The sequence below is a fragment of the Sphingomonas sp. genome, assembly GCF_048595155.1.
Classification (GTDB): domain Bacteria; phylum Pseudomonadota; class Alphaproteobacteria; order Sphingomonadales; family Sphingomonadaceae; genus Sphingomonas_I.
On the sequence record NZ_JBMDXN010000037.1, the window covers coordinates 1 to 56416 of the forward strand.

Genomic DNA, 56416 nt, shown 5'->3' on the forward strand with positions numbered 1-56416 from the left:
TCGAGGTCCTGATCGGTGCCCCCGCCTTCAAATATGGCGCGGTGCGGGTCGATTACCGGCGCGCATTGATCAGCTTCGGGCCCAGCGGCAGCTTCGGCCGATGCGCCGCGCCGATCCCGCTCACTATCGTCTCCGACATCCCGATGGTGGAAGCCGAGATCAGGCCGACGCCGACGGCGGATCCGGTCAAGCTCAAGCTCGTCGTCGATCTCGGCACGCGGCACCAGGCCTTGATGATCGGCGGCCCCTTCCTGCGCAGCGAGGTGGGCAAGAAGCTGTTCGCTGCGGGCAAGCTCCAGCAGGTCGGCCATGGCACCGGCGGCCAGGTGCAGGGCAGCGTCGCGCCCATCGCCGAATTGCGCCTTGGCGGAACCGCCATCACCGGCGTCGAGGCGGCGCTGTCCTCTGGAGTGAAAGCGTTCGAAATCGGTCTGTTCGACGGGTCTCTCGGCGTTCCGTTGTGGAAGTCCGGCGCGATCACCTTCGACTATCCGGCCAAGACGATTTGCATCGAGCGGTGACGATACCTGCGGTGACGGCATTTCGCGAGCAGCTATTCGTCCGCGCGAGATGCCGGTGCCGCGCCGCCACGGCCGGGAATCACTCCGTCTTCATCGCCCCGGTCACCACGATCTCCGCCAGCCCGTTCGGCGCGCCTGCGGTCGGACGCAGCCGCACACGCACGGTGCGCCCGGCGATGCTCTCCGTCTCCAGCGTGCGCACGCGCCGCGTGTCCTGGCCCTCGATCTGCTCGACCAAAGTCCGCCAGCCGCCCTTGCCGTCGTCCACCTCGGCGATGAAGCCATAGGGCGCTTCCTGCGGGAAGGTCAGCGTCAGCCGGTGCACCTCGACCACGCGCTCCAGGTCCACCGTCACGCCCATCGTCGCATCGCCCGCTGCCGGCGCCCAATAGCTGTCGGGATTGCCGTCATTGACCAGCCGCGAACTATGCTCCGCCGCATTGCTGCTGGCGAAGGTCGGGTTGTTCGTCCCGAAACTGCCATCGCCCTCATGCTCGCGCAACGGCTTCACGAACGGCACGTAGGGGCGATCGGCGGCGAGCGGCGTCCTGCCCGCCACGAAGCGCGGGCCCCTCAGCGTGCGCACCTCGATCACGCCGTCCTTCAGCCCCGGCGATGTCGCGCGCAGCCGGGTCGTGCCCGCCTGCCAGCTGCGCATCGCGATCGCCGCCGCACCGTCGCGGATCGCGATGTCGCTATTGGGCGCGAAGTCGATCGCGCGGCCCGTCGGGAATTCGCCCGGCCCCGCCGCGATCGCCAGCCGCACCGGCGGGCTGTTGCTCAGCCGCCGGCCGCTCGCGTCGACCACGCTCACCACCACCTGCACGTCGTCGGTGCCGTCGGCGCGCGCGATCGTCGGGCTGCTGGTGGCGATGCGGAGCGCGGCGGGGGTGCCCGCGACCGGCCATGGTGGCGGCGGCGTCTTCGCATAGGCGTTGCGGTACCAATAATATTGCCGCTTCGGCAGCCGGAAATAATCGATCATCCCCATGCCGCCGAACCTCTTTCCCGCGACCGATCCGTGATCGAACCCGGCCCAGATCGCCTCGCCAGCGCGCCACGGCAGCCGCCACGATCCTTCTTTGTCCTTGTCCGCGCCCGGCGTCATCGGCAAGTCGCCCCAGCCGGGGGCATAGGTGCCGGGCCGGTCCTCCATGTTGGATCCATATTCCGCGACGAAGCTTGGTATGCCCGGATCGGGAAACAGGCTCGCGCCGTCGCCATTCTGCCCGGCAATGTCGCCAAGCTTGTCGATCTCGCCGCGCTGCGCTCCGTCGATCGACGCTGGCCGGCTCGGGTCGAGCGCATGGCTCAGCGCGACCATCTCCTTCAGCAGCCGCCGCACCTCCGGCAACGTCTCCTTCTTGGTGAAGAACACCTCATTATCCATCCCCCACACCACGATCGACGGGTGGTTGCGGTTGATCCGGATCATCTCCGCCAGCTGCTGCTTGACGCTCGCCTCGAACGCCGGACGATCGGCGGCTTCGGTGGGGTAGGCGGGCGCGCCCCACGCATGCTTGAACCCCGCCGTGCCCCAGAACGGCGCCTCGGACAGGAACAGCACGCCCAGCCGGTCGGTCGTCTCCGCGAAATGCGGGTCGTGTGGGTAATGCGATCCGCGGATGAAGTCGAAGCCCGCATCCTTGATCATCCGCACGTCGCGTTCGATCGCGCGGTTGGTCACCGCGTCGCCCCAGCCGGCCTGGTCCTGGTGGACGTTCGCGCCCCGGAAATAGCGATGCTGGCCGTTCAGGAAGAAGCCGCGATCCGCCGTCCATGCGAACCAGCGGAAGCCGAACTCCGTCTCAAACCGGTCGCGCGCCCGCCCGCCGACGCGCAGCGTGCTGACCGTGCGATACAGCGCCGGCGTCTCCGGGGTCCACAGCCGCGGCCGCGCGATCGGCGCCGACACTTGCTGGGCGATCACCGTCGCGCCGGGGCCAACGTCCACCCGCGCCTCGGGCAAAGTCGCCACCACCCGGCCCGCCGCGTCCACCACCTGCGTCTGCACCACCACCTCGGCCGGCGCCGCGCCGTCGTTGCGCACCTCGGTCTCCACCGCGACCTTGCCCGATGCGGCCGACAGATCGGGCGTCGTCACCCGCGTGCCGGTCCACGGCACATGCACGTCGTCGGAGGTGACGAGCCACACGTCGCGATACAGCCCACCGCTGAACACATGCTCGCCCGCGCGCGGCGCCAGCGTCGCCTGCCATTCATTGTTGACCTTCACCGCGACGACGTTGCGCCCGGCGCGGATCGCCTTGGTGATGTCGACCGGAAAGCCGGTATAGCCGCCGCGATGGCGCGCCAGCGCGACGCCGTTCACATAGATGCGCGCATCCTGGAACGCGCCCTCGAACTCCAGCGCATAACGCTTGCCCGGCACGATCGCCGGCAGGGTGAAGCTCTTCCGGTACCAGCCATCGCCCACGTAGAAATCCGCCGCCCGGAAATAGGGCATAGAAAAGCTGTGCGGCAGCCCGACCCGCTCCCACCCGCCATCATCGAACCCCGGCGCCTCCGCACCCTCCGCCGTGCCCAGCTTGAACCGCCAATCGGCATTGAAGTTGACGCGCGATCGCTCCGCTGGCGTCGCAGGCATCACCGTGCCCGCCGGCGTCGCCAAGGCCGCCGAGGTGAGAGGCAGCAGGGCAAGCGCCACCGTCGCGCACGCCGTCCGCATCCCGCCGATTGTCGCCACAAATGCTCTCCCCTGACGTATACAACGTTGGCTTGGTTGCGCGTTAACCTAATCCCGTTTTCATATTTCAAAAGACTTTTCCTTGGATGAAATACGTGATGGGCGCGGTTGATAACGCATCCAGCGATCACGATGCTGAACTGACTGTGCTGGCGGCGGCCGATCCCGGCGCGGAATTGAGGGAACGACAGCAGCGCGAGTGCGAAGGACGCAACCGAGCCGATTGCCGCCTTGCGCGCTGATCACAACGTCCTACGCCTAATTACCAAAAGGCTGGCACGGATTTGCGAAGAAGCGCCGCCGAGATCGTCGCGACGGCTCAGAACACGACCTTCGGCCAGCCCGCCCCGCCGACTCCCTTCGCGCGTTCACTAATGGCGAGGCGCTAGCCCTGCGTCTTGAGGTACGCCACCAGATCGGCCCGATCCAGCGGGTCTGCCAGGCCCGGAAACCCCATGGAAGTACCCGGCACAAAGCGCTGCGGGCTCGTCAGCCAGCGATCCATCCGGTCCTCTGTCCAGACGCCCCCAGCCCGTCGGAGGGCGTCGGTATAGCCAAATCGACTGCTGTTATGGGCTACCGGGCTCCCCATGATGCCGTACAGATTGGGGCCTGCGGCATCGGGCGCGCCCTTGCCGATCGTATGGCACGCGGCACAGCGGCTGAAAATGGATCGGCCATGGGAGGCGTCGGCAACCCGCGCGAGCGCCGCCCGCGTCGGGTTGCTCCCGGCCGCGCGCCGCCGCGCCTCTTTGTCGCCGGCCGAGCAGGAAGACGCCATGACAAGCAAGAGAAGCATGTAAGCCATGCGCGGCGAACGCTGAACCATCCTCTCATCTTCGTATATCTCGCCCGACAAGGCCACGGCCTGCTGTTCAAGCCCGGCTTGGCTGGGCGAGGCCGCAAGCGCCGACGCGGCGCTTAATCGGCGTCAAATATCGCTAAAGCCTATAATTCGGGGACACTATACTAATTCGGGGCTGGTGACCGCCCTTAATAAGCAAAACAACGTTGCCGAGCTGATCTGGCCATTAAAGGTTATGATCGCAGCCGTAGCTCGATCAGCCGTGCAGCGGCTTAACGGTCTTCTCCATTTCGGATCTAAGTGCATAAGATATGTAATGCGATCTTTGATAATGTAATAGAATCGCGTGTGTAGAGAATCAGTGATGAACTCTGATTCATCAGGTTACTTTATCGTAATATGTGAAAATAGCTGATTCGCTGTGATGATTGTAAAGATAGTATTCTACTAATCTTATTAATTTGCGAAGTCCGTTTGATAGCCTCTCAGTAATTGAAAGGAATTGAACATGGCTGTCCGTAAAGATCCTCAAAAAGCAGCCAAGACGCTGACGGTGCATCTACCCGACCACGATGCGAAATCGGCCGAGCGTCTCGATCATTCCGGCCTTGACGCAATCCTGTCGGCGATCATTCGTGATGATCGAGCCAATGCCAGCCTTGCCGACATCGTGTTGAAGGGCGGGATCATCAAGGCTGCTGGCCGAGATGCCGGAGATGTCGCCTGGACGAAAACGGTTTGGCGCAGGAGCGGGCCGCTCTTGACCGACGAGCCGTTCGTCAATCCGGTCGATCTAAAGTTGTCCAGGCAAGCTAAGCCGCGTTAGCGCGCGACGAGCGACCCTCATTCTCAGCCGCGCGCGAGCGCTAGCGCCGGCCGCGCGGTCTTTGCCGAAGGGATGCGATGTGTCGGCCTTGAGTTTTGCGCAACCGCTGAAATTTACGCCGCTTCCGCGCGAGCGGCTGCTGGTACACCACGTTCCCAGCGGGGCGTGGGTGATGATCAGGGAAGGCGATCGTGCGCGCGTCGCAACACTCGCAAATGCCATCAATCTGGGCCGGCTCGACCGTATCTGCGATCTCGACGACCCGATCCTGGCACCTTTTGCCAAAGCGGGCCTGTTGCGAGAACGGGGCTCACGACCGGTACATGAAACGAAGAACGCCGGCCCCGTCCGAATGCTCATTCTGAAATTAGTCGGATACTGCAATCTGGCTTGTACCTATTGCTACGATTTCAACAGCGAGAGTTACACGGCGCGACTCTCGGTCGAAGATGCCGAGCTGGCGATTGAGCAGGCGTTGAGTTTGTCCGAAGACGGGCTGCAGCTTCTCTTCCATGGCGGGGAGCCGTTGCTGGCGTTCAAGGCCGTAACGCGGTTGACCGCATTTGCGCGGACCCGTGCTGCGGCGCTGGGGCGCAAGGTAAGTTTTTCGATTCAGACGAACGGTACGCGGTTTACCGATGAGGTCGTTTCGTTGCTGCTCGATGAGGATGTTCGCATAGGGCTTTCGATCGACGGGCCGCCCGAACTCAATGATATGTACCGCATCGATCATCGCCGCCGGGGTAGCAGCAAACGGATCGAGGAGGCGCTTGCCGCTCACCCGGAGCTTTTGCCCAAGATCGGTGCCCTCACCACCGTCACCGCCAGCAATGTGGATCGACTCGCCGACATCATCGACTATGTCCGCTCCCTTGGAATCCGATCTTGGGATGCGACGCTGTTCCAAGAGGCGGGGCGCGGCTCTCAGGCGGACAACGCCATGGCACCGACGGTCGATCGTGTCGTTTCCGCCTGGCTGGCAATGCTCGATCGGGTGGATCGCGGTGATTACGACGACATCCGCGTGTCGCCAGTCCTCCACTATGTTCACAATGTGTTGACGTATGCGCGCAACAATATTTGCATGCGTGGCGGCGGTTGCGGTGCCGCGCGCGAACTTATCTCGATCGCGGCCGACGGATCGATCGAGGCATGCGACTGCCTCAAGATACCCAAGCTGACGTTGGGGCGGATAGATGGCGGAGGGCTGGCCGCGGCTCGCGCTTCAGAAGCGGCAGACGCGATCCGGTCCCGTACGCAGAACAGCTTGCGGCCATGCGCCAGCTGCGATGTGCGCGCTTATTGTGGTGGAACGTGCCTCGCCAAGGCTGGTGCTCTCGACGCCATCGACGACACCGAATGCGCCCTCGCCCTTGCGCTGTTCCCCGAAATATTTCGTCGTCTCGCGCGTTCCGACGGACTCGAACTATATGCCCGCCTTCATCCGTGAACGCTTTTCGCGTGATTTGGCTACTGGGAGATCGGCCCGCGGCAACGTCGACATTCCCGGGATCGTAGCGGGCTGGATGAACGACCGGGCTTGGCAGTCGGAAGCGGCCCGCATCGGCGACCAAAGTGTAACAGCCGAATTGCACGATTTAGGCGCCCAGGCGTTCGTTGATGACGCGGGCCATTATGCGAGCGAATTGCGCGCCAATACGCGAGGTCTCGATGCGTGGTGGCTACGCACGGATCGCGAGCGCTTCCTCAAAGATCATGTCAGCCTGCTGTTCATGGCGGCGGCGGACGAACCCGCGATGGCGCGCTATCGCGATGATGCGCGCAGTATGGAAGTGGCAGCCGACGGCTTCGACTTGCTAGCCACATATCGCGGTAACGGTTCCGGACTCTTGCTCCTGGGCATCAATCAGGGTCACCCTGGGCCACTGATCTTTCACCCGGCGCTGGAAGCATTCGAGATCGGGGTCGTTCAGCACTCGCCCGGTGTGCGCACGCCAGTCAATCTGACGAGAGACGGTCGCGTCCGGGCGCTTCCCGCCTCTACCATAGGTTGCCGCCATGCCCGCGACCTGCTGCTTCGGGGGCAATGTGTCCTCGTTGCCAACGACTACGTATTCGAAGGCGTACCCACCCTGGCTAGCCCGTTGTTTGGCGATGCCGTGCCGATCGCACGCGCACTCGTCGCGCTAGCGCTGCGCAGCCGCGCGACGATACTTCCGATTTCGTACGAACGGCAGGTCGATGCACCGGCCCGTCGATATTTCGTTCGTGTTTTTCCCGGCTTTACTGCCTCGGACCTCGGGTTGTGCGACATGATGTCGCTCGCGAAAGCCATGGGTCGGATTACCGAAGCGCTGATCTGCCGCGCCCCTGAACAATGGCGGCTTTGGAACACCCTGCAAGACCGTTGGCGAACAGCCGACAGGGCAACTTGAACGTTCTTCTGACCGGGCCGTCGGGTGCTGGGAAGACCACGCTTGCCCGCAACTTAGCCGCTTATGCAGTCGTCCATCTCGACGCTTGTGCAACGTTACCATCTGTCGATCCGGACAATTCTATAGCCACGACGTTGTTTGAAGGCATTCCACAAGGGCCCGACCGTGAGGTCATTACGTTTCTCACCAGGATGGACGTGGTTTTGCTGCTTAGGACTCCTAGAATACAGCGCCTGCTACGCTGCTGGCAGCGCGACGGATTAGCCGCGATACCGCGATGGTTCTGGAACGAGTGCGCCTGGTTGCTGATCACGCGACGGCTCATCACACGATACTGCATCCCGCGCGGCATAAGCTGGTCGGCCGAAGATCACGGTGGATCGGCCGACAAAGCATTTTAAATTTCGGGGACACTATACAAATCGCGGGCGGGGGGCGCTCTCGAAGATGTGCGTAGCGTTTTGGTGCGGTAGGAAATAAATATAGTGTCCCCGAAACTTCTGCGGTTAGCCTGGGGCAGGGCTTCCTGGTCACCATGCCCGGCGGCCGCCCCGAAAGCCCGATCACGAAAACCAATTGGGAAGGCACGGGCGTCGAACCCGACATCAAGGTTCCCGCCGCCGAAGCGCTCGCCGCCGCGCTGAAGGCGCTCGGCCAGCCCCCCGTCGCCGACATCGCCGCCGCCTCCCGCCAGCAGACCTTCGCCCCGCGCACCACGCCGCTCGCCGGTAGCGACGCCGCCCTGAAACGCGTCATCGCCATGTATGCGACCGGCAAGATCGACGACGCCCTGTTCGCGCCCGACGCGGTCGAAATGGCGCATCGCTCGCTGCCCTTCGTCCTCGAACAGCGCGCGCGCTACGGCGTCCTCAAGTCGCTGACCTTCCGCGATGTGATGATGGGCGCGGACATGTACGTCGCGACGTTCGACAACGGCACCGCCATGGTCGGCGTCGCAGTCGATCCGCAGGGCCGGGTCCTCGCCATCACCGGCTTCATGCCGGTCGGGCCGGCGAGGTAGAGCTTCTGCTCTTACTGACGCAGGATCGCTATCGCGGCGGGCGGCAGCGCCGAACGCTACCGTCCTCGCTAGACGGTGGAAGTAAGCTAGCGGCCATCGTTCGACCCTAGCGACCCAATAGTTTTTCAAATTCCACAATCAATCCCTTTGCTGCGGCAGGCCAAGTAAGTATCATAGAAAGATTCTGCCGGAGTTTTCGAGCGCGATCGAAAGCGAAATCGCGGTTACAAAGAATAGCCTTTATCTGGTTACACCAAGAGGCGGCGACCTGATCGGGTGGACCCTCAACATCACAGATTGAAGCATCGATAGTTGCGCAATCTGTTCCGGACTGGATCGCCGGATCCAGCTTTAGAAGCTGAGCAATCCCGCTTCGGGAGGAGATAAGGACGGGAATACCAGCCGCAATGGCCTCCAAGGCAACCAGCCCGAAGCCCTCAGTCTTGGAGGGCATTAGCACAAGCGATGCTGAAGATAGATCTGCTGACAGAACCTCTTTGTCAACCGAGTAGAAACGCGTCTTCACGAAAGATTTTACGGCCGCTTCGTCGTCAAAAATCGAAATACTATTTTCGAGTTCCTGAGGCGTAACACCGCGGATGATTAAGCTGGGCTCCTGATATGGCTTGATTGATGGATCTGCCCTGAAAAGCTTTGTCGCTTGATAGGCTAATTTGGCCCCTTTGAGCTCGGCATGCTCCATACGTCCTTGAAAAAGAATGACGACCGAAGTCTCGGGCGGATTATGTTTGAAATCGAGTAGCTCGGCGGAGAGGCCTGGGTTTAGCTGAATTACGCGGGGCGTCGCCCCCATCTTTCCCTGAATGTCAGCAAAGATACGCGGCCCTACTGCTACGATAAGATTGGCCCCCTTACACTGTTTTAACTGGACTTGGCCCTTGTCGGCGCCGCGAGCGAGACTTTGATGCAGGTAGGGCGACTTATAGGCCTCAATTTCTTCTGGGATGGTGTGGACAAAATGCACGTACGGTACATTTAAGAGCCGGCGGGCGATATGATGTGCCGCCGGTCCGGTGATGTGATCATGCCCGATAACAAGGTCGACCCCGAGCTTTGTAAGTGTCGAAAAAGGCGCGAGAAATAGCCGCGCGACATCTTCGACACCGGCATCGTCGCCGCTTTTGAGTAAAGTGATCCCACGAGCCGCAGCGTCCTGCTCTTCCTCGTTATTTGCGTCTATCACTAGACAGGCAACGCGGTGCCCTTCGGCCGCTAGGGCAATGCAAAGGTCTCTGTTGAGCGTGGAGAGACCGCCATGCGCCGAGCTCCACTCCGTAGCTACCGATAGTATTTTCAGCTCGTTTTCCCGCACTACCTCCGCAGGTACGATGCTCGGCGCGGGGTTCAGCAACGTGGGCTGCTCATCGGGAACGAGACCCTTTAGCACCTTTTGCGCGGCGTTGTTGAGCTCTTGCTTCGTGCTGCGCAATGGCAGCGCTGTGCCATATGATGCGATCTGGCGTAGGATGCTGGCAGGAGTGTCCCAGCGCCAGCTCTGCGTCTGGTAAATGCGCTCTGCCTCGACGAGGCGATTCTTAAGCCAAAACTGCTCGGGAAGTTTAGCCACAATTTGGCGGACGGCTTCAACGGAGGTTGAAGTGCCGCGTTGTACAAGCTGGTTCAGCGCCGCGCGCCGGGTGAATTGAACTTGATCCTCAAGGGTAACCCATCCGTTCTTTTCCTCGGAAGGAGGCGGAAATTCTGTTTCTATCCAGAGGTAAATTTCACTCAGTTTTGCATCACTTATCCGATCGAGTGGAAACCAGCCGAGCCCATGTGAGGCGTGTGCGGCGAGAAAAATGCTTCGCGCAAGCTCTCGATTTTCGAGCTTTTGCAGTCTTTCCCACCCTGATTCGGGAAATTGATAAAGAAACGCGGCAGCAAGCTTTACAAAATCGTCTTTGCCGAGATTGAGCGCGTCTCCGGTTCCCCCTCCCTGTAGTTCCCAGGCGAGCGTTTCGCAGGCGCGGGCGTGCTCACGACCGAGCAAGTAGCTGATAACTTCAACTCGGATTGCCGGCGCTAATTTTTTTCGCTGGGCCACGCGCCAAAGCAAATCGCCGAGCTGATCATCATAGGCGTGGCCTACACGCTCAAGGGCGTGCCGCCCCGCTGCGCCGTCCTCAGCCCGGAACAAAAGCCGCAATAACGTCATTAGGACGGCGCGCGGCGCGTGCCTATAGGCCGAGACAGCGAGCTCGGTCCGAATGCCTCGTTCTGCGGAATCCTCGTTTGCTGACACCGCTAGGATGGCGTGCGCCCAGCGCGACCATACTGTTTCGGGCAATTTTAGAACTTGCTGAGGCCGTTCGGAGCGGAGGAGCCGAAGGGCACGGTAGGCAGCCGCAGCAGGCCGATGGAAGGTATTGGTTCCCACCCAGCTGCAAGAGATCGGCGCGTCATTTCGCAAATAGGCTTCCGCCCAGTTTAGCGAGGCGGCTTGTTCTTCCTCTCTTAGCGTGCTCCACATGGGCTGGGCGGCGAGGTCCATCGCGAATTCGTCACCGCTCAAACGCCCCAGATCGTCGGTAAAAAACAGCAGATTATAGGTCCACCATTCTTCGATATGTTCGGCAGCGCGGGCGAGGCGCCTGCTCACCGCATCCGCGCGATTAAAAGCAGAGGCTTGGTCGGCTGCTTGTGCGCGCGCAATCCGCCCAGCGCTTTCTTGGCGCAGATATTGCGAGATGTCGTCGTCGAGTTGCGTCGTGAACCCGGCAACGAGCGCTGCGGCCAACCTGGGATGCGCTTCAGCGGTCTCCCAGACATCGGCGCGATCGGCGATCCCACCTGCGTGCAGCAGCGAGATGATCGCATCAATAAATGCGGTTTCTTCGACAGCCTTCTCTTTATTCCCAAGCTGTGCGAGCAACCACGGCACGTCGCTTGGTACCAAGAGCGGCCAGCGCCCATTGATAGAAAGGCGGGCAGACTTTCCTTCTGCGGTGAGTCGACGAAAAACCTCCGAGGCGAGATGATAGCGCTTCTCGGCCGGCCCGCTAATGTAATCTTGTATAAACGCAGAGAAGCGCGGAGTGTAAATTAGGCCGGTGAAGTTGGCCTTACTTGCGCCGAGTGCGAAGTCTGCAAAGGCATCGCGAACGCGATCGTCGCCGCTTTGCTCCCACGCTGCGGTCATTAGGTTGGTCAAAAGCTCCTCTTCGCCTGAATCGTGCTCGCTATCGAGCACAGGCGCGCGCGACTGAACCCAAGCCACTGCTTTGACTGCATCGACAGGGGAAAGTGCCAAGCTTAAGTCGCGGCGAAAGCGCCAATACTGGCCAAGAAAATTGTCCCTCTTGCGCTGCGTCAGTGCTTCGAGCAGCTCTTCGAAGGTGATGAGCCCCGGCCATAGAGAGGCCAGCGCCCAGCCCCGCAGCTCGTCATCTTCGTCCGCGGCATCGCCGGGGGACACTAACGGCCTTAGCTTGCCTCGCTGCTCCGGTGTGGCGAGCTCGTGGGCCGCGGCGAGGGCCTGCACCCGGATGTGCGTCTCTTCGCTGGGGTCGAGGGAGCAATCGATCAAGTCGGATGCAAGTACGGTTGTCTTGCAGGCGGCTGCGATCTGTATCGCAATCCGGCGCGCCATAAATGAATACTGGCGGTCAATGATGAAGGGTCTCAACTGATCGGCGAGCCCCGGATGGGAGAGCTTTGAAAACTGCCGACGCAGGCTTGAGTCGTCATCGAAGAGCCTGCCTTGGTTGAACTCCGTGAGCAGGTGGGCGACCAAGCGAGCTTTACTTATATCTGTCGCGCCCGTGACGTCGCTTCGCAGGAGGATAGCGGGTTGTCGTACGATGAGGGCTTCGAAGAAGTCTTCGCGCATGCTCGCGATCCAAGAGGCGACCTCGTAGAGTGGCGGCGGAATAATACCTTGCGGCTCGGCGGCGCGGCCGAGGAACTCAAGTAGCTGGCCGGTCGAAAGTCCGCGCTCAACAAGATATTGTGCTGCTAAGAACTCCGCGAAGGTGCGGTGTGACCATTGAAACAGCGATTCGGTCAGCGGCCTAAAAAGAGCTGTACGAAGGATTTCGATGATATCACCTTCACCAACTCGAAAGGCTTCACCTAAAAGGGACTCGGCTCCCCCTGCGAGATCTGCGATCGGCACGGCCTCAGCATTAGAAATTTCGGCAAGTGCGGTGATGCTAATGGTTGTGGTGTTGGCAAAGATCGTCGCTGCGGCAATCCGGCCGGCGACTAGCATACGTTCGTTGGTATCGAGGTGGCTTACCGAATGGGTCTGGCGGCCCAGGACGTTGGCTTCTTCCAAGAAAGCTTGGACGCCACGTCGGTAAAGAGGAACCTGCTGGCGCGGGAGTTCGCCTGTCTGCTGAAAAATGTTCAGTAGGATTTTGAGTGTGATGGGTCTCCGGATCAAGGCGTCGGCGCCCGCATTGTCGAGCTGATCGAGCGCGTTCTCCCAAGCCGAGGCACTCAAGCCCGTCGCCGCGCCGGCGTTTAACGCGTCTTGCCACTCAAGTTCCGCAAGCTCGACGACGTCCAAGCTGCCCTCGAACAGCCCCCCTAAGTTCGACTCGAATGCGTGCGACCATTCCGCGGCGCGGCAACTTATACGCAAGGTGAGTGCGTCCGCATGAGCAGGATTGCCATAAACGTATGTTGCGGCCCTTGCCTGAACCTTGCGGATGACGCTGTCGACTGCTCCCATAATTTTATCGGCATCGATGATCGCTTCGTCGAGCCCATCAAGAAGAATGCTCCACGCGCCCCCGCCGAGCCATGCCTGTACTCCATTGCTTGTAAGCAGCTGCGTTTCGAGTTGCTCTGCCGAAACAATAGAGCTGAGCGTGATGAAGTCGGTGGCAATGCCACGGTCGACAGCGAGTTGCCGAAGAACTTGCATCTCGGACGTTTTGCCCATTCCGGGAAGACCGAGCATGATGGTACAGCGGCTGCGGAGCAGGTCCTGTGTTGCAACGGTTGTTCTGTTGTCAGCTTCGTCGGTGCACGCGGTGCGCAATAAAGCCCAACGACGTGCCCAAGAGTAAAAAGGAGCGATCATTCTCTTGGAGCTTCCATCATGCTATGGCGACTTGCGAAAAGGACGCACTTTCAAACACGCTTGTGGAGATAGTGCAAACCGGGCGACAGATCTAAGGCGCACTCTCCTCCCGTGGTTCTGAAGAGTGCAAGGTAGATTGCTGGCCGTCCCGCGAGCGTTTAATAGTCGACATAGAGACTGACGGAAGCCGTCGAGAACGATGTAAAGTCCCTAGCGGCTACCAATCCAATGTCAGACACGCGCAGCAGCCCAGATTGACAAATGTACGTGCTGAGCGTACGATGGCGACGACTTCGGACGGTAATCCCGTCCATTTATAGCCTTTGTTCGTCCCGCTAGCGCGGCCGAACCGTTCGCTCCGCCCCAAATCATCAAGTTCGTTTCTGGTGTTTTTTCGTTTTTCCCCTCCGGCGCCGGCCCCCACCGCGTCCCTCCGCAACCCGCCACACCCTCGCACGTGACGCATGCTTATCGATCCGCTAACAGCGCGCCTTCTCTTATTACCGGACCATGAACCTTGCCGACGCTTCACGCCCGTTTCGCCGCCGATCTCGCCGCCGCGCTCACCGCGCTGGAAGGGGAGGGCGCGCTGCCGTCGGGGCTCGATCGCCGCAACGTCACGGTCGAGCCGCCGCGCGATCCCGCGCATGGGGATCTCGCCACCAACGCCGCGATGGTCCTGGCCAAGCCCGCCGGCACCAATCCGCGCGCGCTCGCCGACCTGATCGAGCCAAAGCTCGCCGCGCTCGATTACGTCACCTCGGTCGCCATCGCCGGCCCCGGCTTCCTCAACGTCCGCCTGTCGGACGGCACCTGGCGGGACGAGCTCACCAACATCCTCGGCGAGGGCGCCGATTATGGCCGCTCGGCGATGGGGCAGGGCACCACCGTCAACGTCGAATATGTCTCCGCCAACCCGACCGGGCCGATGCACATGGGCCATGCCCGCGGCGCGATCGTCGGCGACGCGCTCGCCACCCTGCTCGAATATGCCGGGCATCGCGTCATCCGCGAATATTATATCAACGATGCTGGCGCCCAGGTGCAGACGCTCGGCCGCTCCGCGCATCTGCGCTATCGCGAGGCGCTGGGCGAGACGGTCGAGATACCGGAGGGCTTCTATCCCGGCGACTATCTGATCCCGATCGGTCAGGCGCTCGCCGCCGAGTTCGGCAATGCCTATGTCGGCAAGCCGGAACGCGAATGGCTCGATCTGTTCCGGACCAAGGCGGTCGCCGCGATGATGGACATGATCCGCGCCGATCTCGCTCTGCTCGGCATCCATCATGACGTGTTCGCGTCCGAAGCTGCGGTCCAGGATGCCGGCCGCGTCGATGCTGCGTTCGCCCAGCTCCGTGCCGAAGGGCTGATCTACGAAGGCGTGCTGGAGGCACCCAAGGGCGAGCTCCCCGACGATTGGGAGCCGACCGAGATGACCCTGTTCCGCTCGACCCAGTTCGGCGACGATCAGGATCGCCCCGTGCGCAAGGCCGATGGCGGCCTCACCTACTTCGGCACCGATCTCGCTTACCATGCGCAGAAGGCGGAAAGCGCCGACATGCTGATCGACATCTGGGGCGCGGACCATGCCGGCACGGTCAAGCGCATCCAGGCGGCGGTGAAGGCGCTGACCCATGGCGAAAAGCCGTTCGACGTGAAGCTGGTGCAGATGGTCCGCCTGATGCGCGCGGGCGAGCCGGTCAAGATGTCCAAGCGCTCGGGCAAGTTCATCACCATCGCCGACATGGTCGAGGAAGTCGGCAAGGATGTCGTCCGCTTCACCATGCTCGCGCGCAAGGCCGATGCGCAGATGGATTTCGATTTCGCCAAGGTGGTGGAGGCGTCGAAGGACAACCCCGTCTTCTACGTCCAATATGCCCATGCCCGCATCGCCTCGCTCCACCGCCGCGCGGCCGAGGCGGGGATCGCGCTGCCGCAGCCGGCCGATCTGGCGCTGCTGGACGCGGAGGAGCTGGCGCTGGTCAAGCTCGCCGCCCAATTCCCGCGCGTGATCGAAAGCGCCGCCAACGCCCGTGAGCCGCACCGCATCGCTTTCTATCTCTATGATCTTGCGGCCGCTGTCCATGCGCGGTGGCATCGCGGCAATGACGATCCGGCGCGCCGCTTCCTGGTCGTGGAAGATGCGCCTGTCACCGCCGCGCGGCTGGCGCTGGCCGATGCGATCGGGCAGGTAATCCGCAACGGGCTCGGCGTGATGGGCGTCGCCGCCGCGGAGGAGATGTAGGGCGATGGTGGAGATCCGGCGCGGCTTCGGCGCTGAAGGGATGGGCAATGAACGCTTGCCCTGGCTGGAGCCGGTCGAGGACGAGGATGATTATCTGGAGCCGGCCGGCGGCGGCGGGCGGCTCGCGCTTTGGATCGTCGTCGGCATCGCCGCGGTCGCCATCCTGTTCGGCGCCTTCGTGCTGTGGCAGCGCCATCGCGCCTCCCAGGCCGATATCGGCCAGATCATCCATGCCCCGGCCGGGCCGTATAAGGAAAAGCCCGCCAATCCCGGCGGCCTTGCCGTCGACGAAAGCGGCGTGATCGCCGAACGCATGGGCACCGGCAACGATATCGACAGCCCGATCGATCTCTCCAAGATCCCGGAGCAGCCGGTGACGGGGGCGGGCAGCGATCCCAGCCTCACGCCCACGCCCGTGCCGACCCCGTCCGGCGCTGCGCCGGGTGCGGTGCCGGCGCCGACCGCCGCGGCCCGGCCGCCGGTCGCGAAGCCTGCGCCGACGCAGGCGCATCCCGCCCCGGCCCCCTCGGTGGCCACCGCCGCCGTGGTCAAGGCGCCGCCCAAGGCTGTGACGCCGAAAGCCCCCACGCCGGTCGTTGCCGCACCGGCGGCCGCTGCCTCGTCAGGCGGCGGCGGGACGGTGCAGCTGGGCGCGCTCGCGAGCGAGGCCAAAGCGCGGGCGGTGTGGAAGACCTTGTCGTCGCGCTTCGGCGCGCTGGCGCCGCTCACCATGTCGATCACGCCGGTCAAGGTTGGGGATAATACGCTCTATCGGCTGCGCGCCAGCGGCGGCGATGCGCGCAAATTGTGCGCGCAGCTCCGGGTCGCGGGCGAATCCTGCAACGTGGTCGATTGATGACGCCGCTCATCCTCGGCCTATCCGGCCCCGCCTTGACCGACGCCGAACGCGCCTTCTTCCGCGATGTCGCGCCAGCGGGCTTCATCCTGTTCAAGCGCAACGTGGTGGATCGCGCGCAGCTCAAGGCGCTGACGGACGATCTGCGCGCGTTGGCGGGGCGCGATGACGTGCCGATCCTGATCGATCAGGAAGGCGGCCGGGTCGCACGGATGCAGCCGCCCGAATGGCCGGCCTTCCCGCCCGGCGCCGCGTTCGACCGCCTCTATGATGTCGCGCCCATCTCCGCGATCGAGGCGATGCGCGCCAATGCGCAGGCCTTGGCCGTGATGCTGCGCGAGGTCGGGATCAACGTCGATTGCCTGCCCTTGCTGGACGTGCGCCAGCCCGGCGCGCACGACATCATTGGCGATCGCGCGCTCGGCACCGATCCGTTGCGCGTCGCCGCGCTCGGCCGCGCCACGCTGGATGGGCTCAAGGCGGGTGGCGTGGTCGGCGTGGTCAAGCATGTTCCCGGCCATGGTCGCGCCACTGCCGACAGCCATGTCGAGCTGCCGGTGGTCACCGCGCCCGCCGAAGAACTGGAAAGCGACATCCGGCCCTTCGCGACGCTCAACGGCGCGCCGATGGCGATGACCGCGCATGTCGTCTTCACCGCCTGGGATGCGGATCGTCCGGCCAGCCTCTCGCGCACCGTGATCCGCGACATCGTGCGCGGCCGCATCGGCTTCGACAATCTGCTGATGTCGGACGATCTCGGCATGCATGCGCTCCAGGGCAGCTTCACCGATCGTACCGCCGGCGTGATCGCCGCCGGCTGCGACATCGGCCTCCATTGCTCGGGCGACATGGCCGAGATGCAGGCCTGCGCCGCCGGGGTAGGGGAGATCGCGCCCCGCGCCCGCGAACGCCTCGACGCCGCCATGGCCACCATCGCCAGCCCCGCCGACGCCACGCCCTTCGAGGCGCTCATCGCCAAGCGCGATGCGTTGCTGGCGCTGGCGGAGGCGGCCTAGCCCTTTCCGGGGCCGTAACGACCCGCATTGCCAGCCGCCGTCTGAACGGCGATACTCCGTTCAGACGTGTCGGCGGGGGCGCATGACTCATCAAGCAATCGACGGACGCCGCAGCCGCGGCGAGTGGACCTTCTTCGCAACCATGTCGCTGGTGGTGGCGGGGATCGTGGTGGCCGGCTTCGGCCCCAGCGTACGGGCCGGGTTCGCCCCACCGGGGCTGCCCATCTGGGTGCATCTCCACGGCGCGGTGATGACCAGCTGGATCCTCCTGTTCGCGCTTCAGGCCGCGCTCGTCCGGCGCCGATCGCTGCCGCTCCACCGCACCTTGGGCTATGCCTCCATCGCGCTGGTCGTGCTGATGGTCCCGCTCGGCATTGCCACCAACCTGCTCGCCATCCGCCGCGGCGCCACGCCTCCTTTCTTCACCGACGCGACCATGTTCGCCGCCGATCTGTGCGACATGCTCCTGTTCGTCGGCTGCTACATCTGGGCCTTGCTGTGGCGCCATCGCCGCGATTGGCACAAGCGCCTGCTGCTCTCGGGCACCGTGCTGTTGAGCTGGCCGGCCATTGCGCGCCTGCGCCCGCTCGGGGCGCTCGGGATGGACATGATCCTGTCCTTGTCGGTCCTGGCGTTGATCGGCCTGATGCTGGCCGGACCGATCCACGATCTGATCACGCGGCGTCGCATCCATCCGGCCTATCTGTGGGGCGTCGCGGCAGCGGTGATCCTCGATCCGCTCTACAAGCTGGTTGCGCTCGCGCCGCCGGTGCAGGCGATCGTCCAAAGCGTCGCGCCCGCGGCCGGATAGCGCCGGCGCAACCTTGCCGGTACAGGATTAGCCCCGCTAAACCGGCCTATGAGCAATTATCACTTTTACCGGCCCGAAGCGGGCCATGGCCTCGCCCACGATCCCCTTAACGCGATCATCGGGCCGCGGCCGATCGGCTGGGTTTCCACCGTCAGCGCGGCCGGGCAGGTCAATCTCGCGCCCTACAGCTTCTTCAACGCCTTCAACTATCGCCCCCCGATCATCGGCTTCTCCAGCCTCGGCGGCAAGGACAGCCTGCGCAATGCCGAGGCAACCGGCGAGTTCGTCTGGAACATCGCCACCCGCGCGCTCGCGGAGAAGATGAACGCCACCAGCGTACCCGCACCGCACGGCATCAACGAATTCGACCTTGCTGGCCTGACGCAGGCGCCGTCGCAGCTGATCGCACCGCCGCGCGTGCAGGAAAGCCCGGTCAATTTCGAATGCAAGGTGACCCAGATTGTGCGCCTTCAGGATCACCGCCAGGCGCCGGTCGATGCATGGCTGGTGATCGGCGAAGTAATTGGCGCGCATATTCGCAAAGATTTGCTGAAAGACGGCATATTCGACACGTTCGGCGCCGACATCATCCTCCGCGCCGGCGGCCCCACCGCCTACGCGCACGTCACGCCAGACAGCCGCTTCGATATGCAGAGGCCGGGCGGATAGGGTGCCCTCCGGCCAACGTGGCTCGTGCGATCACGTCGCTTGCGGACGAGTAGCGCCGGGTATTGGCCGATGCGTAGATGAGTAATGTATTTGCATCGCTGGACTGGAAACGGCCGCACGTCTCCGCGCCCAGGCACGTTTAGCGCGAATGTTCCGACTCTCGAGGGGCTCCCACCAGCAATTGGCGGAACTGAACGGCTTGCTGACATCCCGCCGCCCGAGGCGGGTATGATCTGGACGCTCGCCGAGATCCGCGACGAAGGCGCCGAAATCGGCCCATCGCGCGCAAATCTCGGCCCCGGCCTCATAGCGCATCTTCTGCCACGCGCGGTATGTCGGCCCGTGGTGCTTGGCCGCGCGATAGCCATGTTCGGTCAACCGCGCCGCGCTGAGCTCGCGGTGGAGGCAGCCGCAGCTGGAGGTGCTACCGGAGCGGACATTGCCACCCGCGGCCACGATTTGCCGTCCGCAGTCGCATTGGAACAGCCAATGCGCATGACCATTGGCAGAGCGGTGCGCGAATGCGATGCCGACCAGCCTGCCATACCGCAGACCGTACATGTCGATCCGGACCTTCATATCTCACCACCGTGACTATATTCGTCCGTATATAATCACGGTTCGGCAGCAAGGTTCAACCGCCGATCTAAAATTTACCCTCTCGGGTGGGGCCGACCGGCAGGCGCGGGGGCGTGGTACCAGCATCGCCGCCGGGCGCGGACGCCTGCCGCTGGATTGCTATCCATTATTACCGTAAAGCGTTGGCGCGTTAGCGGCATCGATTGGAGGGGCATCACGGACCTCGATCAGGGCATTCTCGGCGATCTGTATGCGGCGGCGGAAAGCGCGGCGCGCTGGCCCGTGCTGTTGGACGGGCTGTGCCAGACGGTGGGGATGCGCAGCGCGGTGGCCCAGATCCTGGACGTCGAAGCAGATCATTCGCGGCAGCGGTGGTGCGCGCGCGATCCGCAATCCCAGGTCGACGCGCCCCGGCACGATCGCTTCATCAATACCAAGGGCAATCCGCGCTTCGATGCCAGGCGGCGCCATGACGGGCTAGGGGGCGTCGGCAGCGACGTACGCAGCTTCGGCGCAGCACCACCACTTTGGGCAGCGCTGCAGCAGCGGCTGGATCGCGGAGGACTGGGCGCCGCGTTATGGCTGACCTTTCCCATTGCTGCAGAGCGCGATTTCACGCTGATCCTGCATCGTGCACCAGGCGACTATCGCGATGTGACTTCGGCAGAGGAAGCCTATCTGTTGGCATTGTTGCCGCATCTTATGCGGGCGGTGCGGCTGGGGCATGGTACCATGCCGGCAGATCAAGACGGGAGCGCGCTGCGAGCAACATTGGACCGCCTGCATCAGGCCGTCTTGCTGATCGATGGGACACAGCGCATCGCCTGGTCGAATATCGTTGCCCGCCGGCTACTGCACCGCGCGGGCGCCTTGCGTCTGGTGGAGGGGCGGATCGACTGCGTCGAGGCGGGGGACCGGAGGCAGTTGCGCGCGGCGCTGGAAGACGTGGGCGCCGGGCGGCGGCCGACCGCGACATTGGCGATCGGACGGTGGAGTGGAATGGCGCTCCACATGCGGATCGAGCGATTGGCGCGGGATGAGGGCCTTGCCCCCAACGGCAGCCAGGGGCAGCTGATCGCGTTGTTTCTGTCTGAACCCGATGCCGCGCCTGCGCTCGATCCCGCCGCTTTGGCCGTCTTGTTCGGCCTGACCCCCGCCGAGGCGCAGCTTGCGGCAGCGATGGCGGCGGGCGCGACGCTGAACGATCATGCCGCTGCGCGCGGGATCAAGGTCGGTACAGCGCGGATCCAGTTGAAACAGGTGCTCGCCAAAACCGCAAGCGGGCGCCAGTCGGACCTTGTCCGCCGCCTATGCCAGTCACTGGCGGAGCGCGCTCCCTAGAGACCATTCCATTTATCCCAAATGGGAGATGCGGATGACGCCTGAATGTGGGCATCCCTCGCGCCGGAGGCGGCAACAAGTCGCTCCATCGGTGAGGGGATGAAGGATGGCGGGGATACGACTGCGAGTCGCGGGCTGCGCGCTCGCTTTGGCTTTCTTTCCGGCGAGCGTGAACGCGCAGCAGGTGCTGCCGGCGCCGTTGGCAAAAGGCGCGACATCGGAGGTCCCGATCGCGATCCAGATCGCGCGCTGGCACATGTTGGATGGCGACGTGAACGCGCTGACGTTCCGGAGTATGGACACCTTGTTCACGACACGCAGCGTGGCGCGGTCCGGCCCCGTTTGGCAGTTGCCGCGGGCCGATCATGCGCTGGATTTCAGCTACAGCTTCGCGGGTAAGCAATATAGCGCGCAGGACTTTCTGGAGCGCAGTTACACCAACGCGCTGCTGGTGATGAAGGACGGGCGGATCGTCGCCGAAATCTATCGCAACAATAGCAATGAACGCACCCACTTCATCGGCTGGTCGATGACCAAGTCGATCACGTCAATGTTGATCGGCTGTGCGTTCGCCGAAGGGCGGATAAAATCGCTGGACGACCCGGTCGAAACCTATCTGCCGGAGCTTCGGCAGGGCGGTTATCGCGGCGTCACGATCCGCCAGATCCTGCAGATGCGGTCCGGCGTGGATTATGAGGAGCGCTACGACTTCGACCATCCCGGAACGGCCGCGACCAACCATATCAATGCGCTGGTGAAGAATGTCGCGCGCTTTGCCGATCCGGCGCGCACGATCAAGCGGGCCCATCCGCCGGGAAGCGTATTCCAATATAAGACGATCGATACGGCGGTGCTCGGCTGGCTGATCGAGCGCGTCTCCGGCATGTCGGTAGCCGCCTATACCGCGCAAAAATTGTGGGAGCCGCTCGGCATGGACGCGGATGGCTTCTACATCATGGATGGACAGCCGGGCGTGGGCCGCGAATTCAGCGGTGCCGGCTTCAACGCCACCTTGCGCGATTGGGGGCGGATCGGCCTGACGATGATGAATGGCGGGATCGGCAACGGCCACCGCATTCTTTCGCCGCAATGGGTGGCGCAAGCATCGGCCCCCGCAGCGCCGGAGGATGCGCGGGGCGGCTATGGCTTCCAATGGTGGACCATGCCGGGCTCGGATGCCTATTCCGCGATCGGTCTGCAGGGCCAATATGTCTTCATCGATCCGAAGACGCGCACGGTGGTGGTGAAGCTCAGCTATTTCCCACAGGCGGACGAGAAGGCATCGGAAGAGACGGCTGCTTTCCTGACGGCGGTCTCCGCGTGGACGCCACAGTAAGGCGCGCGCGGCATGTGCGGTAAGGGCGGCATCCTTGTCCGATGCTGCCCTTCGATGCGGATCACGATCGCCTTCATCACAAGCATTGAAATACAAGCTGCGCGCCGTCCCGCGCAAGGGTGCGGGCATGCCAGCGCGCGATCGCAAGGATGACGCTTAGCTCGAGCGTCAGTGCTGCCGCCTCCAAGGCCAAGGTGCCGACATTCAGGATGAGCAACTGCATGAAGATGAAGATCGTCAGAGTTGCCGATGCGATCATTGCGGCGGATCGGACGACTCCATCCCAATCCTGGTCGAGCAAGGCCCAAGCCAGCCGAAGATGCACCACCCCCAGCAATACCTAAAGGATGATCAAAGCAGGGATCCCGCTAAACTGGGCGGCTGCGGTCATGGGTGCATGCGATGCCGCAGGCGCCAGCAAAGGATAGGCACCGCCTGGTCCCATCGTCAGGCCGATCACATAGGCAAATTGCACGAAGGCAATCGGGATGAGCACGCCGAGCGCGAAGAGATGCGTGGCGATGCCGATCCTCCCTTCGGCGTGCCGCGGCGCCTCACGCCATGCAGCAATGAGGCAGCCAGCCGCGAATGTCAGCGCGTTACCGGTCTGCTCGACCGCATCGAACTCCGCACGCATCGCATTGGCCCACTCGCGCCGGCTTTGACCCAGGCAGCATATCGCCAATTGCATCAGCGCTCGTGCGAGCGCCGCGGTCATGCCAATGCTGCTTTACCGGATGCCGCAGCGCCCGAACCGGCGCTGGCCTGCGCGAGCGCCAGCGCGAGGCCGGCGTTGGTCAGGCGATAGACGTGGCGTGCCGGCCGGCCGAGCTGTTCCGGCTCACGCCACTCCGCTTCGACCAGTCCCTGCTCGGTCATTCGCATCAGCAACGGGTATAAAGTTCCCGACAGCAAGCCGGTTTCCTTCATCAGGTCATAGCCGTGCCGCCATTGCTGTGCGTGCGCGGAGAGCGCCTCGAGCAGCAGCAGCATTTGCCTGGATGGTCGGCGATTACGGCCCATTGCACTAAACAACCTAAGTAGAGTTAGTTGTCAATCGCCGGCCGGATGCGTGCGTCGCTCGGCGCACCGCAGTGCTCCCATCCCGCTAGAACGGGAAGACGATGTGAATCATGGTGATCCCGACGATCGCGGTCAGGATGTTGAGGGGCAGGCCGACGCGCACGAAATCCATGTAGCGATAGCCGCCCATTTGATAGACGATCACGTTGGTCTGATAGCCAAACGGCGTGGCGAAAGCCGCACTGGCGGACATCATCACCGCGACCAGGAAGGGGCGCGGACTGACGCCCAGACTCTGCGCCAAAGCCACCGCTATCGGGGTTACGAGCACAGCAACCGTGGCATTGGACAGCAGCTCCGTCAGGATGAGTGTCGCGACATAGAGCACGGTCAGCGCCAGCAGCGGGCTCAGGCCATGTACGGATGAGATAAGCAGGCGCGACGCAGCATCCGCCAACCCGCTTTGATCCAGCGCAATGCCGATTACGACCATGCCTGCGATCAGGATCAGGATTTCAGGCCGCAGGCCGCCATAGGCCTCGTCCGCGGTGATGACGCGCAAGAGGATGAGCAAGACCGCGCCGGCGAAGGCGGTGGCGGCGATGGGGGCGACACCCGTTGCTGCCAAGGCGATCGCGCCAGCGAAGGTGGCGAGCGCGATTGCGGCTTTGGCGGGAGCGAACGGCCGGGCCTTGGCGAAGAGCTGGGGATGCCCGACCAGGCCACCCGCGAGCGTCAGCTCGTCGCGCGTATCCACCGCGCGTTCCGTGGGGGCGGTTCGTTCCGCGCCAATCAGGCGCCCGCTGACGAAAAACAGATAAATTGCGCCAACGACAGCGATGGGGAGGCCGACCGGGGTAACTTCAAAAATGCCAAAGCGCGGCTGCCCCGCCAGCCGGGCCATATCGTCGACCAGCAGGTTGGTGGATGTACCGACTAACGTGCAGCAGCCGGTGAGGATGGTGATGTAGGATAAGGGCATCAGGTAGCGCTTGGGCGGCAGGTCCAGGGCGAGTGCGACGTCGCGCACGACCGGCGCGCCGATGACGACGATTGGCGTACTGTTGAGGAAGCAGGAGACGCAACCGATTGCTGCGAGCATCAACCAGACACCGATGGAACCAAGCCGTCGGCACATCGCCACTGCGGCGGCGATCGCGCGATCGAGCAATCCGGAAAGTTCGAGCGCGTAGGCAATTACAAACAGCGAAGCGAGGGCGATGATGGCAGGGCTGGCGAAGGCTCCCTGAACGTCGATCGGGCGGACGATGCCCGTGATGAGCAGCACCGCCGCCCCGCTTAGTGCCACTACATCGGCGCGTACTTTGTCCCAGATCATCGCGGCGACGACGGCGGCCAGGACGACGAGCGTCAGGATCTGATCGGTCGTCATCGTCCGGTCTGGGTCGGGGCCATAACCGCATATGTCAACGATTTCTGCATCCTTGGGGTGGAGCCGCGCCTTAAAAAGGGTATCAAGAGCCATGCAGGAACCCAGCGTCAGGACCAGCCGGCTCGCCATCGCCGGCGGTTTATCGGCCGCGCTGATCGTCGGTGGGGTGGGTTTCCTGATCGGGCGTGCCACGGTCAAACCCGCCGCGCCGCCGGCGCCGCCCGTGGTCGCAGTCCAGCCGCCTGCGCCGCCGGCGCCCGATAGTGGGCGCGTGCTGAACCGCGGCGATCTTGCCGGCCTGGCGCGGCAGGCGGCGGATGCCTTGTCGTCCGGCGTGGCCGCGCCGCCGGCTGTGCGGGACCTGCCCGGGCGACGTTTCGCCGTGTCTATCCCGTTCGGCTGCGCCGGGCCAGCCGGTCCGGACAGTGCCACGCCGATGCGCTGGCGCTACGACGAACAGAGCCAGACGTTGCGCATCCATATCGCGCTGATCGCGTGGCAAGCGGATCAGTGGGGCCTCAAGCCAGATACGCGCACGACACCGCAAGGCTTCTGGGTCACGCGGCCCTGGTCGTCGGCCGAGACGTGCCCAAGACAGGCCGACGAGGCGATGGCGGTCGGGACCGATCCGGTTACGCTGCCGGGGCAGACTTTGGCGCTGGTCGGGTTTGAACCCGGGGCGCCCAAGCCGGAGAGCGGTTATGACGCCGTGGTCCGGATCGCGCCCGACCGGCTCGACATGTCGCAGGGCCTGCGCGCCCGGATTACGGGCCGGATCGATCGCGCACCCGGCGACGGCGCGGTACAGTGCGTGCAGCCCGCAGGCATCGAGCAGCAGCCGATTTGCGCGGTTGCCGCAATCTTTGACGAGTTGGTAGTGGATAATCCCGCGACGGGGGAAACGCTGGCGAGCTGGACGATCGGACAGGTGCGGGATCAGGGCAGCGCCGCCACACGCTGAACAAAGGCCGGTACCCCGCGTTCTCCTCGCCCGGTTGGCGGCCGTTCGGGGAGCGTGTGATGTCCGATTATGAACTCTATTATTGGTCGGTCCCCTTTCGAGGGCAGTTCGTGCGCGCCGTCCTGGCTTTTGCCGACAAGAGCTGGGACGAACCCGGCGATGCCGCGATCGCCAAACTGATGGAGGCGCCGGTCACGAGCATGCCGGTGCCGTTCATGGGGCCGCCGCTGCTGATCGACAAAGCGGCCGATTTCGCGATCGCGCAGATGCCCGCGATCATTTTGTACCTGGGCGAGACGCTGGACATCCTGCCAGGTGACCCTGCTTCCCGTGCGATCACGATGAAGATCGTCAATGACGCCAACGACGTGATTGATGAGCTGACGCTGGATGGCGGACGGCAGATGTGGACGCCGGAGCGCTGGGATGCGTTCGTACCGCGGCTGCGCAAATGGGCGAGCTTCTGGGAAGAAACGGGGCGTCGGCACGGCCTGAAAGCGGATAGCGGCTTCCTGCTGGGCGGCGACCAGCCCGGCGTTGCCGATATTGTGACGGCAACTTTGTGGACGACCATGGCGGATCGCTTTCCCCGCATCAACGAGATCGTTCAGGAGGCTGCGCCTCACACTATGGCGCTGAGCCGACGCGTGGCCGCTTTGCCGCGGCTGGCAGCTTTGGCCGACCGCGCCCGCGATGAATATGGCGATAGCTATAGCGGCGGCGAGATCGAAGCATCGCTGCGAAAGGTCCTCGCGACGTAGCGCCCGCGGATCCCACCCACAGCTAGGTCGACGCCGCCTGGACCGCGGGCGGATGTTCCAGGCGCGTCCAGACGGGAACCGAAGGCGAAACGATCGCTTCTGAAGGGCGATGATATGTCACCGTCGATGGCTGAGGCGAGCGCTGCTGGCGGCGGTGCCTATCCTGTTGGGCGTCGGGCCCGCAGTCGCGGCGGATGGGGTCGCCGCCTGGACGCCGCCGCCTTACGGTCCTCCCCCACTGTCGGCCGTGACCGACCCGCTGGTCTGGCTCGTCGCCTTTCTGGCCCGACATCGCTTTTTGATGATGCCGGTCCTGGCGGTCGCGCTGCCGATGTTCATCGGTTGGCGCAGCTCCAAGGCGGCACAGACGGGCAGACCAGCGGTGCGGCACCCGTTGCTGATGGCCTTGTGCATATTGTTCGCCATCCTGAACGTGATTCTGGGGCCGTGGTGGGCGGGGAGCCTGGTCTATCATGGCGGCGTGTCCGGCGCGGCGACGGTCACCGCGATGCGCAGCACTTCCAGCACCTATAATGAGCAGCGGGTCCAGGCCTATGACGTGCTCATCCGTGCAGCGGACGGGCGCCTGATCGAAGCCCGTTTCCATTCCGACGATTTCAACGTCTATCCATCTCACAATCGAACCTTCTATCCCGGCCCAGGCGCGGTCTTCACAGTCCGCTATTTGCAGCATGCGCCACGCACCTTCGTCATCGTTGCCAGTGACGATAGCCCCTGGGCGCGCCGTCTGCGGTGCGGGGATCTGATGAATGCAGTGAGCACGGCGGGCGGCAAACGCGATTTCGCACCTGACGACGCCCGCTATCGCGCCGCTTACGCGCAGGCTTTGACGGAGGCTCAGCGATCCGGATGCATGCACCAGCCATGAGTATCACGTAGGAGGTCGGGTCTGGTTCCTGGTTGACCTCAGACGGTGACGACCTCCCGCGGAAAGCCATGCGCCAGATGATCGATCAACGCGCGCACGGCGGGCGGCAATCCGCGCCGCGTGGTGAAGACAAGATGCACGATGCCCCGAATGCCGCGCCAAGCGGGCAGGACGCGCACCAGGCTGCCATCGCTTAATGCTTGATGGCAAACATGATCGGGCAGGATCGCAACGCCTAGCCCTGCGATCGCGGCCGCGCGCACGGTGGCCATGTCGGCGCAGCCGAGCCGCGGTTGGATCCGGACGATTGTGCTGCCGCCTTCCGCAGTCTCCAGGTGCCATTCAAGTTCGTCCGCATCGTCGCTGGTTGCCAGCGCCGGAACCGATGGCAGCTGATCCACTGTGGCGATCCGGCCGGCGAGCTGCGGCCCGGCAACCAGGATGCGGGTCGAGCGTCCTAGCGATCGCATCGTCAGCGCGGCGTCGCTGGTCAGTGCCGCCCGGACGCGCAGTGCCAGATCGACTCTTTCTTCGATCAGATCGACCGCGCGGTCGGTCGCCAGCAGTTGCAGCCGTACCTTCGGGTATTTCGCCAGGAAGGTGGTGATCAACCCGGAGATCGGCTCCATCAGGCCGGTGGGGCAGCTGAATCGGATGCGGCCATGTGGCTCCGCCTGCGCTTCCGCCACCAGCGCCTCGGCTTGCTCGGCCTCCAGCAGCATGGCTTGGCAGCGTTCGTAAAAGGCTTGCCCTGTATCGGTGACACGGAAACGGCGGCTTGATCGCTCGATCAGGCGCAGTCCAAGACGCTCTTCCAACCCCGCGATCCGTCGGCTGAGCTTGGACTTGGGCTGACGGAGGGCCCGCCCGGCGGCAGCGAAGCCGCCATGGGAGACGACTTCGGCAAAGTAAGCGAGATCGTTGAGATCCATTCGTATCATCGTTCCCCCAATGGAACGCTGTGTGTCACATCTGCCGTCTACACGCATCATCGTTCTGGTTGCATCTCAAGAAGGCGACGGCATTTGCCGCTTTGTTCGAGGAGACAGACGATGACCAACCGGTTCAGTAATAAGGTGGTGGTTATCACCGGCGGCACCAGCGGGATCGGCCTGGCGACGGCGCAGGCGTTCAGCGCCGAGGGGGCGTCGGTATTCATCACCGGCCGCCGGCAGGATGCGCTGGATCAGGCGGTCAAGACAATTGGCGGGCAGGTGACCGGCGTCCGCGGCGACATGGCGCAACTGGCCGACATCGATCGGCTCTATGATGCGGTCCAGCAGAAGCATGGCCAGATCGACATTCTGTTTGCCAATGCAGGCATAGGGGAGTTCGCGCCACTCGGGGCGATCACCGAGGATCATTATCAGCGCACCTTCGATACAAACGTGAAGGGCGTGGTGTTTACTGTGCAAAAGGCGCTGCCATTGTTGAAAGACGGTGCCTCCATCATCCTGACCGGATCCACCACGAGTGTTTCGGCTACGCCCGCCTTCAGCATCTATTCCGCGACCAAGGCGGCGATACGCAACCTTGCCCGCAACTGGATCCTCGATCTGAAGGATCGCCACATCCGGGTGAACACGATCAGCCCAGGTGTGACCGATACGCCTGGCGTGACCGATCTGTTCGGTGGTGGCGATCAGGCGCAGGCCACGAAGGAATATCTTGCCGGCCAGATCCCTGCAGGCCGGATCGCTCATCCTGCGGAAATTGCCAGGGCGGTCCTCTTCCTGGCGTCTGACGATGCCAGCTTCGTGAACGGGATTGAGCTGTTCGCAGACGGCGGCCAAGTCCAGATCTGACAGGGCTGCAGGAACGGCGCGGCGTTGTCCGACGTCGCGCCCGTTCGTCCGTTTAGAGGGCGCGCTTGAGCCGGGCGCGGATCGGCTTGTCCCAAAATTCGAACGCTGCCCAGGCAAAGGCCAGCACGAAGAGCAACGCGGCTGCGGCAACGATCAGAATCATGCCCAGCGATGGCCGCGTGAAGATCCAGTTCATGTAGATGTACAGGAAGGGATAATGCGTGATGTAGAGCGGGAAGGACAGGCGCCCGCTGATCTTGCAAATTCCGATCATGCCGCGCCCCGCGTCGGAATGCGCGCCGGCGATGATGATGGCTGGAAAGAGCAGAATGACCAGCGCGGCTTCATAGAGGCCGTTCCAGCGGACGCCGGCCGCTTCGGGCCAGATCGGCAGAAGGATCGCAATCGTCAGGATCAGCGTCAGCGGAAGGAAGCCGAGCCGGATCTTGGGCAGGTGATGGCGAACCCGATAGAGGAAGAGTCCGGTGACAAAGGGATAGGTCAACCGCACGAGGGCCATCCACAGATTGCTCCAGCCCCAGCCGCCATCGAGCGAACCCCGTGCCGCGCCGGTCCAGAACAAAGCGATCGCGCCGGCGGCCATGATCGGCAGCAGCCACGTCGTGGTCAGCCGCCGCAGCACCAGCGCATAAGCAAGGTTGCCGACATATTCCCAGAACAGCGTCCATTCCGGCCCGTTGAGCGGGTGCGTGTCATCCCATCGATTGGGAAGCGGTCGTGCGGGCAGTGACAGCACCATCAAGGCCAGGGCCGACAGGACTGATCCGAGCGGTGCCGCCTGGCGGCTGCCCGCGAAAGGGTCCAGCAGATAAGAGGCAAAGCCGAGCAGCGCGCCGAGCACGAGCAATGGGTGGAGCCGGATCAGCCGGATCTTGACGAATTGCGTCACCGACATGCGGATCCAGCGATCGTCATAGGCATAGCCGACGACGAAGCCGGACAAGGCGAAAAAGAAATCCACCGCGAGCGGCGCATGGTGCAGGATCACCTTGCTGCCGTCGAATTCGATGGGGATTCCCTGAATGTGGAAGAGCACGACCAGCAAGGCCGCACTGCCGCGCAGCCCGTCCAGCACCTCGAAATGCGGCTTCCCCGCCGCCGTCGCATCGGGATGCACGATGGTCTCGGCGCGCAGATCGCCCGTCATTCTGTCCTCCCAATTCCGGTCGTGATCGCCGTTTCCGCCGCGAATGCCATGTATGGGCGGTTTAGACAACGATGTCGGTTTCAGGCCGGGGTGGGGGCGGAGCCGGAGTGGGGAATTCCCACCGATCGGATAAGCCGCTATTCTGCGGGCGATGAGTGACGAGGAATTCGATCTCCGGCCGCCGGCCCATGAAGCGTTGACGATCGCGATCGACGGATGGGAAGGCCCGCTCGATCTGCTGCTCACGCTGGCCCGAACGCAGAAGGTCGATCTCAAGCAGATCTCGATCCTCGCGCTGGTCGATCAATATATCGGCTTCATCAATCAGGCGCGGACGCTGAAGCTGGAGCTTGCCGCCGATTATCTGGTGATGGCCGCCTGGCTTGCTTACCTCAAATCCGCGCTGCTGTTGCCGCGCGATCCGGAGGTGGAGCCGTCGCCCGAGGAGTTGGCGCTGCGGCTGCAGCTGCGCCTCCAGCGCCTGGACGCGATGCGCGAGGCCGGCGCCCGGTTGATGGCGCGCGACCGGCTGGGGCGTGATATCTTCCGGCGGGGCAATCCCGAAGGGCTGAGGGTGGTGCGCCGGCCGCGCTGGGAAGCGTCCCTCTATGAGCTGATCGCCGCCTATGGCGCCGTGAAGGCGCGCGGCGAGCCCGCCTTCCACGTCGTATCGCGGCGCCCGGTAATGACGCTGGACGAGGCGCTGGAACTGGTCGCGCGCATGGTCGGCCAGCGGCTCGACTGGGCCAGTCTGGAAAGCTTTCTGCCTGAAGGGCTCGCCCCCGATCATCATCGCTCCGCAATTGCCTCCAGCTTCGTGGCGGCACTGGAACTGGCGCGGCAGGGGCGACTGCAGCTGGATCAAAAGGCCGCCTTCGCGCCGCTGATGGTGAAAGCGGCATGAGCGCGGTGGCGGACGATGTCCGTGCGCTGGAGGCGGCCCTGTTCGCGGCGGAGGGCCCGATGACGCTCGCCGACATCACGACGGCGACCGGGATCGATCATCCCAAGCCGCTGCTGGCTGAGCTGGTCACGCTTTACGAAGGCCGGGGAATCGAGGTGGTCGAGCGCGGCGGCCGCTGGGCGATGCAAACGGCGCCCGATCTGGCCCATATCCTGCGGCGCGAGCGGGAGGAGCCGCGCAAGCTCAGCCGCGCCGCGATCGAGACGCTGGCGATCATTGCTTATCATGAGCCGGTCAGCCGCGCGGAGATCGAGGCGATCCGCGGCGTCCAGATGTCCAAGGGCACGCTGGATGCCTTGATTGAGGCCGAATGGGTGCGCCCGGCCGGCCGGCGCGAGGCACCGGGCCGCCCGCTGGTGTTCGCGACCACCCCCGGTTTCCTCGATCATTTCGGGCTGTCTTCGCGTAAGGATCTGCCCGGAATGGAGGATTTGCGCGCGGCCGGCCTGCTCGATCCGATCGATTTGGCATTGGAAATGCAGCTATCGGTGGAAAAGGAAGAGGTTGAGGACTAGAGAGGCTGGATTATGCCTCTGGAGAGTTCAAATGGGCTCGTTTTCAATCGTCCACGTCCTGATCTTCGCGGTCGTCGCGATCCTGTTGCTGGGGGGCGGCCGCTTCTCCAATATGATGGGTGACGTCGCCAAGGGCGTGAAGCAGTTCAAGAAGGGCATGGCGGAGGACGACGACACGTCGACCAAGCCGGCCGCCCGTTTGCAGGCGCAGCCCCCGGTCGATCCCAATCCTGATCAGAAGCTGCAGCCCGCCAAGGACGATCGTCCGGCGCAGTAAACAGGCAGATGTTCGACGTTAATCCGACAGAATTGCTGCTGCTCGGAGCGGTGGCGGTCGCCGTCATCCCGCCCAAGGATTTGCCGCGGGCGATGCGCTTTGCCGGCCAGTGGATCGGCAAGGCGCGCGGCATGGCGCGGCATTTCCAGTCGGGTATCGACGAAATGATCCGCCAGGCGGAGCTGGACGAGATCGAGAAGAAATGGCGGGAGGAGAATGAGCGCATCATGCGCGAACATCCGCTGCATGACGCGATCGAGCATCCGGATGAGCCAATGGCGGCCTTGCCCGGTCCCGCCAGTGACGCCACCGCCGGCATGATCGAGGACGCATCTTATCCGCAGGTCGCTGAGAACGGGACCGAGCTGCCGCCTGTGCCGCACGCAGCCGAGAGCAAGCCTGCAGAGCCGCCGGTGGCGAGCGAAGACGAGGGACCGGAACTTCCCTTGGGTCTGCCGCCAAAACAATGAACGACGATCATGACGAAATTGACGACAGCCGTGCGCCGCTGCTGGATCATCTGATCGAGCTCAGAAAGCGGCTGATCTGGTCGTTCGCCTCGCTCGGCATTTGCTTTGCGATCTGCTTCTATTTCGCGCATCCGATCCTGGCGTTCCTGGTTCATCCGCTCAAGGCGGCAGGGCAGAACAAGATCGTTTATACGCAAGTGTTCGGCGGCTTCATCACCGAGGTGAAGGTCGCCTTCTTTGCCGGACTGATGCTCGCCTTTCCCGTGATCGCCAACCAATTGTGGCAATTCATCGCCCCTGGGCTGTATCGCAAAGAGAAGAAGGCGCTGCTGCCGTTTCTCATCGCCACGCCCGTGCTTTTCCTGATGGGGGCGAGCATGGCCTATTTCATCGCGATCCCGCTCGCCCTGAAGTTTCTGTATGGCTTTTCGGGCGACTTGGGCGGGATCAAGCAGGAAGCCTTGCCCGAGCTTTCGAATTATCTGAGCACGATCATGCAGTTTCTGTTCGGCTTCGGCGCGGCCTTCCTGTTGCCGGTGCTGCTGATGCTGCTCGAGCGTGCCGGGATCGTGACCCGTCAACAGCTGATCAAGTTTCGCCGCTATGCGATCGTCGTCAATTTCGCGATCGCGATGGTGTTGAGTCCGCCCGATGCGGGTTCCATGTTCCTGATGGCGCTGCCGCTGGTGGTGCTTTACGAGGTGGCGATTGTCGGGATCTGGTTCACCGAACGCAAGCGCAAGCGTGAGACGGCCGAGACCCTGCCCGTTCAGCGCACATAAGAAAGGGCGCCGCTCCTTGGGAGCGACGCCCTTGCTGACATCAGGTTTAGCTTACTTGGCGTCTTCGGCCGCGTTGCTGACGGCCTTACCAGCCGACGACACGTCCTTGCCCGCACCCGAAACCGTGTTGCACGCTGCCAGCAGCAGGGTGCCGGCGATGAGGGTAGCTTCCAGAACCTTGCGAACCATGTTGATGCTCCATTGTCATAGCGCGCCTCTCGACGCGATAGCGTGAACTCAATGCCGCTCCCGATAAATAGTTCCGGTAGCGATCCGATCTCGTGCAGATACAATTTGGGCCCGAAGGCGCCACCGGGGGGGAGGATTGGCGCGTTCGGGCCCATGTGTTCGGACAGCGAGAGCGGGGGGGCAAAAGGTCGCTATCCGAAGAGTAAAACGGGCATTGGCGGCAAGGGTTCCGTGACGAACCGCATTTTCGAGATTATTTTGCCGCCGTCCTGTCGCGTTCCGGATCGGCCGTGATCGCGAGCGCGATGACATAGCGGCCTCGAACAGGATCATAGTCCAAAGTCGATCGCAGCTGCCGCGACAATCCGGTGATGATCCGCTCAAACCGGGCGCGGCCACTGTCGCGGGCGCAGGCGGCTTCCGTCAGGCCATGGGCTTCGATCGCTAGCACCGCACGTTCGGCGCTCTCGCCCGGAATCAGCGTGATGGCGATCCTGCCCGCCGGATCACAGGTCATCACCAGCTCCACAATCTCGGTAATCAGGAAGGCGACCGGCACGGCGACATCCTGCGTGATGAAGGCCGGAATCATGTCCAGCGTGATCGTCATATGGGCGGCGCTGGGCGGAGCCGTGGCGCGCAGATTGGCGGTCAACTCGGCTACGATCGAGCGCAAGGCGACGCCGCGATTTTCTTCCAGCTCCGCATAGTGGTTGCGGTGAACGACAGCGAGCGCATCCACCCGCCTTTGTATCGAGGCGTAAGCGGCTGCCACATCGCCTTCGGTGCCGCGCGCGTGCAGGTTGATCAGGCTGGCGACCACCTGCAGGTTGTTCTTGACGCGATGATGCACCTCGCGCGTCAGCTTCACCTGACGACTGAGCCCTTCCTCCAGCTCCAGTTCGCGCGCGACCAGCTGCGCGGCGGTGGCTTCCAGCGCTTCGCCGAGCGACCGTATCTCTTCGGCCGGCGTGGTGATGCGGGGTAGGATCAGCGGCCCATCGCCAGGCTGATAGATGGCGATGGCGCTCTGCATCTGGCGGAGCGGGCGAACCAGCAGCTGATCCAGCACGACCCAGCAGATGGCGGCGGCGGCGGCCCACATCAGCAGGGGCAGCAGAACCAGCAACACCTCGACCGCGCTGATCGGGCTGGCCGCTATCGTCAGCATCAGGCGGATCTGGCCACTGGCAGCCGGGGTAGCGACCTCTACCGGGCGCGCCATTGGCGTTACCTTGCCGATCGTGGAGATCGTAAGCTTTTGCTCACCCTGGAATAAGGTGATGCCCTGGCTGCTGTCAGTGGCGAGCACCTCCTGCAGCAAGCCACGCGGGATTTCGCCGATGCCGTACATGCCGGCGCTGGCAGGCACGATAAAGCGCATCCCCTGGTCGCCAGGAAGGAGCGTCGCCGCCAGCCCCGGATTCTGGGGACGCGGCAGGCCTTCGGCGTTAAACCCGGGTGTAGCGCAGGCGAGCGATCCATCGGCTCTGAAGAGTGCGAGCTTGATCTCTTTGCCCAAGGTGGCGCGATCGCGCATCAGCAACGTGCGGCAGACGCTGCGGTCGGGCGTAGGGCCCGTCAGGTTAGCGCGGATCATGGATGCTGCCCGCAGAAGCAGGATGTCGATCTGGCGCGCTTCGGCAATGGCCACAACGCGTGCATCCGCCTCGCGGCGCGCCTGCTTGGATTGCGCGGATTGGACAGAGGCGAAAAGCGCGATGAGGCCGAGCGGCAAGAGCGCTGCTGTCAGGATCAGCAGCATCTTGGTGCCGGTGGAAAAACGAGCGGGGGCTAGGCGCGCGAAAAAGGGTGTGATCGGCGTCGTGGCCATCGGGCTAATGCCCGTCAGGTCAGCTTGCCGAGCAGATCAAGAAATTCCTGCGGCACATCTTCGCTGACCGCTTCTTCATACGCGTTGCGAAGCGCGTTGGAGACATGCGTGTCCGATCCGCGGGAAGCACGTTTCACCGTTCCAGATGCTTGCTTATCGCGACCGGTTACCTTGGATGTGTTGTCCGCCGTCAAACCGACCGTCCCCCGCGCAATATCATCGTCCAGCCGCACTCTACTGCCTGCCTCGAAACCTAGCTTAACGACAGGCGAACAGCAGCCCGAGGGTGCTAATCGATTCGATCCGGATCAGCATAGTGCCGGAAAGTCCCGCGTTAACCGTGAAACCAAAACACCGCAGGTTTGTTCCGCATATCGGGCAAAGAATCAGGCGCCGCCTGCGTCGGGGGTTTTCGGTCGCGAGACGGATGGCTTTCGGTTGCATCGCTTGTGGCGCTTGCCCACAATGGAATTTCTTCACAGGAGCTGTAAATCGCCATGTCGCTCGGCCAGGATCTCGCACCTCACCTTCCTTTCCTGCGCCGCTACGCCCGCGCACTCACGGGCAGCCAGAAGCATGGTGACGCCTATGTGCGGACCGCGCTGGAGGCTATCGTTGCCGCGCCGGCAGAATTTCCGCGCGACGTCGACGTTCGCCTCGGACTCTACCGGACCTTCCAGCGCATCTGGCAGTCCACCAACAGCGAAAGCCGCGCCGATGAAGATGCGGGCGACGATGCCACCAACGTCGCCGACGCGCGCCTTGCCCGGATCACGCCGCGCTCGCGTCAGGCGCTGCTCCTGACCCAACTCGAGGGCTTTACGCCGGAAGATGCGGGCTATCTGATGGAGACCGGTGCCGCCGAGGTCGAGGCGCTGGTGGCAGAGGCGATTGCCGAGATTGAGCGGCAGACCCATGCCGACGTGCTGATTATCGAGGACGAGCCGATCATCGCGATGGATCTGGAAACGATCGTGCGCGACCTGGGCCATAATGTCACTGGCGTCGCCGTGACGCGGGATGAGGCCGTGGCGCAGGCGCGGGCCCATCGCCCAGGCCTGGTGCTGGCCGACATCCAGCTGGCGGACGACAGCTCCGGCATCGATGCAGTCAAGGATATCCTGGCCGAGTTCCAGGTGCCGGTGATCTTCATCACGGCCTTCCCGGAACGTCTGCTGACGGGCGAGCGGCCGGAGCCGACCTTCCTGATTACCAAGCCTTTCCAGCGGTCTACCGTGAAGGCCGCGATCAGCCAGGCGCTCTTCTTCGACGCGGCGACCGTTCCGGCCTAGTCGGCCGGAATGGAACCCCGCAGCCATGTGTCCGTTGGCGCCCTGTAACGATTACGGGGCGCGGGCCATGGCCGAAGAAGAAACACATTTGTCGCGTACCGAGGCGCGGGCGGGTCAATCCAATCATATGACTCGCTACATCCTGCCGGCGTCTCTTGCGCTGGTTGTGATCCTGTTCATCGCGATCGTCTTATTGTGGCACTAAGCCTGCGATGATGTGCTATTGCAGCGGGAAATCGCGCCCCCATGTTTGTGGCTGGGCGCAGGCGTTTTCGGCTCACGGAGAGATTTTTTGACAGATCCGATTGTGGACGAAGACGAAGACGATCTGGAACATGAAGCGGAACCGGTCGAGCATGTCTCGCTGTCCGATGACGAGTTCCGCGATGAGCTGGGTCGTGTCATTCCGCACCTGCGCGCCTTCGGCCGGTCGCTTTCGGGCAACCGAGACCTGGCGGACGACCTGGTGCAGGAAACGTTGCTGAAGGCCTGGGCTGCGCGCAAGCGGTTCCAGGCGGGCACGAATATGCGCGCGTGGACGTTCATCATCCTGCGCAACCTGTTCCTCAGTCAGATGCGCAGGGCGCGCTTCAAGGGCGAGTGGGACGATCTGACCGCAAGCAAGATCCTTGCCGCGCCCGCGAGCCAGGAACGCCATGTCGATCTGGGCGATCTCCAGCGTGCGTTGCTGCATTTGCCGCAGCCGCAGCGTGAGGCCTTGATCCTCGTCGGCGCCGGGGGCTTCGCCTATGAAGAGGCGGCGGAGATTTGCGGATGCGCGGTCGGCACTATCAAGAGCCGCGTGGCGCGCGGCCGCGTTGCTCTCGAACAGTTGATGTCGGGCGGTAAACTGCCGTCGCGGCGCGATGACGAGAATACCGGCCACAGTCCGTTGCACGAGATCATGGGTGAGGTGGACGATCTCAGCCGCGGCCGCTGAGCCGCGGCGTGGCCGTCGATCAGTTTAACCGATCGAGCAGCCGCTTAAAATCTTCCGGCATCGCCGGGGCTGCGCCGAAGCTGCCGAGTAACGCGCGACGAACGCCCTCATGCGCCGCAGGTGCGTCGACGACATGCGGGCCCCGTCGGGTTTCACCCGGCGCAGCGACACGGGAATTACTCGACTTGTTCATCTATGTTAGAACGTTGCAACTTCCGCATAGTTGCGATGGATTGACGGCCGACCGCAGAATTGAGCCACCATGTCGCGACTTGATCCTTCGGCTTTAAGCGACGCTGTCGCGCGGGCTGAGGCCTATTCGCCTTTCCTGCGCCAATTCATCCGGCAGCGGCCGGAATTGATCGAGAGATTGCTCCACGACGGCCTTGCGGCAATGCTCGCTTCGGCCGCCGAAGCGAGCCAGGACGATAGCAACATCATGCGTGCGCTACGGCGCGAACGTCAGGCAGTCAGCTTGGGCGTGGCGTTGGCTGATCTTGCGGGCGCTTCATTCGAAACCGTGACAGAGGCCCTGACAGACTTTGCCGATCGAGCGCTCGATCGAGCTATAACGGCCGCGATCGCAGAACGTGGCGACGCGCCGCCGGTTGGCTTCGCTGCAATTGCGCTCGGCAAGCAGGGTAGCCGCGAACTCAATTATTCTTCGGACATCGATCCTATCCTGTTGTTCGACCCGGCCGTTCTGCCGCATCGACCCCGCGAGGAACCGGTGGAAGCCGCGGTCCGGATCGCACGGCGCGTAGTCGCTTTGCTGCAGGAACGGACAGCGGACGGCTATGTCCTGCGGGTGGATCTCCGGCTGCGCCCGGCGGCGGAAGTGACGCCGCTCGCCGTGCCGATCGATCTCGCCATCACCCATTATGAAGCAAGCGCGCTTCCGTGGGAGCGTGCCGCCTTCATTCGTGCGCGCGCGGCGAGCGGCGACACGGAGTTGGGCCAGTCATTCCTGGATCATATCCGCCCCTTCGTCTGGCGACGCGCGCTGGATTTCGGGGCGCTGCGGGAGATACGCGCACTGTCGCGGCGCATCCGCGAGCATCATGCGCAGGGACAGACGCTGGGCCCTGGCTATGATCTCAAGCGGGGTCGTGGAGGCATCCGCGAGGTCGAATTCTTCACCCAGATCCATCAGTTGATCCATGGCGGCAGGCTGCCGTCGGTACGGGCGCCGGCCACGCTCGACGCGCTTACCGCGCTGGCCGAAGCCGGCGTTATCGAAGCGGACGAGGCAGCTTGCCTGGCGCAGGCCTACCGCTTGCTGCGCACAGTCGAGCACCGGCTGCAGATGGTGGACGATCAGCAGACACATCGCTTGCCGCTGGAGGTTGAAGCGCTGGATGGCGTCGCTGGGCTGGCGGGCCACAGCAATGGGGCAGACCTGGTGGCGGCGCTCGCCCCGTCAGTCGAGGCGGTTGGGCGGATCTATGACGCGCTGGACGAGGCGGACGGCAGTGACGCGCCAGCGTTGGACGACATCATTCGCCAGGCCCGCTTTGACGATCCGGCCGCTGCCCGCCTGCGGATCCAGGCGTGGCGCGAAGGCAGGACCCGCACGACCAGAAGCGATGCGGCGCGTGCCGCACTGGAAGCGGTGCTTCCTGCCCTGATCGTGGCGTTCGGGAGCGCGCCCGTACCCGATATGGCGCTCAACCGGTTCGACGATCTGGTCGCGCGCTTGCCGAGTGCGGTGAACCTGTTCCGGTTGCTGGAGGCGCGGCCTGCGCTGATAGGCCAGCTCGGAACGATCCTCAGCCATGCTCCAAGGCTGGCCGACGCCTTGTCGCGCCGGGCGACCCTGCTCGACGGGCTGATCGACGTCAGCGCGTTAGAGCCGCCGCCGCCGGTCGAGGCACTCGCCGAAGCTTGGGCGCGCGGGGAGCGCGGTGACGATTATCAGGCGCTGTTGGATCGGGTGCGGATCGCGGTGGGCGAACGGCGTTTCCAGCTCGGTGCGCAGCTGATCATCGGCGGCGTCGATCCGATCGAGGTCGGGCGGGGCTATGGCCGGGTCGCCGAAGCCGCCCTGCGCGTCGTTGCAACCGCCACCGTGGCCGAATTCGAAGCGATCCATGGCCGCATTCCCGGTGGCGAACTGGTGATCCTCGCGCTCGGCCGGATGGGGGGCGGGGTGCTGACGGATGCATCCGATCTCGATCTTATCTTCTTGTTCACGGGCGAGTTCCTGGTGGAATCAGACGGCGGCAAGCCGTTGGGCGCTACGACCTATTTCAACCGGTTGGCGCAGCGGGTCACTGCGGCTTTGTCAGTGCCGACGGCCGTCGGCCCGCTTTACGATGTCGATACCCGCTTGCGGCCTTCCGGCAATCAGGGCCTGCTGGCCGTCTCCACCGATAGCTTCGCCCGCTATGAGGCGGAAAGCGCATGGACGTGGGAGCATATGGCGCTGACGCGGGCACGGCCGCTGTTCGGCAGCGAGGCGGCACGGAGCGCGGTGCAGGACATCATCGATACGACGCTGCACAAGCCAATCGAACGCGATAGGCTTGCCGCGGATGTGGCCAAGATGCGGCTCGACGTGGCCGCGCACAAGCCGCCGGCCGGTCTGCTGGATGTGAAGTTGATCGAGGGCGGATTGGTTGATGCAGAGTTCGCCATCCACCTTTTGCAGCTGCGCGAGAAGCTCGCTTTCCATCCTGATCTGGGGCGCGCCATCGCGGCGCTACAGGACGCGGGCTTGCTTGACGCAGGTTTCGACAAAGCCTTTGCCCTACTCACACGTATGCTGGTCACGTTGCGGCTCGTCTCGCCCCAATCGACCGAGCCGCCGCCGGCCTCCCGATCGCTAGTCGCAACGCGCTGTGGCCATGAAGATTGGGACGATCTGATGATGGCCTATGCCGATGCGCGGGATCTGGTCGCGCGGGAGTGGCGCCGGGTCGCGGGCCTGGAGTAGGGCAGGGCGCTCGACTCTGGAGAATCAAGATGGTCAAGGAAGGCGACAAAGCCCCCGACGTGACGTTGCAGATGGCGGATGGCAGCCAGGCGGCGCTGTCACAGCAGCAACGTCCGCTGGTCCTCTATTTTTACCCCAAGGACGATACATCCGGCTGCACCGCGGAGGCGAAGGATTTCTCCGAGCTCGCTTCTGCCTTTGAGGACGCGGGGGCGTCTGTGCTGGGCGTTTCCAAGAACAGCCCGAAGGACCATGCCAAATTCACTGCCAAATATGATCTGCAGGTGCCGCTTGCGACCGATGCGGATGGTAGCGTCACGGAAGCCTTCGGCGTGTGGGTCGAAAAGAGCATGTACGGGCGCAAATATATGGGTATCGAACGTGCCACCTTCCTGATCGACCGTGAGGGACGGATCGCGCGCGTCTGGCGCAAAGTGTCCGTGCCGGGCCATGCGCAGGAGGTGCTGGCTGCTGTCCGTACCCTGAAGGGGTCAGACGCATCCTGAGCCTGGCCGCCGCGGCACGGCAGGTTCTGGAAACGGCAACGCCCTCCGCCAAGATCAAGGCCGCCCGCAAGACCGCGCGCGATTGGCGGGCGGGCCGGCTGCGATGGCAGTTCGATATGGCGATGCCGGATCGCCCCGCGCGCGGCGACAAGCCGGAATTGCTGCCGCCAAACCGTATGCCGCGGCGCGGCAAGGGCGGCACCGCCGCCAACCGCGTCGCGCTGCTCCACGCCATCGCCCATATCGAATATGTCGCGATCGACCTAGCCTTCGACATGGTGGGCCGGTTCGGCGGTCGGTTCCCGCGCGCTTTTGCCGACGATTGGATACGGATCGGCGCCGAGGAGGCGATGCATTTCGCGCTGGTGGAACGGCGCCTGCGGCAGCTGGGCAGTTATTACGGCGCCCTGCCGGCCCATGAGGGGCTGTGGGATGCGGCGGGTCAGACTGCGCATGATCCGTTCGCCCGTTTGGCGATTGTGCCGATGGTGCTGGAGGCACGCGGCCTCGACGTGACGCCCCAGATGATCGAGCGGTTCGACGCGGTTGGAGACACGGCCTCATCCAACATTCTGCGTCGAATATTGCGGGATGAAATCAATCACGTAGCAGCGGGCGTGCGCTGGTTCGAGCAGGCGAGCTCCGGCGAAGGCGATTCTGCATCGGTCGTTTGGCGGCAGCTGCTGGCGGCTCATTTTCGAGGCACGCTGAAGCCTCCGTTCAACGACTCAGCGCGCGCTGCTGCCGGTTTAACGACGGATTACTACGAACCGGTTGCAGAACCGCACGCTTGTCGGCCAGAAAAGTTCCCGTCGTCACGAGAGGGGCAAATCTCGAGACGACACGCATAGTTACAGCCGTGCGGGGGGCCGTGCGGTCCAGGATCGCCGGAGAGACAATGACATCTTCCACCGTCGCTATTCGCGCTTTGCGCGCGTTCGGACTTGCTGCGAGCGCCGCCATCATGCTGTCCCAACCCGTTTTAGCCGCCGGCCTCCCGGCCCCCCAGCGCGGTGACAAGATCGAGCCGACCGGTGGACCGTTGCTCCCGACGAGCGACGCCGACAGCCGTTTCCACAGCCTGTTCCTATCTTGGAAGAAGGCCGATGCAGTCGCCTCTCCTGGGTCGATCTCGGTGCCGTCGTCGAAGCCGGTGCAGAGCGCGACCTACACGTCGGGCTATGGCGTTCGCTCCGACCCTTTCCGTGGCAGCGCCGCGATGCATGCCGGCATCGATCTTGCCGCACCGGCGGGCACCGCCATCTATGCGACCGCCGATGGCGTGGTCGATCGCGCCGAATGGTCGGGCGGCTATGGCAATCTCGTTGAGATCGATCATGGCAAGGGGCTGCAGACGCGGTTCGGGCATATGTCGCGGATTTTGGTTCATGCCGGCGACCGCGTCGTTCGCGGTCAGATGATCGGGCTGGTGGGTTCCACCGGTCGCTCCACGGGCAACCATCTTCATTATGAGGTCCGCCTCGACGGTCATGCCGTCAACCCTGTGCCCTTCCTGCAGTCGGCCGATTATGTGACGGCGATGGAAGCGCGTACGGCGTCCGGCATCGCGCTGGGTGGTCCGGACGACGCGAACAACGATCAGGACTAGGACTGCGGTCATTGTCGTGGTGCGGTGACGCGCCTATCTTGCAGTCATGAGCGACGTCGATCTTACCGCCTCTGCCGCAGCGCGCGTTGCCGCCATTGCGGGCAAGCAGGGGAAACCCGCCATTTTGCGGTTGGCCGTCGATGGCGGCGGCTGCGCCGGCTTTCAGTATAAGTTCGAGATGGCCGACCATATCGACTCGGACGACGTGGTCGCCGAGCGCGATGGCGTCCGGCTGGTCGTCGATGCCGTCAGCCTCGATCTGGTGCGGGGCAGTGCGGTCGATTATGTCGAGAATATGGGGGGCGCGGCCTTCCGCGTGACGAATCCGAATGCCGCTTCGGGTTGCGGGTGCGGAACCAGCTTCTCGATCTGATCCGGCTGGCCTAAGCCGGTCCCATGAGGATCGCGACCTACAACGTAAATGGCATCGGGGCGCGCCTGCCGCGCTTGCTGGAATGGCTTGAGGAAACCCAGACCGATATCGTCTGCCTTCAGGAACTGAAGGCACCGGACGAGCGGTTCCCCGAGGCGGAGCTGGCGGCGCTGGGCTATAATGCGGTCTGGCACGGGCAGAAAAGCTGGAATGGCGTTGCGGTCCTGGCGCGCGGTCAGGACATCACCTTACGACGCAAGGGGCTGCCCAACGATCCCGATGAGAGCCACAGCCGCTATATCGAGGCAGAGGTCGGCGACCTCATTGTCGGTGGTCTTTATCTTCCGAACGGTAATCCGGTGCCGGGCCCGAAGTTCGACTACAAGATCGCCTGGTTCGAGGCGCTGCTCGCCCATGCGCGTACCCTGTTCCTGACCGAGCAGCCGGTGGTGCTGGCCGGCGACTGGAACGTCATTCCGACCGACAGCAAGGCCGACGTCTTCTCGGCAAGCAGAATGGCGTCGGATGCCCTGATGCAGCCGCAAAGCCGATCCTGTTTCCACCGGCTCAATCATGCCGGATGGACCGATGCGCTGCGTGTGCTGCACCCCGACGAGCCGATCTACACCTTCTGGGACTATACAATGAACGCCTGGGCGCGCGACGCAGGGTTTCGCATCGATCATCTGATGCTGAGCCCCCCGGCAGCGGACCGGCTAATGGATGCAGGTGTGGATAAAAGCTTCCGGAGCCGCGAAAAAGCCAGCGATCATGCCCCTACCTGGATTAATATTCGCCCGACATAGAAGCTCCGGCCAACGGTAATACTCATTTCGGCGCAATCGGCAGTTGTAATGAAGTTCGTTCCCGAAGAACCATTTAGGGAAGGGCGTTAGGCAGAGGGATGTTGGTCTACCTTCAAAATCTTATCCTGGAGATGGTCGCGCGTGGTGACGCCCTCAGCGCAACCGCGGACCGGCTATGCCGTGAGGTCGAGCGGTTGGTGCCCGGCAGCCTCTGCGCGATTTGGGGCGTCGAACCGGATGGTGTGCTATCCGCCGTGTCTGCACCCAGCCTTGGACAAGATTATCTCGCTTCAATTGACGGGATGAATGTCGCGCCCCCGCTTGCCACTTGCGAGCCGCCGACCTTCCGCAGCTTCGGCATCGCGCTTACCGACATCAATTCTGATCCAGCGTGGATCGGCTATCATACTGCAGCGCTGCCGGAAGGGCGGGAGACGTGCTGGTCCAGCCCGATCGTGTCGGCAGAGCGGCTGGTTGGCGTATTCGCCTTCTACTTCGACGCCCGCCGCAGCCCCACCAATTTCGAGAAAGATATTGCCGCAACCAGCGTGCAGCTGTGCCGCATCGCGTTCGAACGCGACCACGGGCTGCGGGTCAACCAGCGCTTGCTCTATACCGATTCGCTGACCGGGTTGCACAACCGAGCCTGTTTCGAAGAAGCGCTGGTGCAGCCGCCGTCGAGCGGCGGATCGGCGCTGCTGCTGGTCGACATCGATCATCTCAAGACGGTGAACGACACGTTCGGCCACGCTGCGGGCGATAGCCTGATCCGGGTCGTGGCCGCGCGTCTGGCCGCGGCGGCGGCGCCGAACCTCGCGTTCCGTGTCGGCGGCGACGAACTGGCCGTGCTGGCGCACAACAAGGATGTCGTCTCGCTCGCACAGCGGATTCTGTCCTCCCTCGGCCAGCCGGCGGAATGTGCCGGGCACACGTTGGTGCCCAGCATCACCATCGGCGCGGCCGTGCGGGCGATCGACGACAAGAGCGGCGTGATCATGCGGCAAAATGCCGATCTGGCGCTCTATCACGGCAAGGATGATGGCGGCCGCGGCACGCTGGTCCTGTACACGTCCGAATTGCGCACCCGCATGAACCGGCGGCTGCGATCGATCGATCAATTGCGTCGCGCGCTGGCGCAGAGCCGGATCGAGGCGCGCTACCAGCCGGTTGTTCGGCTTGATACCGGCGCGGTCGCCGGCTTTGAGGCGCTGGTGCGGATCCGTGGTCGCGACGGCCGCTTGGTGCCGGCCTCAGAGTTTCACGACGCCTTCGCGGATGCCCGCAACGCGGCTGAGGTAACGCGCGCGATGCTGCGCGCCGTCTCGTCCGATCTGCGTACCTGGCTGGACGCAGGCATTGCCGTCGGGCGGGTAGCGGTCAACCTCGCTCCGGCCGATTTCGCCCATGGGCATCTGGTCGAAGAGGTGCAGGAGATTTTCGTGCTTGCCGGTGTGCCGCTGGACCGGCTGACGCTGGAAGTAACGGAATCCGTTTATCTCGGCCGGCGCGAACTGTTCGTGCAGCGGCAGATGGAGGCGTTGCGCACCCTCGGCATCAAGCTTGCACTCGACGATTTCGGTACCGGCTATGCGTCGCTGACGCATCTGCTGTTCACGCCGGTCGATACGCTGAAAATCGACAAATCCTTCGTCGATCATCTCCATATCGAGGGCAAAGCCGGCGGCGCCGTGATCAATGGGCTGATGCGCATCGCCGAAAAGCTGGGCGTCGATGTCGTCGCGGAAGGAATCGAGACGATCGAGCAGCGCGAGCGGCTGATGGAGCTTGGCTGCCGCATGGGGCAGGGGCATCTCTTCGCCGAGACGCTTGATAGCGATGCGGTGGCCGATCTGATGCGCACGATGCCCGTCCGTCTGCCGTCGACCCCACTGCCGGCGGCGTTGCGCGTGAACGGCATCCGGCGCAGGGTCCAGCCCCGCGCCGCCTGAGGGGCGTCAGATCGCCTTTTCGTAGATGCGATAGGTCTTGTTGATCTTGCTCTCGATTGTCTCGGCGATCGCGTTCATCCCCTTATTGTCGTCGAGGATCCAGCCGATCTCGCCCCGCGTCCCGCCATAATTCTTGATGGCGGCACGCCGGATATATTCGATCATCTGGAAAGCGAGCTGGCTCGCCATGCGCGACGATTGCAGCCGCTTGACGACGCCCATCAGCGGCACGCGGATCGTCTGCGTCTTGGGCTTGCCGGAGAAGCCGCCATTCAGGCGCCACAGCAATTTGACGAAGCCGAACGGAAACAGATTACCGTTCAAATCGGCCTGCAACTCGTTGAGGTCCGGCCAGGACATCATGAACGCCACCGGCTCGCCATCATATTCGGCGACCATCACCAGATCGTTGAAGATGATCGGCTTCATCTTCTTGCCGGCGAAAGCAATCTCGCTTTCCGTGAAGGGTACATAGCCCCAATTGTCGGACCAGGCGTCGTTGAGGATCGACAGGATCACCGCCGCCTCCTCGTTGAACTTCTTCTTGTTGACCTCGCGCACGCGGATGCGCGGGTTCTTCTCGGCTGCCTCGACGATGCGCTGGATCAGCGGCGGGAAGGGCTTGGTGATGTCCAGATCCCAGGTGTGGAGGTCCTTGGCCTTCTGGTAGCCCCAGCTTTCCACCCAGGCTTCGTAGCGCGGATCGTCATAGCCCATCATCACCGTCGGCGGATGATCATGCCCCTTCACCAGCAGACCCGGCTCTTCCCAGATCGACATGCTGATCGGGCCGATCGAGCGCTTCACGCCGCGGCTGCGCAGCCAGTCTTCGGCGGCTGCGATCAGCAGATCGGCGATGGGCTTGTCCTCCGCATCCAGATAGCCCCAATTGCCGCTGTCCGCGCCGCCGCCCTTATCGGCAGGCATCGGCGTCCACATATGATCGATCGATGCCGAGATACGGCCGACCACCTTCCCATCGCGCTCGGCCAGGAACAGCTGTGCCTCGGCATGTTCGAAGAAGGGGTTCTTGCCCGGCGTGATCAGCCCGTAGGCTTCATCCTTCAGCGGCGGGATCCAAGCCGGATTACCCGCATAAAGCCGGAACGGAAGATCGACGAAGGCCTTGCGGTCCGCCTTGGTCGTTACCGGGCGAATGGTGATTCCGTTCGGCATAAGGCCAATATTCCCTAGATGGCTGGAGGGAGGCGGTGGCGATGCCGCCATCGGAGCGTAGCCTTAAGCCCCGATCTGTGGGCGCCATGGACCGAGGCGCCCCATAAGTGGAAAATCGACGATCAACAAAGGCCTTGATGTCCAATTTGGCAACAATCGTAACCTTTTGCTGGATCGTCGATCAGGCCGTCATCCCCGGATGCGGGTCGAAGGATGCCCAGTCGCAACGCCGCCCGACAGCTCGGCCACCTTCGGATAGATTTTCGCTACCTCGGGCGTGTAGCCAAGATTGAATACCGTCGGGCTCTTCTTGCGCTCGCTCACCTTGGCATAGCTGGTCCCGAACAGGCGGTCCCAGAAGAAATTGGTGATCCCGAAATTGCCCGTCTCGTCATGGAAATGATGCGCCATGTGACGCTGCTTCATCTTCACCAGCAACGGATGCTTCGGCGTATAAGCGAGATGCTGGATGCAGTGACAGAATTCGTAAAAGGCCGTGGTCAGCAGGCCCGAGGCAAATCCGGCCGCCGCGCCGCCAATGCCGCCAATCAGATAGCCGACCGGGATCGTCATCAGCATGATCGGCGGCAGCGTCGTGTGCAGCGCGCCGAATAGGATTTCGAGCCGATTGGGATCCTGATGGTGATCATAGTGGATGCGCTTCCAGGTCGCCGCAAGCATCGGCACCTTGAACATCCAGCGGCTGTGCAGCACGAAACGGTGCAGCGCATACCAGACGAGCGGATAGAGCAGCACCGCCATCGCGGCCGACGCCACCGTTGCCAGCGCCGATGCCGGATAGGCGAACCACACGCCGATCGCGACCGCCGCCAGGGCAAGATAGGCAATCACCGCCGGATATTGAAAATAGGCGACCACCAGCTGCTTCAGGTTCATGCGGTCGAGATGGTGCTCACGCCGCCAGAAGCTGGGTTTAACCGAAACAATCGTCACGCTCTCTTCCTCGAATGCTGAGGCACATTTAAGAAGTGCACCCTGGTGCCGCAATGCGGCGGTTTGTGGGCGAGACCGTGCGGCTTTAGTGCGCCTGCGACGTATCGACCGCCTTCTTGGGCTTAGGAACGGCCCAGATCACTACCGCCGATATCAATAGCAGCAATGTCGCAATCTGGAAAACATGATCCAGCGAGACGACCAGACTCTCCTGGTTGAGCAGGTTTTCCATCATCTGACGTACCTGCAGATCGCTGAAGCCGCGGCCCCGCAGCTGATCGACCAAGCCCGCCGGTTCGTTGATCGATCCGACCATCTGTGCGTGCGCACGGATCGCGCCATTCGCCCACAGCGTCGTGGCGATCGACGTGCCGACCGCGCCGGACAGCGTGCGCATGAAGCTCGACAAGCCGGCGGCGGATGCCGTTTCCTTGTTTTCGACCGAGCTGAGCGACAGGATGGTCAGGGGCACGAAGAAGAACGGCATGCCCAGACCCATGGCGAGATGGGGCAGTGCCAGCGTCCAATAATCGACGCCCGAGGTCCAGTTGGTCCGCACATAGATGCATCCCGCCATCCAGACGATGCCGAACGACACGAGGAGGCGCGGGTCGAACTTTCCGGTCAACCGGCCGACGATCAGAGAGAAGAAGACGGCGAGCAGCCCTTGCCAGGCGGTGACATAGCCGGACCATTGCGCGGTATAGCCCATCGCGCCCTGCAGCCACTGCGGCGTCACCACCACTGCAGCAAAAAAGGTGCCATAGGTCAGCGCCAGCGCCAGCACGCTGGCCGTAAATCCTCGATGTCGGAAGACGCGCAAATCCACCGCGGGCGCGCGATCGGTCAGCTCCCAGATCAGGAACACCAGGAAGCCGATGCCGGCGATGATGGCGAGCACCCAGATGATCGTCGAATGAAACCAGTCATGATCCCGGCCGATGTCCAGCATGATCTGGAGCGCGCCGACCCAGATCACCAGCAGGATCATGCCGCCAACGTCGATGCGGGCGCGGACCCGCTCGGTCTCGCAGCTGCTCACCATCAGATAACTGCCGACGACGCAGGTGATCGCGATCGGGATGTTGATGAAGAAGATCCAGTGCCACGACCAATTGTCGCTGATCGTACCGCCCAGCACGGGCCCCGCGATCGGCGCCACGACCGTCGTCATTGCCCACAGGCCCATGGCCTGACCGCGCTTGGCGGCGGGGAAGACCCGCAACAGCAGCGTCTGGGTAAGCGGCATGATCGGGCCGCCGCAAATGCCCTGTCCGATCCGGGCCGCCACCAACACGCCCAGAGTGGGCGAGATGCCGCACAGGATGGAGAAGATGCAGAAGCCCGTCATCGCCGCGAGATAGGTGCGGACGGTGCCGAACTGGGCCGCCAGCCATCCGGTAAGCGGGACGCAGATCGCCTCCGCGACCGCATAGGAGGTGATGACCCACGTGCCCTGATCCGGCGCGATCGCCAGACTGCCGGCGATATGCGGCACGGAGACGTTGGCGATGGATGTATCCAGCACCACCATGAAGTTACTGAGCGCGAGCACGCCGCCGGCAAGCCACATCCGCCCGCCCGACAGCGCGCAGCCATCCTTGTTTCCGGCGGGGCTGCCGGCCGGCTTTCCGGGCAGGGCGGCGCTCGCCACGGCTAGTTTCCGACGTCGATCGTTGCGTCTACCGACAAGCCGACGCGCAGCGGATGGTCCTTAAGCTCGGCCGGATCCAGCATGATGCGCACGGGCAGGCGCTGCACCACCTTGATCCAGTTACCGGTCGCATTCTGCGCGGGGATGATCGCAAAGGCCGATCCGGTACCGCCGGCAAGCCCGACGACGGTGCCATGGAAGACGACGCTGCCGCCATACAGATCTGCGGTCATGCGCGCCTTCTGGCCGATCCTGACCTTCTTCAGCTGGCCTTCCTTGTAATTGGCGTCGACATACATGCGGTCGATCGGAACGACCGTCATGATTGCAACGCCTGCGGCGACCCGCTGCCCGATTTGAACATTGCGCTGTGCGACGACACCATCGAAGGGCGCGCGAATGACCGTGCGCGCCAGGTCCAGTTTGGCTGCATCGACGCGCGAGCGGGCTGCTGCGACATCCGGATTGTCCTGGATCGAACCGCGCACCAGCGCCTGATTGGCGTTGTAATTCTCGGCAGCCGCAATGCGATTGGCACGGGCCTGGGCGATGCCGGATCGGGCGACCGCCAGCTGCGCCTGCGCGGACGCGAACGCATTGGTGGCGGAGGTCAGCTCATCGCCGGACACCGCGCCGGATTTGGCGAGACTCTGGCGCCGCGCAAGATCGACCCGTGCCTTGTCATAGGCGGCCTGGGCGGCCGTCATCTCCGCCTGCGCGCGATCGATATCGCTGTTGCGCGCGCCGATCTGCGCCTGCAGGGCGCCGCCAGTGGCCGAGGTCTGGCGGAACTGGCGTTCCGCCTGCGCCAGATCCGCCTCCGCCCGCTCCAGTGCGATCTTCGCGTCAGAGGGATCGATCGTGACGAGGATGTCGCCCTTGTGCACCAGCTGCGTATTGGCGACGCGCACGGTCTGTACCGGCCCGGCAACAAGGGGTGTGATCTGGGCGGTGTCGGCGCCGACATAGGCGTTGTCGGTCGACACGTGCCGAACGCCGATCAGAAAGTGATACAAGGTGACGATCAGGGCAATGCCGACCACCACGGCGGCAAGCACCGTCAGCCATTTGCGCCGGCGTTGGCGCAAGGTCTGGCCGGGCGCCTCGTCCTCTGTGTGGGGCGCAGCGGCCGTTTGCGGGTTGGGTTGATCGGCCATGCGGCTGCTCCTGAGTATCAAACGCCGCTAAAGCCGCCGCCGAGCGCGCGCACCAGCGCGACGTCGAGCGTGAAGGCCCTGGCGGAAAGGTCGGCGACGCGGCGGCGGGCGCCAATCAGCGCCTGCTCCGCGGTAAGCACATCAAGGTAGGTCGACAGGCCGGCGCGATAGCGCAGCCGGGCGATCTCGAACGCCTTTTCGCTATCGGCCAGCGATGCGCGCGCATTGTTGGTCTGATCGCCTAGCGCGCTGCGACTGGCGACCGCATTGGCCACCTCCTGCAGGGCGGTGATCAAGGTGCGATCATAGTTCGCAACCGCCGCATCATAATCGGCGCGTGCGACTCGATAATCGCCGGAACGGCGTCCGTTGTCGAAGATCGGTAGGGTTAGTGCCGGTCCAAAATTTCCGTAGGTCGATCCGGACTTGAGCACATTGCCGAAGCCGAGCGCTTGGAGGCCAACCAGGCCACTCAAGCTGATGTCGGGATAGAAAGCGGCGCGCGCGGCCTTGATCCGCTCCGCCTGCGCCTCGACGCGTGCCCGCGCGGCGACGATGTCGGGGCGGCGGCCAACCAGATCGATACCGGCCGCTGGCGGCAGGGCCAGGGTGATGAGCCCCGACGGCTTCGGCCGTGCGATTGTCAGCCCACGATCGGGTCCGGCCCCCGTAAGGGCAGCCAGTTGGTTGCGGGTCAGCGCAATCTGTTCATCGATCGCCCCCAGATCGGCACGTGAGGACGGGACCGCCGCGGCGGCCTGGCGCAACTGGCCTTGCGTATCGATGCCGTTGCGCACCCGATCCGACACCAGACCGGCCGTCTCCTGCTGGATCCTTAGCGCTTCTTCCGCCACATCGCGTTCGTCATAAAGGCGGGCCAGATCGGCATAGGCCGTTGCGATGGAAGTGGCGATCGTCAGCCGCGCCTCTGCATTCTCGACCCGCGCAGCGCCTTCCTCTGCCAAAGCGGCGCGCAGCTGCGCGCGATTGCGGCCCCACAGATCCAGATCCAGGCTGAAGCGGGTGTCGATATTGCCCGTGTCCTTCCAGCCCTGCGGCAGGAATTCACGGGGGAAGCCGTTATTATAGCTTTGCTTGACCTGCCCGGCATTGCCCTCGACCCCGATCGTCGGCCCCAGTGGACCACGGCTGGAGCGGGCGAGGCCCTCTGCTCGTGCTAGGCGGGCAGCGGCGGCGGCAATGTCCGGTGATCCGGCGATGCCTTCGGCGATCAACTGATCCAGTTGCGGGTCGCCATAGGCCTTCCACCAGCCGTCGCCCGGCCATTGGCCACCCTGATCGGGCAGGCTCTGCTGCGCTGCAAGACTTGATGCAGCGCGCGGCACTGGCTTGTCGCCTAGATTGGGGACGCACGCCGCCAACGGCACGAACGCGCCAAGCACCAGCAGCCTTGCCATCCGATAATTCATGAACCCGCAAATCCGTACTGTTGCGTACGCGAAGCAAATGGGCGTCACCCCAGTACTTGTCAAGCCGATGCCGTACCCTATAGTATTGTTATGGAGATGAGCAATCCCTCTGGTCGACGCGCGGTGCGAAGAGCCGATCGCCGAAGGGCGATTCTTGAGGTGGCCGAACGATCCTTCCTGGAGCGTGGCTTCGCGGACACGTCGATGTCCACAATCGCTTCGGAGCTTGGTGGTTCCAAGACGACATTGTGGAGCTATTTTCCGTCGAAGGACGAGCTGTTCGCCGCCGTCATAGACTCGAAGATAGAGGCGTTTCGGCGGGTGCTGGACGAGGCGCTCATCCCCACCGGCGGCACGACGGCCGCTTTGTCGCGGTTCGGCCATGCCTTCCTCAATAAGATGATGGCGCCGCAATCTATCGCATTGCACCGCCTGATCGTGGCGGAGGCGGGGCGCTTCCCCACGGTGGGAGAGGCCTTTTCCCGTTGTGGTCCAGATCGGGTGCGCGCCCGCCTCGCCCGCTATATGGAAGAAGAAATGGCCGCCAGGCGCTTGCGCGCCGGTGACCCGCTTACCGCCTCCCGCCAATTTATCTCGCTCGTTCAGGCTGGGTGCTATTTCGACCGCTTATGGCGACCATTGGACACGCTGAGGGTCAATATCGATGAAGACGTCGCCGCGGCAATCGAGACATTCATGCGCGCTTGGGGACCAGTCACACCATGACTGATGCCGGGTGGACGGCCCTGCTCCTGGCAGGGCAGCGCCCCGGGGTGGATCCGCTGGCGGAAGCGTTCGGCCAGGAATGGAAGGCGCTGGTGCAGGTCGCGGGTGAAGCGATGCTGTCGCGCGTCGCCAAGACCTTGTTGGCGAGCCCGTCCATCGCCCGTGTCGTGATCGTCGGGCAGCATCCGGACCAGTTGCTGATCGGCGATTGTGGCTGGCTCGCGAACGCGCCGGGCGTCTCGACGGCAGTTTCCAACAGCGGAATCGCCGGCAGTATCGCGGCCCTTTCCGGCACCAGCCATGCGCCGTGGCCGATCCTGGTCACCACTGCCGATCATCCGCTGCTGACGGTCGACATGGTGGAAGCCATGATCGCCGGCGCGGCGGACGCCGACGTCGCCGTGGGCGTGGTCTCCAGCAAGGTATTGCTCGCTGCCTATCCGGAAAATAAGCGGACCTGGCTCAAATTTGGGGGTGGTGCCTGGACCGGCGCCAACCTCTTTGCCCTGGCGTCGGCGCGCGCCCGTCCGGCGTTGCAGGCGTGGAGCGCAGTCGAACGGGATCGCAAGAAGGCGATCAAGCTCATCTGGCATTTCGGGCCACTGCTGGCAGTACGGGCGATGACCCGCACCATCACGCTAGCGGGCGCGCTCAGCAAAGCAGGCTTGCGGCTCGGCGCGATCGTGAAACCAGTGGCGCTCCCCTTTGCGGAGGCGGGGATCGACGTCGACAAGCCGAGCGATCACGCGTTGGCGGAACAGATATTGACGAAGCGCGGCTAGACCGGCGCCTTGTCCGCTTTGCCGGCATTGAGGCGCTGCGTATAATGATGCCAGGTAAAGATGGCGGCAGCGCCGCGATGCGGGCGCCAAGCCTCGGCCAAAGCGCGGACCGTTTTCTCCGACGGGCGTTCCGGCAGGCCGAGAAGCTGGCCCACCTCTTCCTGCACGGCCAGGTCGCCGGCTGGCCATATGTCGCCTCGGCCTTCGGCGAACAGCAGATAGATTTCCGCCGACCAGCGGCCGATCCCCTTGATCCGTGTCAACGCGTCGATCGCCGCCTCATCCTCGTCCGGCAAGGCGGCCAGGTTCAACGCGCCACTTGCGACAAGCTCTGCCAGGCTCTTCACATAGGAGATCTTCTGGCGCGACAGGCCCGCGCCGCGCAGCACCTCATCCGGCGTTGCGGCCAGCACAACCGGATCGAGATCGGGGCCGACCACGTCTTCGAGCCGCTTCCAAATCGCATTGGCGGAGGCGACGCTGACCTGCTGGCCGATGATGGTTCGCAGCAATGTTACATGGCCGCGTGCACGCAGGCGCGGCTCGGGATAACCATGGCGGGCCAAGCCGGCGATGAAAGCGGGTTCGATCCGCGCCAGTGCATCCAGGCTGCGTTTCAGGTGTTCAGCGCTCAGGCCCACGGGCTGCTCTCCAATTGCGCTTGGCGCCAGGCCGCGACATAGGCCCCGTCAGCGTTCTCATTCGAAAGGTTCGATAATGGCCAAGCTGATCGTCGTCACCCGCGAAGGCGAGGAGCGCCAGGTAGAGGGCGATGTCGGTCTCTCGGTGATGGAAGTCATCCGCGATGCCGGCATCGACGAACTGCTTGCGCTCTGTGGCGGCTGCTGTTCCTGCGCGACCTGCCACGTCCATATCGATCCCGATTTTGTGGATCGCTTGCCGGCAATGAGCGAAGACGAAAATGAATTGCTGGCCATCTCGGACGATCGCGATGCGACCTCCCGCCTGTCCTGCCAGGTCCAGTTCACGCCGGCGCTCGATGGCATGCGCGTGACGATCGCGGCCGAAGACTAAGAACAGGGGCGGCGGCTCGCCAGCCGCCGCATCTCCAATCGGCGCGGCTCTGGCCAGCTCAGCCGCGGGTCGCGACTGCGTAGAGCGCGATGGCCGCCGCGTTGGAGACGTTGAGGCTTTCGACGCGGGGGCTAATCGGCAACTTCGCCAATTCGTCGCAATGCGCTTCGGTGTTCTGGCGCATACCTTCGCCTTCGGCACCCAGCACAAGCGCAACGCGCGCGCCGGCAATGGCGTCGCCAAGCAGCCGAGGTGCCGTCCCGGTCAAGCCAATCCGCCAGAAGCCCGCTTCGCCAATCTCGTCCAGCGCGCGGGCGAGATTCACGACCCGCACCCACGGCACGATCTCCAGCGCGCCGGAAGCGGAGCGGGCGAGAGCGCCCGATTCCGGCGGCGCGTGACGATCCTGCGTCACGAGGCCGAGCGCATCGAATGCGGCGGCCGAGCGCAAGACGGCACCGACATTGTGGGGATCGGTCACCTGATCCAGCACGAGCAGCGGACGCTGGTTGCCCACGCCCTGCTCCAGCAGATCTCCCAGCCAGATGTCAGGCAAGGGATCCACCTCGATCACAATTCCCTGATGCGGTGCATCTTGCGGCACCAGCCTGCCCAGATCAGCGACCTCGGCATAGGTCACCGGGAGGTCAGCCGGAAAACCGCCAAAAGCGGCCAGGGTTTCGCGTGTGCCCCATACCCGCCTGACCTTGCGCTCAGGGTTAGCCAGGGCGGCGGAAACGGCGTGCCGGCCCCAGAAGCGGGGGCGATTGGACGGAGCTTGGGAGGGGCGATGGCCTTTGCGCATGGCGGCTCTCCTAATGCGATCGTCCGTTTCTGCCCAGTGCTGGCGGCTAGAAGCTCACAGACCTATCAATCCGGCGGCGAGTAGCAACGCGGCATTCTCGCTGGTCTGACCCTCGTTGGAAGCCCACGACCCATCGTCTTCGCACGCGTCGACAAAGCATTTGGCCGGCGGGGTGCCGCGCGCGATGACCGCCTTCAGGCGCGGGTCGGCGCCCGCCATCAGGTGATTGGCGCCGCCGCTGGCCCAGCCAGGCATGACGATGCCCCATGTTCGGCAGGTCCAATGATAAGGACGCTCGACGCAATGGCTTCCGTGGCCGGTCACGAAGCTGAGGCCGAGCGCGTTGCAACCCAGGACATAATCCAGCAGCCGCTGCGCAGTGTGGCGCAGTTGCTGGCCTCCGCCCAATTCGGCGGCGAACAGGCATAAGACGGCTGTATCCAGGGCGGCTTCGTTCGACCCCCACCAATAGGCATTCGGATCCGCCGAAAAGCCATAGGGATCGCGACCTGCACGCGCCGCAATGTCGATGGCGGCTGCGATGATGGTGGTACGGGCCACGGCAGCGGATGCGCTTTCTTTGCGGGCCAGGCTCATTGCGCCCAGCAACTGCGGCGTTGGCCAGAAGAACGGGTGAACACCGATCTCGCGCAGGCCTGCCGCCGCGCGCTCCCCCAACGCGGCGTCCTCGAACGTCGCTGCCATGGCGCAGGTGGCCCACAAAATCTCCTGCCGCGGATCGCGATCGGCATAGTTGGCATCATTGCGCAGCACAGCCGGATTTTTGGTGAGCCAATCCCAGCCATGCAGAGCGGCCGTGCGGCAGCGATCGGCGAAGATGTGATCGAGCGGCGCAAAAACCTGGCTTGCCTGCAGCATGACGCCTGTGAAGACGGCGGCGTCGGCGCTCGATGGCGGCGCCGCGCTTCGGGGGTGCGGATCCTGCTCAGGCGGCAACCCCCAGGCGTAAAGCTGGTTGGAGTCGATCTTGTGCAGCACCGAGCCGTCTCGATTCTGCATTTTCAGCAGCCACTCGAGCCCCCAGCGGGCCTGTTGCAGCAGATCGCATAGGCCGGG

Annotated in this window: 55 protein-coding genes (1 of these 55 cut by a window edge); 35 read left to right on the top strand and 20 right to left on the bottom strand. The window is 63.7% G+C overall.

What is annotated here, in order from left to right; all coding sequences use genetic code 11:
* A partial coding sequence (locus tag ACOJSI_RS05785; RefSeq protein ID WP_420137310.1) for a hypothetical protein occupies positions 1-521 on the top strand: 521 nt, incomplete at its 5' end.
* Positions 522-600: 79 nt separating this feature from the next.
* Here the strand turns inward: ACOJSI_RS05785 and ACOJSI_RS05790 are convergent.
* Positions 601-3228: a glycoside hydrolase family 2 protein gene (locus ACOJSI_RS05790; RefSeq protein ID WP_420137311.1), complete on the bottom strand. Its 2628-nt coding sequence runs from the start codon at positions 3226-3228 to the stop codon at positions 601-603.
* 86 nt (positions 3229-3314) lie between these two features.
* Between ACOJSI_RS05790 and ACOJSI_RS05795 the strand changes: the two genes are divergently transcribed.
* Positions 3315-3470: a hypothetical protein gene (locus tag ACOJSI_RS05795; protein WP_420137312.1), complete on the top strand. Its 156-nt coding sequence runs from the start codon at positions 3315-3317 to the stop codon at positions 3468-3470.
* A gap of 143 nt (positions 3471-3613) precedes the next feature.
* Here ACOJSI_RS05795 and ACOJSI_RS05800 read toward each other — a convergent pair whose 3' ends face one another.
* A complete protein-coding gene (locus ACOJSI_RS05800) occupies positions 3614-4027 on the bottom strand; it encodes a c-type cytochrome (RefSeq protein ID WP_420137313.1) in 414 nt (137 codons plus the stop codon).
* A 514-nt stretch (positions 4028-4541) separates the two neighbouring features.
* Between ACOJSI_RS05800 and ACOJSI_RS05805 the strand changes: the two genes are divergently transcribed.
* The 4 genes from ACOJSI_RS05805 (at position 4542) to ACOJSI_RS05820 (ending at position 8276) form a co-directional block, all read left to right on the top strand.
* Positions 4542-4859 (top strand): hypothetical protein, encoded by a 318-nt coding sequence (locus ACOJSI_RS05805; RefSeq protein WP_420137314.1) that lies wholly within the window; start codon positions 4542-4544, stop codon positions 4857-4859.
* A gap of 79 nt (positions 4860-4938) precedes the next feature.
* On the top strand, positions 4939-6309 hold the full coding sequence (locus ACOJSI_RS05810) for a radical SAM protein (protein ID WP_420137315.1): 1371 nt from the start codon (positions 4939-4941) through the stop codon (positions 6307-6309).
* Positions 6290-7255, top strand: a complete 966-nt coding sequence (locus ACOJSI_RS05815) for a hypothetical protein (protein WP_420137316.1) — start codon at positions 6290-6292, stop codon at positions 7253-7255. Before ACOJSI_RS05810 ends, ACOJSI_RS05815 begins: the two co-directional genes overlap by 20 nt.
* 535 nt (positions 7256-7790) lie before the next feature.
* Positions 7791-8276, top strand: coding sequence for a hypothetical protein (locus ACOJSI_RS05820; protein ID WP_420137317.1), 486 nt, complete (start codon positions 7791-7793; stop codon positions 8274-8276).
* 106 nt (positions 8277-8382) lie between these two features.
* Here the strand turns inward: ACOJSI_RS05820 and ACOJSI_RS05825 are convergent, their stop codons facing one another.
* A complete protein-coding gene (locus tag ACOJSI_RS05825; RefSeq protein ID WP_420137318.1) occupies positions 8383-13326 on the bottom strand; it encodes a glycosyltransferase in 4944 nt (1647 codons plus the stop codon).
* A 517-nt stretch (positions 13327-13843) separates the two neighbouring features.
* Here ACOJSI_RS05825 and argS point away from each other — a divergent pair.
* From argS to ACOJSI_RS05860, 7 genes are all read left to right on the top strand, one after another.
* The gene (argS, locus tag ACOJSI_RS05830; protein ID WP_420137319.1) at positions 13844-15571 is read left to right on the top strand and encodes an arginine--tRNA ligase; all 1728 of its coding nucleotides are present in this window, start codon (positions 13844-13846) and stop codon (positions 15569-15571) included.
* A gap of 4 nt (positions 15572-15575) precedes the next feature.
* A complete protein-coding gene (locus ACOJSI_RS05835; protein ID WP_420137320.1) occupies positions 15576-16427 on the top strand; it encodes an SPOR domain-containing protein in 852 nt (283 codons plus the stop codon).
* Complete coding sequence (nagZ, locus tag ACOJSI_RS05840; protein WP_420137321.1) at positions 16427-17443, top strand: beta-N-acetylhexosaminidase; 1017 nt, start codon at positions 16427-16429, stop codon at positions 17441-17443. Before ACOJSI_RS05835 ends, nagZ begins: the two co-directional genes overlap by 1 nt.
* An 82-nt stretch (positions 17444-17525) precedes the next feature.
* Positions 17526-18254, top strand: a complete 729-nt coding sequence (locus ACOJSI_RS05845; protein WP_420137322.1) for a hypothetical protein — start codon at positions 17526-17528, stop codon at positions 18252-18254.
* Between the two features lie 48 nt (positions 18255-18302).
* Positions 18303-18923 carry a flavin reductase family protein gene (locus ACOJSI_RS05850; protein WP_420137323.1) on the top strand — a complete coding sequence of 207 codons (621 nt, stop codon included), beginning with the start codon at positions 18303-18305 and terminating at the stop codon, positions 18921-18923.
* A 735-nt stretch (positions 18924-19658) separates the two neighbouring features.
* Entirely contained in the window at positions 19659-20843 is a 1185-nt protein-coding gene (locus ACOJSI_RS05855) for a hypothetical protein (protein WP_420137324.1), read from the top strand.
* A gap of 106 nt (positions 20844-20949) precedes the next feature.
* Complete coding sequence (locus ACOJSI_RS05860) at positions 20950-22179, top strand: serine hydrolase domain-containing protein (RefSeq protein ID WP_420137325.1); 1230 nt, start codon at positions 20950-20952, stop codon at positions 22177-22179.
* 76 nt (positions 22180-22255) lie between these two features.
* On the opposite strand, the gene ACOJSI_RS05865 is transcribed toward ACOJSI_RS05860, so the two are convergent.
* From ACOJSI_RS05865 to ACOJSI_RS05880, 4 genes are all read right to left on the bottom strand, one after another.
* A complete protein-coding gene (locus ACOJSI_RS05865) occupies positions 22256-22504 on the bottom strand; it encodes a hypothetical protein (protein ID WP_420137326.1) in 249 nt (82 codons plus the stop codon).
* Between the two features lie 15 nt (positions 22505-22519).
* On the bottom strand, positions 22520-22897 hold the full coding sequence (locus ACOJSI_RS05870; protein WP_420137327.1) for a hypothetical protein: 378 nt from the start codon (positions 22895-22897) through the stop codon (positions 22520-22522).
* The gene (locus ACOJSI_RS05875) at positions 22894-23172 is read right to left on the bottom strand and encodes a PadR family transcriptional regulator (protein ID WP_420137328.1); all 279 of its coding nucleotides are present in this window, start codon (positions 23170-23172) and stop codon (positions 22894-22896) included. Before ACOJSI_RS05875 ends, ACOJSI_RS05870 begins: the two co-directional genes overlap by 4 nt.
* Before the next feature lie 115 nt (positions 23173-23287).
* Entirely contained in the window at positions 23288-24595 is a 1308-nt protein-coding gene (locus ACOJSI_RS05880) for an SLC13 family permease (RefSeq protein ID WP_420137329.1), read from the bottom strand.
* Positions 24596-24686: 91 nt separating this feature from the next.
* Here ACOJSI_RS05880 and ACOJSI_RS05885 point away from each other — a divergent pair, with 91 nt between their 5' ends.
* From ACOJSI_RS05885 to ACOJSI_RS05895, 3 genes are all read left to right on the top strand, one after another.
* Positions 24687-25556 carry a hypothetical protein gene (locus tag ACOJSI_RS05885; protein ID WP_420137330.1) on the top strand — a complete coding sequence of 290 codons (870 nt, stop codon included), beginning with the start codon at positions 24687-24689 and terminating at the stop codon, positions 25554-25556.
* A 59-nt stretch (positions 25557-25615) separates the two neighbouring features.
* Positions 25616-26317, top strand: a complete 702-nt coding sequence (locus ACOJSI_RS05890; RefSeq protein ID WP_420137331.1) for a glutathione S-transferase — start codon at positions 25616-25618, stop codon at positions 26315-26317.
* Between the two features lie 154 nt (positions 26318-26471).
* Positions 26472-27206, top strand: a complete 735-nt coding sequence (locus tag ACOJSI_RS05895) for a hypothetical protein (RefSeq protein WP_420137332.1) — start codon at positions 26472-26474, stop codon at positions 27204-27206.
* Positions 27207-27244: 38 nt separating this feature from the next.
* Here the strand turns inward: ACOJSI_RS05895 and ACOJSI_RS05900 are convergent, their stop codons facing one another.
* Entirely contained in the window at positions 27245-28147 is a 903-nt protein-coding gene (locus ACOJSI_RS05900; RefSeq protein WP_420137333.1) for a LysR substrate-binding domain-containing protein, read from the bottom strand.
* Between the two features lie 111 nt (positions 28148-28258).
* Here ACOJSI_RS05900 and ACOJSI_RS05905 point away from each other — a divergent pair, with 111 nt between their 5' ends.
* The gene (locus ACOJSI_RS05905) at positions 28259-29011 is read left to right on the top strand and encodes an SDR family NAD(P)-dependent oxidoreductase (RefSeq protein WP_420137334.1); all 753 of its coding nucleotides are present in this window, start codon (positions 28259-28261) and stop codon (positions 29009-29011) included.
* 52 nt (positions 29012-29063) lie between these two features.
* Here ACOJSI_RS05905 and ACOJSI_RS05910 read toward each other — a convergent pair whose 3' ends face one another.
* Positions 29064-30179 carry an acyltransferase family protein gene (locus ACOJSI_RS05910; RefSeq protein ID WP_420137335.1) on the bottom strand — a complete coding sequence of 372 codons (1116 nt, stop codon included), beginning with the start codon at positions 30177-30179 and terminating at the stop codon, positions 29064-29066.
* A 151-nt stretch (positions 30180-30330) separates the two neighbouring features.
* Between ACOJSI_RS05910 and ACOJSI_RS05915 the strand changes: the two genes are divergently transcribed.
* From ACOJSI_RS05915 to tatC, 5 genes are read left to right on the top strand one after another with little or no spacing between them, the layout of a single operon-like run.
* A complete protein-coding gene (locus ACOJSI_RS05915; protein ID WP_420137336.1) occupies positions 30331-31083 on the top strand; it encodes a segregation and condensation protein A in 753 nt (250 codons plus the stop codon).
* Positions 31080-31658: an SMC-Scp complex subunit ScpB gene (gene scpB / locus ACOJSI_RS05920; RefSeq protein WP_420137337.1), complete on the top strand. Its 579-nt coding sequence runs from the start codon at positions 31080-31082 to the stop codon at positions 31656-31658. Before ACOJSI_RS05915 ends, scpB begins: the two co-directional genes overlap by 4 nt.
* Before the next feature lie 31 nt (positions 31659-31689).
* Positions 31690-31935, top strand: a complete 246-nt coding sequence (locus ACOJSI_RS05925; protein ID WP_420137338.1) for a twin-arginine translocase TatA/TatE family subunit — start codon at positions 31690-31692, stop codon at positions 31933-31935.
* Positions 31936-31943: 8 nt separating this feature from the next.
* A complete protein-coding gene (locus tag ACOJSI_RS05930; RefSeq protein ID WP_420137339.1) occupies positions 31944-32405 on the top strand; it encodes a Sec-independent protein translocase subunit TatA/TatB in 462 nt (153 codons plus the stop codon).
* Complete coding sequence (gene tatC, locus ACOJSI_RS05935) at positions 32402-33187, top strand: twin-arginine translocase subunit TatC (protein ID WP_420137340.1); 786 nt, start codon at positions 32402-32404, stop codon at positions 33185-33187. The genes ACOJSI_RS05930 and tatC overlap by 4 nt, the downstream gene beginning before the upstream one ends.
* Before the next feature lie 51 nt (positions 33188-33238).
* On the opposite strand, the gene ACOJSI_RS05940 is transcribed toward tatC, so the two are convergent.
* The 3 genes from ACOJSI_RS05940 to ACOJSI_RS05950 all read right to left on the bottom strand — a co-directional run bounded on the left by ACOJSI_RS05940 (position 33239) and on the right by ACOJSI_RS05950 (position 35443).
* Positions 33239-33376, bottom strand: coding sequence for an entericidin A/B family lipoprotein (locus ACOJSI_RS05940; RefSeq protein ID WP_420137341.1), 138 nt, complete (start codon positions 33374-33376; stop codon positions 33239-33241).
* A gap of 253 nt (positions 33377-33629) precedes the next feature.
* On the bottom strand, positions 33630-35210 hold the full coding sequence (locus ACOJSI_RS05945) for a sensor histidine kinase (protein WP_420137342.1): 1581 nt from the start codon (positions 35208-35210) through the stop codon (positions 33630-33632).
* 14 nt (positions 35211-35224) lie between these two features.
* Positions 35225-35443 (bottom strand): NepR family anti-sigma factor, encoded by a 219-nt coding sequence (locus tag ACOJSI_RS05950; protein WP_420137343.1) that lies wholly within the window; start codon positions 35441-35443, stop codon positions 35225-35227.
* Between the two features lie 264 nt (positions 35444-35707).
* On the opposite strand from ACOJSI_RS05950, the gene ACOJSI_RS05955 reads away from it, so the two are divergent.
* The 10 genes from ACOJSI_RS05955 (at position 35708) to ACOJSI_RS06000 (ending at position 45620) form a co-directional block, all read left to right on the top strand.
* The gene (locus tag ACOJSI_RS05955; RefSeq protein WP_420137344.1) at positions 35708-36502 is read left to right on the top strand and encodes a response regulator; all 795 of its coding nucleotides are present in this window, start codon (positions 35708-35710) and stop codon (positions 36500-36502) included.
* 67 nt (positions 36503-36569) lie between these two features.
* A complete protein-coding gene (locus ACOJSI_RS05960) occupies positions 36570-36707 on the top strand; it encodes a hypothetical protein (protein WP_420137345.1) in 138 nt (45 codons plus the stop codon).
* A gap of 87 nt (positions 36708-36794) precedes the next feature.
* Complete coding sequence (locus ACOJSI_RS05965; protein ID WP_420137346.1) at positions 36795-37442, top strand: sigma-70 family RNA polymerase sigma factor; 648 nt, start codon at positions 36795-36797, stop codon at positions 37440-37442.
* 262 nt (positions 37443-37704) lie between these two features.
* Complete coding sequence (locus ACOJSI_RS05970; protein WP_420137347.1) at positions 37705-40377, top strand: bifunctional [glutamine synthetase] adenylyltransferase/[glutamine synthetase]-adenylyl-L-tyrosine phosphorylase; 2673 nt, start codon at positions 37705-37707, stop codon at positions 40375-40377.
* A gap of 29 nt (positions 40378-40406) precedes the next feature.
* Positions 40407-40883: a peroxiredoxin gene (locus ACOJSI_RS05975; protein WP_420137348.1), complete on the top strand. Its 477-nt coding sequence runs from the start codon at positions 40407-40409 to the stop codon at positions 40881-40883.
* Positions 40877-41734 carry a ferritin-like domain-containing protein gene (locus ACOJSI_RS05980; RefSeq protein WP_420137365.1) on the top strand — a complete coding sequence of 286 codons (858 nt, stop codon included), beginning with the start codon at positions 40877-40879 and terminating at the stop codon, positions 41732-41734. The genes ACOJSI_RS05975 and ACOJSI_RS05980 overlap by 7 nt, the downstream gene beginning before the upstream one ends.
* A gap of 47 nt (positions 41735-41781) precedes the next feature.
* Positions 41782-42492: a M23 family metallopeptidase gene (locus ACOJSI_RS05985; RefSeq protein WP_420137349.1), complete on the top strand. Its 711-nt coding sequence runs from the start codon at positions 41782-41784 to the stop codon at positions 42490-42492.
* Positions 42493-42538: 46 nt separating this feature from the next.
* Positions 42539-42865 (top strand): iron-sulfur cluster insertion protein ErpA, encoded by a 327-nt coding sequence (gene erpA / locus ACOJSI_RS05990; RefSeq protein ID WP_420137350.1) that lies wholly within the window; start codon positions 42539-42541, stop codon positions 42863-42865.
* Positions 42866-42888: 23 nt separating this feature from the next.
* Positions 42889-43671 carry an exodeoxyribonuclease III gene (xth, locus tag ACOJSI_RS05995; RefSeq protein ID WP_420137351.1) on the top strand — a complete coding sequence of 261 codons (783 nt, stop codon included), beginning with the start codon at positions 42889-42891 and terminating at the stop codon, positions 43669-43671.
* Positions 43672-43769: 98 nt separating this feature from the next.
* Positions 43770-45620 (top strand): EAL domain-containing protein, encoded by a 1851-nt coding sequence (locus tag ACOJSI_RS06000; RefSeq protein WP_420137352.1) that lies wholly within the window; start codon positions 43770-43772, stop codon positions 45618-45620.
* A 6-nt stretch (positions 45621-45626) separates the two neighbouring features.
* Here the strand turns inward: ACOJSI_RS06000 and ACOJSI_RS06005 are convergent, their stop codons facing one another.
* The 5 genes from ACOJSI_RS06005 to ACOJSI_RS06025 all read right to left on the bottom strand — a co-directional run bounded on the left by ACOJSI_RS06005 (position 45627) and on the right by ACOJSI_RS06025 (position 51991).
* On the bottom strand, positions 45627-46796 hold the full coding sequence (locus ACOJSI_RS06005; protein WP_420137353.1) for an N-acetyltransferase: 1170 nt from the start codon (positions 46794-46796) through the stop codon (positions 45627-45629).
* Between the two features lie 189 nt (positions 46797-46985).
* Complete coding sequence (locus ACOJSI_RS06010; protein WP_420137366.1) at positions 46986-47693, bottom strand: sterol desaturase family protein; 708 nt, start codon at positions 47691-47693, stop codon at positions 46986-46988.
* Positions 47694-47835: 142 nt separating this feature from the next.
* Positions 47836-49323, bottom strand: a complete 1488-nt coding sequence (locus tag ACOJSI_RS06015) for a DHA2 family efflux MFS transporter permease subunit (RefSeq protein ID WP_420137367.1) — start codon at positions 49321-49323, stop codon at positions 47836-47838.
* 83 nt (positions 49324-49406) lie between these two features.
* Positions 49407-50561, bottom strand: coding sequence for an HlyD family efflux transporter periplasmic adaptor subunit (locus ACOJSI_RS06020; protein ID WP_420137354.1), 1155 nt, complete (start codon positions 50559-50561; stop codon positions 49407-49409).
* A gap of 17 nt (positions 50562-50578) precedes the next feature.
* A complete protein-coding gene (locus ACOJSI_RS06025; protein WP_420137355.1) occupies positions 50579-51991 on the bottom strand; it encodes an efflux transporter outer membrane subunit in 1413 nt (470 codons plus the stop codon).
* A 159-nt stretch (positions 51992-52150) separates the two neighbouring features.
* Here ACOJSI_RS06025 and ACOJSI_RS06030 point away from each other — a divergent pair, with 159 nt between their 5' ends.
* Positions 52151-52717 carry a TetR/AcrR family transcriptional regulator gene (locus ACOJSI_RS06030; protein ID WP_420137356.1) on the top strand — a complete coding sequence of 189 codons (567 nt, stop codon included), beginning with the start codon at positions 52151-52153 and terminating at the stop codon, positions 52715-52717.
* Positions 52714-53499 carry a nucleotidyltransferase family protein gene (locus ACOJSI_RS06035; RefSeq protein ID WP_420137357.1) on the top strand — a complete coding sequence of 262 codons (786 nt, stop codon included), beginning with the start codon at positions 52714-52716 and terminating at the stop codon, positions 53497-53499. The genes ACOJSI_RS06030 and ACOJSI_RS06035 overlap by 4 nt, the downstream gene beginning before the upstream one ends.
* On the opposite strand, the gene ACOJSI_RS06040 is transcribed toward ACOJSI_RS06035, so the two are convergent.
* Positions 53496-54140: a DNA-3-methyladenine glycosylase family protein gene (locus ACOJSI_RS06040; protein WP_420137358.1), complete on the bottom strand. Its 645-nt coding sequence runs from the start codon at positions 54138-54140 to the stop codon at positions 53496-53498. The genes ACOJSI_RS06035 and ACOJSI_RS06040 overlap by 4 nt on opposite strands.
* A 76-nt stretch (positions 54141-54216) precedes the next feature.
* Here ACOJSI_RS06040 and ACOJSI_RS06045 point away from each other — a divergent pair, with 76 nt between their 5' ends.
* Positions 54217-54534, top strand: a complete 318-nt coding sequence (locus ACOJSI_RS06045) for a 2Fe-2S iron-sulfur cluster-binding protein (RefSeq protein WP_420137359.1) — start codon at positions 54217-54219, stop codon at positions 54532-54534.
* A gap of 58 nt (positions 54535-54592) precedes the next feature.
* Here ACOJSI_RS06045 and ACOJSI_RS06050 read toward each other — a convergent pair whose 3' ends face one another.
* The gene (locus ACOJSI_RS06050) at positions 54593-55339 is read right to left on the bottom strand and encodes a TrmH family RNA methyltransferase (RefSeq protein ID WP_420137360.1); all 747 of its coding nucleotides are present in this window, start codon (positions 55337-55339) and stop codon (positions 54593-54595) included.
* Between the two features lie 54 nt (positions 55340-55393).
* Positions 55394-56416, bottom strand: the 3' portion of a protein-coding gene (locus ACOJSI_RS06055) for a glycoside hydrolase family 9 protein (protein WP_420137361.1). 660 nt of this gene lie beyond the right edge of the window; 1023 of the gene's 1683 nt are visible here — the last part of the coding sequence; its start codon lies beyond the right edge, outside the window; its stop codon occupies positions 55394-55396.

What these genes read in the sequence shown, in the direction of transcription:
- ACOJSI_RS05795 (WP_420137312.1), top strand. Translation starts at nt 3,315, where the DNA reads ATGAAATACGTGATGGGCGCGGTTGATAACGCATCCAGCGATCACGAT.
- ACOJSI_RS05800 (WP_420137313.1), bottom strand. Translation starts at nt 4,027, where the DNA reads ATGCTTCTCTTGCTTGTCATGGCGTCTTCCTGCTCGGCCGGCGACAAA.
- ACOJSI_RS05805 (WP_420137314.1), top strand. Translation starts at nt 4,542, where the DNA reads ATGGCTGTCCGTAAAGATCCTCAAAAAGCAGCCAAGACGCTGACGGTG.
- ACOJSI_RS05815 (WP_420137316.1), top strand. Translation starts at nt 6,290, where the DNA reads ATGCCCGCCTTCATCCGTGAACGCTTTTCGCGTGATTTGGCTACTGGG.
- ACOJSI_RS05820 (WP_420137317.1), top strand. Translation starts at nt 7,791, where the DNA reads ATGCCCGGCGGCCGCCCCGAAAGCCCGATCACGAAAACCAATTGGGAA.
- ACOJSI_RS05825 (WP_420137318.1), bottom strand. Translation starts at nt 13,326, where the DNA reads ATGATCGCTCCTTTTTACTCTTGGGCACGTCGTTGGGCTTTATTGCGC.
- ACOJSI_RS05835 (WP_420137320.1), top strand. Translation starts at nt 15,576, where the DNA reads ATGGTGGAGATCCGGCGCGGCTTCGGCGCTGAAGGGATGGGCAATGAA.
- nagZ (WP_420137321.1), top strand. Translation starts at nt 16,427, where the DNA reads ATGACGCCGCTCATCCTCGGCCTATCCGGCCCCGCCTTGACCGACGCC.
- ACOJSI_RS05845 (WP_420137322.1), top strand. Translation starts at nt 17,526, where the DNA reads ATGACTCATCAAGCAATCGACGGACGCCGCAGCCGCGGCGAGTGGACC.
- ACOJSI_RS05850 (WP_420137323.1), top strand. Translation starts at nt 18,303, where the DNA reads ATGAGCAATTATCACTTTTACCGGCCCGAAGCGGGCCATGGCCTCGCC.
- ACOJSI_RS05860 (WP_420137325.1), top strand. Translation starts at nt 20,950, where the DNA reads ATGGCGGGGATACGACTGCGAGTCGCGGGCTGCGCGCTCGCTTTGGCT.
- ACOJSI_RS05870 (WP_420137327.1), bottom strand. Translation starts at nt 22,897, where the DNA reads ATGACCGCGGCGCTCGCACGAGCGCTGATGCAATTGGCGATATGCTGC.
- ACOJSI_RS05875 (WP_420137328.1), bottom strand. Translation starts at nt 23,172, where the DNA reads ATGCTGCTGCTGCTCGAGGCGCTCTCCGCGCACGCACAGCAATGGCGG.
- ACOJSI_RS05880 (WP_420137329.1), bottom strand. Translation starts at nt 24,595, where the DNA reads ATGACGACCGATCAGATCCTGACGCTCGTCGTCCTGGCCGCCGTCGTC.
- ACOJSI_RS05885 (WP_420137330.1), top strand. Translation starts at nt 24,687, where the DNA reads ATGCAGGAACCCAGCGTCAGGACCAGCCGGCTCGCCATCGCCGGCGGT.
- ACOJSI_RS05890 (WP_420137331.1), top strand. Translation starts at nt 25,616, where the DNA reads ATGTCCGATTATGAACTCTATTATTGGTCGGTCCCCTTTCGAGGGCAG.
- ACOJSI_RS05900 (WP_420137333.1), bottom strand. Translation starts at nt 28,147, where the DNA reads ATGATACGAATGGATCTCAACGATCTCGCTTACTTTGCCGAAGTCGTC.
- ACOJSI_RS05905 (WP_420137334.1), top strand. Translation starts at nt 28,259, where the DNA reads ATGACCAACCGGTTCAGTAATAAGGTGGTGGTTATCACCGGCGGCACC.
- ACOJSI_RS05910 (WP_420137335.1), bottom strand. Translation starts at nt 30,179, where the DNA reads ATGACGGGCGATCTGCGCGCCGAGACCATCGTGCATCCCGATGCGACG.
- ACOJSI_RS05915 (WP_420137336.1), top strand. Translation starts at nt 30,331, where the DNA reads ATGAGTGACGAGGAATTCGATCTCCGGCCGCCGGCCCATGAAGCGTTG.
- scpB (WP_420137337.1), top strand. Translation starts at nt 31,080, where the DNA reads ATGAGCGCGGTGGCGGACGATGTCCGTGCGCTGGAGGCGGCCCTGTTC.
- ACOJSI_RS05925 (WP_420137338.1), top strand. Translation starts at nt 31,690, where the DNA reads ATGGGCTCGTTTTCAATCGTCCACGTCCTGATCTTCGCGGTCGTCGCG.
- ACOJSI_RS05930 (WP_420137339.1), top strand. Translation starts at nt 31,944, where the DNA reads ATGTTCGACGTTAATCCGACAGAATTGCTGCTGCTCGGAGCGGTGGCG.
- tatC (WP_420137340.1), top strand. Translation starts at nt 32,402, where the DNA reads ATGAACGACGATCATGACGAAATTGACGACAGCCGTGCGCCGCTGCTG.
- ACOJSI_RS05940 (WP_420137341.1), bottom strand. Translation starts at nt 33,376, where the DNA reads ATGGTTCGCAAGGTTCTGGAAGCTACCCTCATCGCCGGCACCCTGCTG.
- ACOJSI_RS05945 (WP_420137342.1), bottom strand. Translation starts at nt 35,210, where the DNA reads ATGGCCACGACGCCGATCACACCCTTTTTCGCGCGCCTAGCCCCCGCT.
- ACOJSI_RS05955 (WP_420137344.1), top strand. Translation starts at nt 35,708, where the DNA reads ATGTCGCTCGGCCAGGATCTCGCACCTCACCTTCCTTTCCTGCGCCGC.
- ACOJSI_RS05960 (WP_420137345.1), top strand. Translation starts at nt 36,570, where the DNA reads ATGGCCGAAGAAGAAACACATTTGTCGCGTACCGAGGCGCGGGCGGGT.
- ACOJSI_RS05970 (WP_420137347.1), top strand. Translation starts at nt 37,705, where the DNA reads ATGTCGCGACTTGATCCTTCGGCTTTAAGCGACGCTGTCGCGCGGGCT.
- ACOJSI_RS05975 (WP_420137348.1), top strand. Translation starts at nt 40,407, where the DNA reads ATGGTCAAGGAAGGCGACAAAGCCCCCGACGTGACGTTGCAGATGGCG.
- ACOJSI_RS05985 (WP_420137349.1), top strand. Translation starts at nt 41,782, where the DNA reads ATGACATCTTCCACCGTCGCTATTCGCGCTTTGCGCGCGTTCGGACTT.
- erpA (WP_420137350.1), top strand. Translation starts at nt 42,539, where the DNA reads ATGAGCGACGTCGATCTTACCGCCTCTGCCGCAGCGCGCGTTGCCGCC.
- xth (WP_420137351.1), top strand. Translation starts at nt 42,889, where the DNA reads ATGAGGATCGCGACCTACAACGTAAATGGCATCGGGGCGCGCCTGCCG.
- ACOJSI_RS06000 (WP_420137352.1), top strand. Translation starts at nt 43,770, where the DNA reads ATGTTGGTCTACCTTCAAAATCTTATCCTGGAGATGGTCGCGCGTGGT.
- ACOJSI_RS06005 (WP_420137353.1), bottom strand. Translation starts at nt 46,796, where the DNA reads ATGCCGAACGGAATCACCATTCGCCCGGTAACGACCAAGGCGGACCGC.
- ACOJSI_RS06010 (WP_420137366.1), bottom strand. Translation starts at nt 47,693, where the DNA reads ATGAACCTGAAGCAGCTGGTGGTCGCCTATTTTCAATATCCGGCGGTG.
- ACOJSI_RS06015 (WP_420137367.1), bottom strand. Translation starts at nt 49,323, where the DNA reads ATGTGGCTTGCCGGCGGCGTGCTCGCGCTCAGTAACTTCATGGTGGTG.
- ACOJSI_RS06020 (WP_420137354.1), bottom strand. Translation starts at nt 50,561, where the DNA reads ATGGCCGATCAACCCAACCCGCAAACGGCCGCTGCGCCCCACACAGAG.
- ACOJSI_RS06025 (WP_420137355.1), bottom strand. Translation starts at nt 51,991, where the DNA reads ATGAATTATCGGATGGCAAGGCTGCTGGTGCTTGGCGCGTTCGTGCCG.
- ACOJSI_RS06035 (WP_420137357.1), top strand. Translation starts at nt 52,714, where the DNA reads ATGACTGATGCCGGGTGGACGGCCCTGCTCCTGGCAGGGCAGCGCCCC.
- ACOJSI_RS06045 (WP_420137359.1), top strand. Translation starts at nt 54,217, where the DNA reads ATGGCCAAGCTGATCGTCGTCACCCGCGAAGGCGAGGAGCGCCAGGTA.
- ACOJSI_RS06050 (WP_420137360.1), bottom strand. Translation starts at nt 55,339, where the DNA reads ATGCGCAAAGGCCATCGCCCCTCCCAAGCTCCGTCCAATCGCCCCCGC.